General features: G+C 66.7%; 47 protein-coding genes. 22 read left to right on the forward strand and 25 right to left on the reverse strand.

Annotated elements, in window-relative coordinates; translation table 11 throughout:
- Nucleotides 1–268: 268 nt before the first annotated feature.
- The 8 genes from QRO95_RS13300 to QRO95_RS13335 form a co-directional block, all read right to left on the reverse strand.
- A complete protein-coding gene (locus QRO95_RS13300; RefSeq protein ID WP_285302762.1) occupies nucleotides 269–607 on the reverse strand; it encodes a hypothetical protein in 339 nt (112 codons plus the stop codon).
- Nucleotides 608–666: 59 nt separating this feature from the next.
- Entirely contained in the window at nucleotides 667–1173 is a 507-nt protein-coding gene (locus QRO95_RS13305; protein WP_285302763.1) for a hypothetical protein, read from the reverse strand.
- Nucleotides 1166–1402 (reverse strand): hypothetical protein, encoded by a 237-nt coding sequence (locus QRO95_RS13310; protein ID WP_285302764.1) that lies wholly within the window; start codon nucleotides 1400–1402, stop codon nucleotides 1166–1168. Before QRO95_RS13310 ends, QRO95_RS13305 begins: the two co-directional genes overlap by 8 nt.
- 1 nt (nucleotide 1403) lies before the next feature.
- Nucleotides 1404–1661, reverse strand: a complete 258-nt coding sequence (locus QRO95_RS13315; RefSeq protein WP_285302765.1) for a hypothetical protein — start codon at nucleotides 1659–1661, stop codon at nucleotides 1404–1406.
- Entirely contained in the window at nucleotides 1658–1840 is a 183-nt protein-coding gene (locus QRO95_RS13320) for a hypothetical protein (RefSeq protein ID WP_285302766.1), read from the reverse strand. The genes QRO95_RS13315 and QRO95_RS13320 overlap by 4 nt, the downstream gene beginning before the upstream one ends.
- Nucleotides 1841–1994: 154 nt before the next feature.
- On the reverse strand, nucleotides 1995–2195 hold the full coding sequence (locus QRO95_RS13325; protein WP_285302767.1) for a hypothetical protein: 201 nt from the start codon (nucleotides 2193–2195) through the stop codon (nucleotides 1995–1997).
- A complete protein-coding gene (locus QRO95_RS13330) occupies nucleotides 2192–2524 on the reverse strand; it encodes a hypothetical protein (protein WP_285302768.1) in 333 nt (110 codons plus the stop codon). Before QRO95_RS13330 ends, QRO95_RS13325 begins: the two co-directional genes overlap by 4 nt.
- Nucleotides 2525–2624: 100 nt before the next feature.
- Complete coding sequence (locus QRO95_RS13335) at nucleotides 2625–2849, reverse strand: helix-turn-helix domain-containing protein (RefSeq protein WP_285302769.1); 225 nt, start codon at nucleotides 2847–2849, stop codon at nucleotides 2625–2627.
- Between the two features lie 108 nt (nucleotides 2850–2957).
- Here QRO95_RS13335 and QRO95_RS13340 point away from each other — a divergent pair, with 108 nt between their 5' ends.
- Nucleotides 2958–3374 carry an Arc family DNA-binding protein gene (locus QRO95_RS13340; protein WP_285302770.1) on the forward strand — a complete coding sequence of 139 codons (417 nt, stop codon included), beginning with the start codon at nucleotides 2958–2960 and terminating at the stop codon, nucleotides 3372–3374.
- A gap of 1 nt (nucleotide 3375) precedes the next feature.
- Here the strand turns inward: QRO95_RS13340 and QRO95_RS13345 are convergent, their stop codons facing one another.
- Both QRO95_RS13345 and QRO95_RS13350 read right to left on the reverse strand, forming a co-directional pair.
- On the reverse strand, nucleotides 3376–4560 hold the full coding sequence (locus QRO95_RS13345) for an integrase family protein (RefSeq protein WP_285302771.1): 1185 nt from the start codon (nucleotides 4558–4560) through the stop codon (nucleotides 3376–3378).
- Between the two features lie 251 nt (nucleotides 4561–4811).
- Nucleotides 4812–5375, reverse strand: coding sequence for a hypothetical protein (locus QRO95_RS13350; protein WP_049463479.1), 564 nt, complete (start codon nucleotides 5373–5375; stop codon nucleotides 4812–4814).
- Nucleotides 5376–5663: 288 nt separating this feature from the next.
- On the opposite strand from QRO95_RS13350, the gene QRO95_RS13355 reads away from it, so the two are divergent.
- The 4 genes from QRO95_RS13355 to QRO95_RS13370 all read left to right on the forward strand — a co-directional run bounded on the left by QRO95_RS13355 (nucleotide 5664) and on the right by QRO95_RS13370 (nucleotide 10442).
- A complete protein-coding gene (locus QRO95_RS13355) occupies nucleotides 5664–6044 on the forward strand; it encodes a tautomerase family protein (RefSeq protein ID WP_253143544.1) in 381 nt (126 codons plus the stop codon).
- Nucleotides 6045–6260: 216 nt separating this feature from the next.
- Nucleotides 6261–6656 carry a DUF2946 family protein gene (locus QRO95_RS13360; RefSeq protein ID WP_285302787.1) on the forward strand — a complete coding sequence of 132 codons (396 nt, stop codon included), beginning with the start codon at nucleotides 6261–6263 and terminating at the stop codon, nucleotides 6654–6656.
- A gap of 130 nt (nucleotides 6657–6786) precedes the next feature.
- The gene (locus QRO95_RS13365) at nucleotides 6787–8925 is read left to right on the forward strand and encodes a TonB-dependent siderophore receptor (RefSeq protein WP_285302772.1); all 2139 of its coding nucleotides are present in this window, start codon (nucleotides 6787–6789) and stop codon (nucleotides 8923–8925) included.
- Nucleotides 8926–8936: 11 nt separating this feature from the next.
- Nucleotides 8937–10442 (forward strand): PepSY domain-containing protein, encoded by a 1506-nt coding sequence (locus QRO95_RS13370; RefSeq protein ID WP_285302773.1) that lies wholly within the window; start codon nucleotides 8937–8939, stop codon nucleotides 10440–10442.
- A 9-nt stretch (nucleotides 10443–10451) separates the two neighbouring features.
- Here the strand turns inward: QRO95_RS13370 and QRO95_RS13375 are convergent, their stop codons facing one another.
- Together QRO95_RS13375 and QRO95_RS13380 are read right to left on the reverse strand one after the other, a co-directional pair.
- The gene (locus tag QRO95_RS13375; protein WP_285302774.1) at nucleotides 10452–11585 is read right to left on the reverse strand and encodes an MFS transporter; all 1134 of its coding nucleotides are present in this window, start codon (nucleotides 11583–11585) and stop codon (nucleotides 10452–10454) included.
- Between the two features lie 11 nt (nucleotides 11586–11596).
- Nucleotides 11597–12373 (reverse strand): DeoR/GlpR family DNA-binding transcription regulator, encoded by a 777-nt coding sequence (locus QRO95_RS13380; RefSeq protein WP_100437429.1) that lies wholly within the window; start codon nucleotides 12371–12373, stop codon nucleotides 11597–11599.
- Between the two features lie 159 nt (nucleotides 12374–12532).
- Between QRO95_RS13380 and smqnr the strand changes: the two genes are divergently transcribed.
- The gene (gene smqnr / locus QRO95_RS13385) at nucleotides 12533–13180 is read left to right on the forward strand and encodes a SmQnr family pentapeptide repeat protein (protein ID WP_032127748.1); all 648 of its coding nucleotides are present in this window, start codon (nucleotides 12533–12535) and stop codon (nucleotides 13178–13180) included.
- Between the two features lie 3 nt (nucleotides 13181–13183).
- On the opposite strand, the gene QRO95_RS13390 is transcribed toward smqnr, so the two are convergent.
- Together QRO95_RS13390 and QRO95_RS13395 are read right to left on the reverse strand one after the other, a co-directional pair.
- Nucleotides 13184–13858: a class I SAM-dependent methyltransferase gene (locus tag QRO95_RS13390; RefSeq protein WP_107431417.1), complete on the reverse strand. Its 675-nt coding sequence runs from the start codon at nucleotides 13856–13858 to the stop codon at nucleotides 13184–13186.
- 87 nt (nucleotides 13859–13945) lie between these two features.
- Nucleotides 13946–14644 (reverse strand): glutathione S-transferase family protein, encoded by a 699-nt coding sequence (locus tag QRO95_RS13395; protein WP_285302775.1) that lies wholly within the window; start codon nucleotides 14642–14644, stop codon nucleotides 13946–13948.
- A gap of 100 nt (nucleotides 14645–14744) precedes the next feature.
- On the opposite strand from QRO95_RS13395, the gene QRO95_RS13400 reads away from it, so the two are divergent.
- Nucleotides 14745–15704, forward strand: coding sequence for a LysR substrate-binding domain-containing protein (locus QRO95_RS13400; RefSeq protein WP_285302776.1), 960 nt, complete (start codon nucleotides 14745–14747; stop codon nucleotides 15702–15704).
- Here the strand turns inward: QRO95_RS13400 and QRO95_RS13405 are convergent.
- Entirely contained in the window at nucleotides 15643–17022 is a 1380-nt protein-coding gene (locus QRO95_RS13405; RefSeq protein WP_285302777.1) for a PLP-dependent aminotransferase family protein, read from the reverse strand. The two genes, QRO95_RS13400 and QRO95_RS13405, sit on opposite strands and share 62 nt — an antisense overlap.
- A gap of 133 nt (nucleotides 17023–17155) precedes the next feature.
- Here QRO95_RS13405 and QRO95_RS13410 point away from each other — a divergent pair, with 133 nt between their 5' ends.
- From QRO95_RS13410 to QRO95_RS13420, 3 genes are all read left to right on the forward strand, one after another.
- On the forward strand, nucleotides 17156–18019 hold the full coding sequence (locus QRO95_RS13410) for a DMT family transporter (RefSeq protein WP_049463495.1): 864 nt from the start codon (nucleotides 17156–17158) through the stop codon (nucleotides 18017–18019).
- Between the two features lie 158 nt (nucleotides 18020–18177).
- Nucleotides 18178–19059 carry an SDR family NAD(P)-dependent oxidoreductase gene (locus QRO95_RS13415; protein WP_285302778.1) on the forward strand — a complete coding sequence of 294 codons (882 nt, stop codon included), beginning with the start codon at nucleotides 18178–18180 and terminating at the stop codon, nucleotides 19057–19059.
- A gap of 38 nt (nucleotides 19060–19097) precedes the next feature.
- A complete protein-coding gene (locus QRO95_RS13420; protein ID WP_201118302.1) occupies nucleotides 19098–19976 on the forward strand; it encodes a LysR family transcriptional regulator in 879 nt (292 codons plus the stop codon).
- 13 nt (nucleotides 19977–19989) lie between these two features.
- On the opposite strand, the gene QRO95_RS13425 is transcribed toward QRO95_RS13420, so the two are convergent.
- Nucleotides 19990–20889: a LysR substrate-binding domain-containing protein gene (locus QRO95_RS13425; RefSeq protein ID WP_285302779.1), complete on the reverse strand. Its 900-nt coding sequence runs from the start codon at nucleotides 20887–20889 to the stop codon at nucleotides 19990–19992.
- Between the two features lie 107 nt (nucleotides 20890–20996).
- Between QRO95_RS13425 and QRO95_RS13430 the strand changes: the two genes are divergently transcribed.
- Nucleotides 20997–22514 (forward strand): MFS transporter, encoded by a 1518-nt coding sequence (locus QRO95_RS13430; RefSeq protein ID WP_285302780.1) that lies wholly within the window; start codon nucleotides 20997–20999, stop codon nucleotides 22512–22514.
- Here QRO95_RS13430 and QRO95_RS13435 read toward each other — a convergent pair.
- The 3 genes from QRO95_RS13435 to QRO95_RS13445 form a co-directional block, all read right to left on the reverse strand.
- Nucleotides 22498–24588: a TonB-dependent siderophore receptor gene (locus QRO95_RS13435; protein ID WP_285302781.1), complete on the reverse strand. Its 2091-nt coding sequence runs from the start codon at nucleotides 24586–24588 to the stop codon at nucleotides 22498–22500. The genes QRO95_RS13430 and QRO95_RS13435 overlap by 17 nt on opposite strands.
- Nucleotides 24589–24687: 99 nt before the next feature.
- Entirely contained in the window at nucleotides 24688–26073 is a 1386-nt protein-coding gene (locus QRO95_RS13440; RefSeq protein WP_049400664.1) for a HAMP domain-containing sensor histidine kinase, read from the reverse strand.
- Nucleotides 26051–26734: a response regulator transcription factor gene (locus QRO95_RS13445; protein WP_032127741.1), complete on the reverse strand. Its 684-nt coding sequence runs from the start codon at nucleotides 26732–26734 to the stop codon at nucleotides 26051–26053. Before QRO95_RS13445 ends, QRO95_RS13440 begins: the two co-directional genes overlap by 23 nt.
- 152 nt (nucleotides 26735–26886) lie before the next feature.
- Here QRO95_RS13445 and QRO95_RS13450 point away from each other — a divergent pair, with 152 nt between their 5' ends.
- Nucleotides 26887–28065, forward strand: coding sequence for an efflux RND transporter periplasmic adaptor subunit (locus QRO95_RS13450; protein ID WP_049400666.1), 1179 nt, complete (start codon nucleotides 26887–26889; stop codon nucleotides 28063–28065).
- 4 nt (nucleotides 28066–28069) lie between these two features.
- On the forward strand, nucleotides 28070–31171 hold the full coding sequence (locus QRO95_RS13455; RefSeq protein WP_285302782.1) for an efflux RND transporter permease subunit: 3102 nt from the start codon (nucleotides 28070–28072) through the stop codon (nucleotides 31169–31171).
- Between the two features lie 268 nt (nucleotides 31172–31439).
- Here the strand turns inward: QRO95_RS13455 and QRO95_RS13460 are convergent, their stop codons facing one another.
- On the reverse strand, nucleotides 31440–31844 hold the full coding sequence (locus QRO95_RS13460) for a GFA family protein (protein ID WP_049421554.1): 405 nt from the start codon (nucleotides 31842–31844) through the stop codon (nucleotides 31440–31442).
- A 171-nt stretch (nucleotides 31845–32015) separates the two neighbouring features.
- On the opposite strand from QRO95_RS13460, the gene QRO95_RS13465 reads away from it, so the two are divergent.
- Entirely contained in the window at nucleotides 32016–32990 is a 975-nt protein-coding gene (locus tag QRO95_RS13465) for a DUF4105 domain-containing protein (protein ID WP_285302788.1), read from the forward strand.
- Nucleotides 32990–35011 (forward strand): triacylglycerol lipase, encoded by a 2022-nt coding sequence (locus QRO95_RS13470; RefSeq protein ID WP_049463618.1) that lies wholly within the window; start codon nucleotides 32990–32992, stop codon nucleotides 35009–35011. The genes QRO95_RS13465 and QRO95_RS13470 overlap by 1 nt, the downstream gene beginning before the upstream one ends.
- A gap of 38 nt (nucleotides 35012–35049) precedes the next feature.
- On the opposite strand, the gene QRO95_RS13475 is transcribed toward QRO95_RS13470, so the two are convergent.
- Nucleotides 35050–36471: an MFS transporter gene (locus QRO95_RS13475; RefSeq protein ID WP_121504016.1), complete on the reverse strand. Its 1422-nt coding sequence runs from the start codon at nucleotides 36469–36471 to the stop codon at nucleotides 35050–35052.
- Nucleotides 36472–36500: 29 nt separating this feature from the next.
- Between QRO95_RS13475 and soxR the strand changes: the two genes are divergently transcribed.
- Nucleotides 36501–36935, forward strand: a complete 435-nt coding sequence (gene soxR / locus QRO95_RS13480) for a redox-sensitive transcriptional activator SoxR (RefSeq protein ID WP_032127734.1) — start codon at nucleotides 36501–36503, stop codon at nucleotides 36933–36935.
- 69 nt (nucleotides 36936–37004) lie between these two features.
- Here the strand turns inward: soxR and QRO95_RS13485 are convergent, their stop codons facing one another.
- The gene (locus QRO95_RS13485; RefSeq protein WP_285302783.1) at nucleotides 37005–37607 is read right to left on the reverse strand and encodes a short chain dehydrogenase; all 603 of its coding nucleotides are present in this window, start codon (nucleotides 37605–37607) and stop codon (nucleotides 37005–37007) included.
- A 100-nt stretch (nucleotides 37608–37707) separates the two neighbouring features.
- Between QRO95_RS13485 and QRO95_RS13490 the strand changes: the two genes are divergently transcribed.
- Nucleotides 37708–38583 (forward strand): LysR family transcriptional regulator, encoded by an 876-nt coding sequence (locus tag QRO95_RS13490; protein WP_285302784.1) that lies wholly within the window; start codon nucleotides 37708–37710, stop codon nucleotides 38581–38583.
- 59 nt (nucleotides 38584–38642) lie between these two features.
- Here QRO95_RS13490 and proC read toward each other — a convergent pair whose 3' ends face one another.
- Both proC and QRO95_RS13500 read right to left on the reverse strand, forming a co-directional pair.
- The gene (gene proC / locus QRO95_RS13495) at nucleotides 38643–39464 is read right to left on the reverse strand and encodes a pyrroline-5-carboxylate reductase (protein ID WP_049400673.1); all 822 of its coding nucleotides are present in this window, start codon (nucleotides 39462–39464) and stop codon (nucleotides 38643–38645) included.
- 18 nt (nucleotides 39465–39482) lie between these two features.
- A complete protein-coding gene (locus tag QRO95_RS13500; RefSeq protein WP_107431432.1) occupies nucleotides 39483–40160 on the reverse strand; it encodes a YggS family pyridoxal phosphate-dependent enzyme in 678 nt (225 codons plus the stop codon).
- Between the two features lie 87 nt (nucleotides 40161–40247).
- Between QRO95_RS13500 and QRO95_RS13505 the strand changes: the two genes are divergently transcribed.
- The 3 genes from QRO95_RS13505 to QRO95_RS13515 all read left to right on the forward strand — a co-directional run bounded on the left by QRO95_RS13505 (nucleotide 40248) and on the right by QRO95_RS13515 (nucleotide 43692).
- On the forward strand, nucleotides 40248–41285 hold the full coding sequence (locus QRO95_RS13505) for a type IV pilus twitching motility protein PilT (protein ID WP_006422551.1): 1038 nt from the start codon (nucleotides 40248–40250) through the stop codon (nucleotides 41283–41285).
- 79 nt (nucleotides 41286–41364) lie between these two features.
- On the forward strand, nucleotides 41365–42528 hold the full coding sequence (locus tag QRO95_RS13510; RefSeq protein ID WP_285302785.1) for a PilT/PilU family type 4a pilus ATPase: 1164 nt from the start codon (nucleotides 41365–41367) through the stop codon (nucleotides 42526–42528).
- 180 nt (nucleotides 42529–42708) lie between these two features.
- Nucleotides 42709–43692 (forward strand): aldo/keto reductase, encoded by a 984-nt coding sequence (locus tag QRO95_RS13515; protein ID WP_197616496.1) that lies wholly within the window; start codon nucleotides 42709–42711, stop codon nucleotides 43690–43692.
- Nucleotides 43693–43747: 55 nt separating this feature from the next.
- On the opposite strand, the gene QRO95_RS13520 is transcribed toward QRO95_RS13515, so the two are convergent.
- Nucleotides 43748–44647: a LysR family transcriptional regulator gene (locus tag QRO95_RS13520; protein WP_285302786.1), complete on the reverse strand. Its 900-nt coding sequence runs from the start codon at nucleotides 44645–44647 to the stop codon at nucleotides 43748–43750.
- 93 nt (nucleotides 44648–44740) lie between these two features.
- Between QRO95_RS13520 and QRO95_RS13525 the strand changes: the two genes are divergently transcribed.
- Together QRO95_RS13525 and QRO95_RS13530 are read left to right on the forward strand one after the other, a co-directional pair.
- Nucleotides 44741–44953: a DUF4287 domain-containing protein gene (locus tag QRO95_RS13525; RefSeq protein ID WP_049400678.1), complete on the forward strand. Its 213-nt coding sequence runs from the start codon at nucleotides 44741–44743 to the stop codon at nucleotides 44951–44953.
- A gap of 96 nt (nucleotides 44954–45049) precedes the next feature.
- Nucleotides 45050–45499: a GNAT family N-acetyltransferase gene (locus QRO95_RS13530; protein ID WP_071228056.1), complete on the forward strand. Its 450-nt coding sequence runs from the start codon at nucleotides 45050–45052 to the stop codon at nucleotides 45497–45499.
- Nucleotides 45500–45582: the final 83 nt, after the last annotated feature.

Consider the following 45582-nt stretch of genomic DNA (forward strand, 5'->3'; position numbering starts at 1 on the left):
GAGAGCGTCTGCAAGCTCGGAAGCTGCGGCATTGAATGCGCGTGCCGCGCGATCGATTCGGTCGTTGATGTTGCTCATCTTTGGGTTTTCCTGCTGGTGGCGGCCTTCCAGGCAATTTCGGATTGCACATGCTGTGGGAGCTTTGCCCATTGCAGGCGGTGGGGTAAGCGGGAGGCAGCAGCCTCAGCCTCCTTCTTCGGGGAGCCGGCACGCATCAGCTGCTTGGCCAGCGCGCGCTTCGTCAGCGCGACGAGCAAGGATCTGTTGGTCATTGGGTCACCGAAACGGTTTGGGTAACGGTTGGGGGAACGGTTCGAAAGGCTTTGGCAAAGTCTTCCTGCAAGCCTTTCAGAAGGGGCTTCGACGGGGCTTCTGCTACCAGCATCGATTTCGCTGCTAGCAGCATTGCTACCAGCACGATCGCTCGACGAGGGCTCGACGAATGGTCATCGATCGAACGAATTGGACCGCCCGCAGTGCAGATGCCCTCAAAGCGGTGAAGCAACAGCGGCGAAGCAACAGCGGCGTGCGCCTTTCCGGCTACCGCCTGGTAGTAGTTATCTGTGTACTCGCCTTGAGTACGGTTTTGCCCCGAAATGAGGCTCAACCGTACTCGCCTTGAGTACGCTTTCGTTATGTTCTCGTTACGACCAAACATGACCGTACTCACCCTGAGTACGCTACCGTACTCGCCCTGAGTACCGTGTTTTTTTGGCATTCGCCGGCGTATGGGTCCACTGGTGGTCTCCATTGCATGTAGGTCTTCTTGGCATCCACCTCATCACCAGCCGGTCCGATGTTGGTCAGAAAGAAGGATCTCGCTCGGCCTGTTCCAGTCTTCTGGTCGAAGCTCCCGCTGCTCGCCTCTTCGATCCAGCCTCGTTCCATCAGTGCTGCGAAGGCGGCCTGCACCTTGGCCTGTCCGATGCCGGCCAGGCGTTTTCGCGCATCACGCACGCTGAGGAAGATCTCTTTCCCGTTGCTGGGCTTGTAGAGCGCCCGCAGCTCGACCAGCAGCGCCCGCGCCTCAGGGCTCAGAGTGCGATATGCAGGGCAATCCAGCTCCCACGCATAGAGCCGGACGTGTGGCGAGATGGGGACGTAGACAGTGCTGCTACGCCCCCTGGTACGCATCCGCCTCTTGGCCTGCTTGCGGGCTTCCCTCTCACTCATAGGCCGGATCTACGATGACAATCCGAACCTTCTTTCCCTGGTAGTGCTTTGGGAGAGCAGTGAACGGGATACAGGCTCCGACCTGTGAGCGATGGATCACGTCCACGCTCACAGCTTCTTCGTAACGCTTCACGATGCGGGAGGATAGGGTGATCGCGTCGCGGTACAGGTGCGTCTCGCGCGGATTTCTTGCCGCGTATTTCAGAACGTCGGACAGATCGTCGGTCACGTCAGGCCTCCAGATTCGAGGCCAGCGCCTTCGCGTACGCGCGTTCGATCTGCTCGGCCACGCCCAACATTTCGCGCAGCTCGGCAATCTTGGCCTCGGCCATCGTGTGGATCCGCTGCAGGTTGGCTTTGCCTACCGGGTGTGCGGCCAGCAGCGTCAGGTCGGTGGCCTGGATCATCGCCAGCGTGTCGCGCATGGTCTTGATCGGCGACGTGCCGGGCGGTGAGCGGAACAGCTTCTTCTTCGGGGAACGCTTCACGGGGTCACCTCATGCAGTGCAGCGCGCAGGGCGTCGCGGTTGGGGGCGAAGTCGGGCCGCAGGGCACAGGCCCACTCCAGGGCGCGCAGGGCGCCTCTGGCGGCTTCGCGGAGGGTTGAGTCGGGCTCGGTATGCTCGCGCAGCAGGTCGGCCAGCTCGTCGCGCAGGAGGGCGTTCATGCACGGCTCTCCTGCACTCGCATTGCCTCCACCATGCGAGCAGCGAGTGCTCGTAGGCGTTCCTCGGACATACCGGTGGACGGTCGCTGCTGGTCGCCTCGGTCACTCGGCAGCCGGACGATGCGCGCGGCCGGGAAGGGGATCACGATGCAGTTCATGAGCGGCCCTCCAACTGAGCATCGCGGTACGCACGCAGGTAGCGCCACGCGGTGGCCCTGCTCATGCCGAATCGGTCTTCGAGATCGCGCGCGCGCAACGGCCGCTGGCGATCGCGTGCCCAGCGAACGAACACGAAGGCGAACTCGATTGCCGTGGTGGCGCCGGCGGGGCGCTGGTACTGGTTGGCGGCGCTCATGCGGCCACCTGCTGGTGACTGCATTCCTGCAAGTCCTGCAGCCGTTCGGCCTCACGCACCAGGTTGCGTCCCATCTGCACCTGCTGCAGGAGCAGGTGGTACAGCTGCATATCGCCGCCTCGGGCGTCTTCCAGCATCAGCAGGAGAACCTGCTCGGTACCGGCCAGGATCCAGCGCAGGTCGCCAAGGGCAGCCCGGCAGGTCGTGGTCGGGGCGATCAGGTAGTCGCCTTCCCCGTCCCAGAACTTGCCGGGGCCAAAGTCGTCTGGATGGGCGTCAGGGGAGTGCGCGATGGATCCGACGACGGATTGGTGTAGAGTATTTCGCATGGTCACGTTCCTGGTAAGGGTTCGTTGGCTTCGACGGCTCACTCCGGCTGCTACCGGGTGGGCCGTTTTCTTTTGTGGACGCGCAGACACGCAACCCCCTTCACGCCGCAGCGTTGCTGGCGGCTTCACGTTCCTTCGCAGCGATGAAATCGCGCAGTGCGGCGGCCGAGACCATCCGTCGTCGACCAACCTTGAAGGTCTTGATCTCCGCCGCGCCGATCGCGCGGTAAAAGGCGTTTCGGTTGAGCCCGGTGACCGCCAGCGCCTCTTCGACGTTGTAGCTAAGACGTTCCGCGATCTGGCTTTTCTGAACGGGGCTGCTCATGGTTTTTGCTCCTACGAGTGGCGACATGCCACTACCGTAGGTGCACATTGCACTGCACCTATTCCAGTGTCAAGTGATTTGGCACTGTTTCAGTGGCATACTTCGGCCATGAGCAAATCAACCCCCATCAAGACGCAACTTCGAATGCCTGCCGACCTGCAGGTTCAGTTGGTAGCCGCCACGGAAACGAGCGGTCGGTCGATGAATTCCGAGATCGTGACTCGGTTGGAGCAGTCGTTGAACGCAGGGCCGGATCTGTCCGCGCTCATTGCCGGGATGGCAGCGCTTACCGCAGCGGAAGCGACGACACAGAGCGCGTACTGGGCGTACGCACAAGCTTCTGCTGGTGCTCAAGATCAGCCAGCCCAAGCCAAGGCGACAGACGACGCACGCCGGACCTGGCATGAAGCGATTGCGCGTGAGGCACGCGAGGGGCGCCGCGTGGCCGATTTGATCCTCGACATCTGCAGGTTGCATGACAGCATTGCAGACAGGCTATTTCCGGACGGAATTCCGGACCTTTGATCTAGAGGAACTGCACCTGCGCGAGTTTGTCCCGCGCAGCGCCTTGCACCAGGTGCCCGTAGTGCTTCTCGATCATCGCCAGGGACGTGCCGGCGAGCTTGGCCACCGTCAGTAGGTCCATGCCGGCCACGATCGCGTCGGTGATCCAGCAGTGGCGCAGCGTGTAGAGCGTCACGCCTGCCGGCAGTCCGGCCCGCGCAGCGGCATCCCGAACCAGCTCGCTCCAGTCGGTGGGCGTCCACGCCTTCTTCCCGTCCTGGGTGAACAGGTGTGCCTTGGGCAGCTTCCCCTTGGCCAGGCGGTCGAACAGCGCAGTGGCAGCAGGCGAGAGCGGGATCTTGCGGTCGTGGCCCTTGCTGCGGAACCTCACGCTCGCGGTGCGTCCGTCGAAATCCGAGCGCAGACATAGCGACGGGTCGCCCGGCCTGCAGCCGGTCAGCGCCACACACTCGATCAGGTCGCGCACCGGCCCCTCAGCGGCCTCCAGTAGCGCGCGGCGCTGCTCCCTCTCCAGGTACAGGCCACGGCGCTGCCCGGCGTCCTTGAGCGGCTTCACGGCGTTCCATTCGAATGCGAGGTCAGGCGAAACCTTGCGGCGAGCGACAGCGTGGTTCAGTGCGGCCACCAGCGTTGTGCGGATGCGGTTGATGCTGGAGCGCGCCAAGGGCTTCGCCACTGGCGGCCGGCCGCGCTTCACTGGCAGCGGTGGGAGGTCGCCCTTCTCCACGCGATCGCGCCAGGCCTCGACGTGATCTTGGTGGAGATCCTTCAGGCGCACCTTGCCCAGCTTGTCGCCATAGAGGCAGCGCTCAAACCGGCGCTTGGCGTCGTCCGATGCGGTCTTGCGGCCGTCCTTCTCCAAGGCGGTCACGTAGTCGCGGCAGGCATCGGCCACCGTGAGTTCGCTCTTGGGCGTCACCACGGCCAGCGGGGCACCGTGCTTGTCGATCTCGGCGGAGAGGCGGCGGGCAGCCTCGCGGGCCCCCTCCAGCGTCGTAGCCGGGTAGTTGGCGAAGGCCTTCTCCTGGCCGCGGCCCCACACCATCGCCCACGACTTGGCACCAGCGGCGGACACGCGCAGCACCAAGCCTGGAACTGTCGCATCGCGCAGACGATAGGCCCTGCCTGTGGCCTTCGCTGCGTCTACGGTTTTCCGTGTCAGTGCCTCTCTCGTCACCTTCGGCATCACCTTGCTCCTGCATATCTCCTGCAAAAAGCAGTGTGTAGCCAAACCGAACGATACGCAACGACCCTATAGATTCAGGGCTTCACGGTGGATTGACCGTGCTGCAAGGGTGCATGCCATCCTTCACACGGCAAGGGTCACAGGTTCGATCCCTGTACCGCCCACCATGTTGCAGAACGAAAGAAGCCTCCAGCAATGGGGGCTTTTTTGTTGCCTGTGATTCCGTAGTACCCGCCGAAGCGATCACCGTTTCAGCCGAGGTCCTCCAGCAGCTCGCGCGCGATCATCGCGGTTGCATCCAGCAGGTCGTGACCGCTGCCGGCCCGCACCACCACCGCCAGCAGGCTACGGCCCACATCGGCATTGCCGCCGCTCAGTTCCATCTCGCCTTCAAAGCACAGATCGGCCAACCATTCATGGGCCTGCTGCAGTCCGCGCTTGCGGACGCGGCGGAACTCCGCGAGCAGCTTCGCCTGGCCGGCCTCCTGCTCACCATCGGCAAGCAGGCCGATGGCACCGCCGTGCGCCGCGCGCCAGATGGCCGGTAGCGGGCGACCGTTCGCGTCCACCACGTCCGCCGAGAACTGCGCGCAGTACATTTCGTAGCGCTTGCCCGCTGTGCTGCAGGGCACGATGCCGGCCTCGGCCAGCAGGCGTTCGGCTTCATCCAGTTTGCTGAACTTCAAGCGCAGCAGTGCAGGACGGCTCAGGTGTTGTGCCAGCGCCTGCTGGTTGGCGGTGAACCAGACGTTCCAGCCCACGCTTGCGCGGCCTTCCAGTGCGGCCTTGAAGTACTCCAGGTGTTCGGCGTCCATTGCGGTCTCCTGCGCTCCCTGCTCGATTGTAGCGGGCGCATATCCGGGCCGGTCAGGCGTCGTCGCCGGAGAGGCAATGATGTGCCTCGCGTACCAGCTGTCGCGCGGCCACGATCAGCCCGTCGGTGTGGAAGGCGCCCAACTGTTCGTCCGGGTCGCCTTCGTTACGCACGTGGGCGGGCCCGTGCCACGAATGGAAGCAGAGGGTTCCATCCCTGCGCTGTCCCGCCGCCCCGGGCAGGCGTAGTCTCAGCCCGTCGCCGTGCCCATCCACTCTGGAGTGCCACCATGCCGCTCGCCCGCATTGATCTTCGCAAAGGTAAATCCGCCGACTACCTGCAACGCGTCGGCGAAACCATCTACCAGGCCATGCGCTCGGTGGGCGTGCCGGAGAACGATCGCTTCCAGATCTTCCAGCAACATGAGCCGGGCACGTTGATCTATGACCCCGGCTACCTGGGCGTGGACCGCACCGACGATTTCATCTGCATCCAGATCACCTGGAACGAAGGGCGCACGCTGGAGCAGAAGAAGGCGCTGTACGCCGGCATCGCCGAGGGCCTGCACGCGGCGGTGGGTATCCGCCGCGAGGATGTGTTCATCAACCTGGTGGAAGTGAAGCGGGAAAACTGGTCGTTCGGGAACGGGCAGGCGCAGTACGTGAGTTGATGCGCGAAGCGCATCCACGCATGGCGTGGTTCCACAGCGTGGTGGGCGTGCGCAGGGAGGGCGTGCCCATCGCTGTGGCCGGCAGCACAGCCCTGCGTCACCGTGTCGCAGGGGGCAAACCCTGAACCGGGTCCAAGGTTGGTCAGGGCCCCGTAGAATGGCGGCGTGCGTCGTTCTGTCCTCCACCGCCGGTTCCAGGCCCTGGCATGGCTTGCCATGCTGCTGGTGCTGCTCGCCCCGCTGGTGAGCCGCTGGCTGGCGCACGGTCACGTGGCTGCTGCAGTGCCCGTGGCGGCGATGGACCACGCGATGCACGCAGAGCATGCGCAGCACGCGATGGAAGGGCACCACGACCATCACGCGATGGCGATGCCGCATGGCGACGCCGCAAAGAAGCCGCCCGCCGACCCACATGCCGATCATGAAATGGGCGTGGACTGCGACTACTGCCTGATCGCTGCACGGCTGATCACGCTGCTGGTGGCGGCAGTGCTGCTGTTGGCGCCGATGGCACCGGTGTGCCGCGCGCTGCGCGGTGCGGTGCGGGCGTTGCCGCAACGGATCAGCGGCACATTGGGAGCGCGTGGGCCGCCAGCCATGATGGCCGCCTGAGCCGCACGCGCGTTGCATTGAACATATTTCCATGAGGTTGCCGGCCACGGCCGGTGCCCGCACGCGCGTGTTTGCCCCTTTCTGATTGCTGCCCTGCCATTGCGGGGTGGCCTTGCATGCCGTGAAAAAAATGAAAACGAACCCCAACTCCGCGCACCTGCGCCGGGCGACGCTGCCTGTCCTGTGCGCGTTGCTCCTGCACACCGCCCCCGTACTTGCCGCCGATGCGGCACCACCGACCACGCTGGATACCGTGCGGGTGGTCGATACCCGCAGCGGCGAGCTGTCTTCCACCGCCAGCGCAGGCTCTGCGTTGGGCCTGAGCGTGCTGCAGACACCGGCCAGCCTGACGGTGATTTCGCGCGAGCAGCTGGAGCAGCGCGGCGACAGCAACCTCAACGATGCGATCAGCCGGGCAGGTGCGATCAGTGCCATGCCGCACCCGGGCAATGGCCTGAGCGCGCTGTCCAGCCGCGGCTTCACCGACGGTGCCTCGGTGATGCGGCTGTACGACGGGCTGCGTCAGTACGGCGGCGTGGGCATCACCTTCCCGTTCGATACCTGGTCGATCGAGCGCATCGAAGTGCTGCGCGGGCCGGCGTCGGTCATCCATGGCGACGGTGCGATCGGCGGCGTGATCAACATCGTGCCGAAGAAGCCCTCGCGCGGTGCGATCGAGAACGAGATCAGCGTGACTGTGGGCAGCGAGGACACCGCGCGGCTGAGCTTCGGCAGCGGTGGCGCGCTGACGCCCGAGCTGGCCTACCGGCTGGACGTGAGTGGCAACTACAGCGGTGGCTGGGTTGATCGTGGGCGCAGCAGTGACGCGACGTTCTCCGGTGCATTGCTGTGGCAACCGCGTGCGGATCTGCAGCTGACGCTCACACATGCGCAGGGCTACCAGCAACCGATGCGTTACTTCGGCACGCCGCTGGTCGAGGGCCGCCAGCTGGAGGCGTTGCGCCACCGCAACTACAACGTGGACGACAGCCAGATCCGCTATCGCGACCGCTGGACCCAGCTTGATGCGCTGTGGACACCGAACGCGAACGTGGAATGGCGCACGCGCCTCTACCAGATCGACAGCCAGCGCGATTGGCGCAATGCCGAGGCCTATGTCTACAACCGCGCTACCGGCTTGATCGATCGATCTGGCAATACCGAGATCACCCACAACCAGGACCAGACCGGACTGACCTCGACGCTGCGCGTGCAGGGAACGGCGGGGGGCCTGCAGAACAACTTCGCGGTGGGCCTGGACGCCAACCGCGCGCACTTCAAGCACACCAACAACACCTATGCCGGCAGCTCGGGCCCGGTCGATCCGTTCGATTCGGTGCCGGGCCAGTTCGCCAGCGACGCGCCGAACCTGCCGCGCTACCGCAACCGTGCCGAGCAGTACGCGCTGTTCGTGGAGGACCGGCTGGCGCTGAGCGAGCGCTGGTCGGTGCTGGGTGGCCTGCGCCACGACCGCGCGCGCATTGATCGCACCGATCTGATCAGCGGCCAGAATGCGTTCTCGAAGACCTACAGCAGCACCGGCTGGCGTGCAGGCACGGTATTCGCGCTGCAGCCGACGCTGAGCCTGTATGCGCAGTACTCGCAGGCGGCGGACCCGGTCAGTGGCCTGCTGATGATCAGCCCGGCCAACGGTGCCTTCGACCTGGCCAAGGGGCGGCAGATCGAGGTGGGCCTGAAGCAGGCCTTCGATGGCGGCGAGTGGACGCTGGCGGCGTATCGCATCCGCAAGACCGGGCTGCTCAGCCGCGATCCGCTGGTGCCGGACCGCCGCGTGCAGGTGGGCGCGCAGACCTCGCGTGGTATCGAGGCGTCGTTGAACTGGAACGTCGCGCCGCACTGGACGTTGGATGCCAACGCCACGGTGCTGAAGGCCGAGTTCGAGGACTTCCTGGAGACCACAGGTTCGCCGCCGATGCTGGTCTCGCGCGATGGCAACGTGCCGCCGAACGTGGCCGAACGCCTGGCCAATGTGTGGTTGAGCTGGCAGTTCGCACCGGACTGGAGCGCGGCGGGTGGCGTTCGCTATGTCGGCAAGCGCTACGCAGACAATGCCAACACGCTGGAGTTGCCCAGCTACAGCACCACTGATCTGGCGCTGACCTGGCAGGCAGCACCGCGCACGCGATTGTCAGCGCGCCTGTTCAACGTATTCGACAAGGCGTACTACGCCACCGCGTACTACACCAGCACGCAGTGGCTGCTGGGCGCGGATCGCCGCGTCGAGTTCACCGTCGACCATCGCTTCTGAGGACGCGCACCATGTCGCTGCGATCCACTGCCAAGCGCTGGACCTACCTGGTGCACCGTTGGCTCGGCATCGGCGGATGCCTGCTGATGCTGTTGTGGTTCGTCAGCGGCATGGTGATGTTGTTCATTGGCTACCCGAAGCTGACGCCCGGTGAACGTCTGGCGGCATTGCCGGTGCTGCTGGAGGCCCGCGATCTGCGCGGGCTGTCGGTGCTGCCTGCAGCCGTGCAGGCCGAGCCGGAGGCCGTGGCGCTGACCACGCTGCGTGGCGAGCCTGCGTATGTGGTGCGCACGGGAAGCAACGTGGGGGCGTGGTCAGCCGTCACCGGCCAGGCCCTGCTGCCAGTGTCGGCACAGCGCGCCGAAGCGTCAGCGGCACAGTTTGCTGGCGGCCCGGCCTTTGTCGGTGCAATGCGCGTGGAAGAGGACCGTTGGACGCATTCGCGCGCGCTGGACGCGCACCGGCCGCTGTACCGGGTGGAGGTGGGGGGCGCACAGCCCGGTGACCTGTATGTGTCCTCGCGCACCGGTGAAGTGGTGCTGGACGCACCGCATGTGCAGCAGCGCTGGAACTATGTGGGGGCCTGGCTGCACTGGCTGTATTTCCTGCGCATGCAGTCGGTGGATCCGGTCTGGACGTGGGTGGTGATCGTGCTGTCCGCGCTGTGCACGGTGGCGGCGGTCAGCGGCATCGTGGTGGGTGTGTGGCGCTGGCGTTTCCGCGGGCGCTACCGCTCCGGTGCGAAGACGCCGTACGTCGAACCGTGGATGCGCTGGCACCATCTGATCGGACTGATGGCTGCGGCCTTCGTGTTCACCTGGATCTTCAGCGGGCTGATGTCGATGAATCCATTGGGGGTCTTCAGCAGCACGCGCGAGGCGATCGATGTTGAACGCTATCGTGGCAGCGCGGTAACGGTGGATGGCGCGTTGGGTGAGCCGGCGAAGCTTCTGGCGGTGGCCGATGCTGAGCGCTTCCAACCAGTCGAGATCCAGTGGCGCCGCATCGGAGGCGAGCTGTTCGCAGTGCTGCTGGACGGGCGGGGCGAGACCCGCATCGTGTCCAGCGGCAATGGGCACTTGCAGGTTGCGCGGTTGCTGCCGGCAGCGTGGCTGCAGCAGAAGGTGCGTGCGCTGTCCGCTGCGCCGATGCAGGGCTTCGTGGTGCAGCGTGCAGCGGACGCCTACTTCTATCCGCGTGCACCGGAAGCCATGAATGGTGCAGCGGTACGCCGCTTCCCGGTGGCAGTGGTGGACTTCGGCGATGCCGAGGCGACGCGCGTCTATCTCGATCTGGCCACGGGCGATCCGTTGCTGACGATGGGGCATCGCGAGCGCGTGGGGCGCTGGTTGTTCTACTTCCTGCACAGCTGGGACCTACCGGCGATGCTGCGCCAGGAAGGTGCCCGGCTGGCGGTGTTGCTGCTGCTGAGCGCTGCTGGCACCGCGCTGTGTGCCACGGCGACGGTGATCGGCTATCGGCGATTGCGGATGAAGCTGCGGCACAGGCGGCGCTGAGGCCCTGGGCTACATCCGCAGCCAACGTGTGGACACGGCCACCAGCAACAAGGCCGTGGCCACGCCGATGAACGCAGCGATCAGGCCGAAGTGGTTGGCAGCAAAACCGATCAGTGCTGGGCCAGCAAGGATGCCGGCAAAGCCCAGCGTGGAAACGGCGGTGATTGCCAGTGCGCCGGGCATGCGGGTCTGGTGGCCGGCCAGCGAGAACAGTGCCGGTGCGATGTTGGCGCAACCGAGGCCGACCAGCACATAGCCCACCAGCGACGCCTGCCACGGGGTGACCAGGGTCAGCACCAGCACTCCCGCGGCGGCGAGCAGCGCACCGAACACGATCGCGCGCTCACGGCCTACGCGTGCCACCAGTGCGTCGCCGAACAGGCGCGCCACGGTCATGGTCAGGGTGAAGGTTACATAGCCGATACCGGCGAGGCTGGCATCGACGCGACGCACATCGCTGAGGAAGACCGCGCTCCAGTCCAGCATCGCGCCTTCACCGAGGAAGGCGACGAACGCCAGCACGCCGATGAACAGCACGATGCCGTGCGGCAGGGCCAACATCGGTGTGTCGTGCGGCATGCGTTCGCTGTGCCAGTACGCCGCCGACAGCAGCATCACCAGCAGCATGGCGCCAACGCCGATCAGCACCGATGCCAGTGGCGGCAGCTGTGCGGACAACAGCACGGTCATAGTGGCCGCGCCAAGGAAGCCGCCGATGCTGAAGAAGGCATGGAAGCCGGACATCATCACCCGCCGCGCTTCGCGCTCGACGATGACGGCCTGCACGTTCATCGTGCAGTCCATCGCGCCCACGGCGGCGCCGAACACGAACAGCACCAGCCCCAGTGACCAGGCCGAACCGGCCAGCGCCAGGCCGGGCACGGTCAGGCAGATCAGCAGGCTGCTGGCCACCATCACCCGCCGGCAGCCCAGGCGTGCGGCCAGTACACCGGACAGCGGCATGGCCAGCAGCGAACCGGCACCGAGGCAGAGCAGCACCAGGCCCAGCGTAGCGTCGTTGATGTCGGTGCGCGCTTTGGCGAATGGCACCAGGGTGGCCCACAGCGCAGTGGCGAAGCCGGGAATGAAGAACGCAGCGCGGGTCGCGTGCTGTTCGGCACGCGCGCGGTTGGCAAGGGACATGAGCGGTACGGTCAGGGCGGAGTGGGGTGTACCGCGATGCCTGCGGCGCGGAAGCGCGCCGCCAATGCGGGGGGCGCGGTGGTGGTCAGCACCAGGTCGTCGATCTCGTCGAGGCTGGCGATCTGCCAGTTACCGCGGGCACCGAGCTTTTCAGTGGTGGCGGCGACGATGACGCGGCTGCTGCAGGCCACCATCGCGCGTTTCAGCGTGGCTTCTTCCGAATCCATTGCCCACACGCCGGTGTCGCCGTCCACCGCGCAGGGGCCGGGCAGGTATACGTCGGCGCGCAGGCGCTGCACCTGCGCCAACGCTTCAGCGCCGACCGCGCCGCCACCGCTGGCCAGGCGGCCGCCGATCAGCTGCACCGAAGTGCCTTCGAGCATGCTGGCGGCGGTGGCGATCTGCGGAGCATTGGTGATCACCGTCAGGCCGAGAGCGGTCGGCAGCTGCTGGGCGATCGCCAGGTTGGTCGACCCGGCGTCGAGCAGTACGACCTGGCCGGGCTGCAGCAGCGCGCAGACGCGGGCGGCCAGCTCGGCCTTGTCGCCGCGGTCGCGGGTCAGTCGCTCGCGTAGCGGGCGTTCCTTGGGGGGCGGCAGCACGGCGCCGCCGTAGACACGCTGGCACAGGCCTTGGGCGGCCAGCTCGCGCAGATCACGGCGGATCGAATCTTCGGAGACCGCATAGCGGCGCGCCAGTTCGGCGGCGACCACGCGGCCCTGCTGGCGCAGTTCCTCGAGGATCTGCAGGGTGCGCTGGGCGGGGAGGGGGCTGGGATCGGAGCTCATGACGCAAGTCTGCACGTTCGTGCATTAACGTGCAAAAACGTGCATTGGGCAGGCGTGGCCACAGATCGGCTGGACTGTCGGTGAACCCGACCGCGCCAGCGTCTATGGATCGCCCTCGCGGCCCGGCATCATGGCGGGGCACCTGGCATGGAATCCACGATGTCCCCCACCGTTCACCGCAAGCTGCGCATCGGCGCGGACCAGTACACCGGCCAGAAAGTGGTCGACCAGCAGTTCTACGAATGCGATTTCTCCGGCGCTGACCTCACCGCCACCGAGTTCATCAACTGCAGCTTCTACGACGCTGAAAACCGCGCCGGTTGCCGCTTCAATGGCGCCACATTGAAGGAAGCCAGCTTCCGTAGTTGCGACATCAGCATGTGCCACTTCAGTTTCATCAAGGCGCTGGGCCTGGAGATCAGTGAGTGCCGTGCGCAGGGCGCGGACTTCAGCAACGCCAGCTTCATGAACCAGATCACCACGCGCAGCTGGTTCTGCAGTGCCTTCATCAAGAAGTCGAATCTGCGCTACGCCAATTTCTCGCGGGTGACATTGGAAAAGTGCGAACTGTGGGAGAACCGCTGGGACGGCGCGAACGTGAGCGGTGCCAGTTTCGCCGGTTCGGATCTGTCCGGTGGCCAGTTCGAGGGGATCGACTGGAACAGTGCCAACTTCACCGACTGCAACCTGACCAACTCGGAGCTGGGCGAGCTGGACCTGCGCAGCACCAATCTGCGCGGCGCCACACTGGATGTGCAGCAGGTGGCGCTGTTGATGCAGCGCATCGGCATTACCGTGGTGCCGTAGGCATCATCCGGCGTACGCCACCCAGCCCTTGAAGCTGAAGCCGGCGTAGAACAGCTCCACGTTGTCGAAGCCGGCCTCCTGCAGTAGCACAACCTCCTGCTCCGGCGACAGCAACGGCAACCGTTCGGCAATGGCGTCGATCGCGCGCTGCGCATCGGCGTGGGCAACCCCCGAGGCTTCGGCGAACGCCGCGTAGCGCTGCAACCAGCGCAGCTTGCCGGCCGGGTCCTGTGGCACGCTGTGGTGCGCCACCACCAGCGGCGCGCCGGGTTGCAGGCGCCGGTGCAGTTCGCGCAGCGTGTGCAGGCGCTGCCCGGCATCGAGGAAGTGCAGGGTCAGCAGGCAGCTGGCACCGTCGAAGCGCGCATCGGGTGCATCGTCGATATAGCCTTCCAGCAGCTGCACGCGCGACATCAGCGGACCCAGTGTCTGCTCGGCCAGGGCCAGCATCGGCGCGGCCGGGTCGACCCCCAGCAGCTGCCAGCCCGGCTGCGCCTCGGCGAAGGCCTTCAGTTCCAACCCGCCACCGGCACCCAGCACCAGCACGCGGCCCTGCGCAGGGACACGTTCGGCCAGCAGCAGCCGGCTCATCTGCTGCAGGGCGAGGAAGCCGGGCACTTGGCGCAGCGGCGCTTCGGCATAGCGGGCCACCGCCTGCGGATCGGAGAACGTGGACATGCGCGGATTCCTGCAGCGGGGGACATACCACTGTAGCGCGGCGCGCAAGAGGCATTGCGCGCCGCTGCCGCACGGGCAGGACAGGGCTCAGGCCGCTGCGGCCTCAAGCACGTCTTCCAGCCGCACCTCGCCGAGGAATCCACCGCCGCTGGTTGCCGGCTGCTGCGCTTCGATGGCGTGGGCGAACTGCACGCCGGCGTCGTCCTGCAGGCGCTCGAACAGCTGCTGCACCCTTGGGAACTCGCGTCGATCGACCACCTGGTGATAGTCGTTCCAGCGCGCGATGCCTGCGAAGTAGGCGTCGGCAAAGCTGCGCTGTTCGCCCAGCAGCCACGGGCCCGTGCCGATCATCTGCTCCAGCGCCTGGTGGGCGTGGCGCACCTTGGTCGTGCCATAGGCACGCAGCGCCTCGCCTTCATCGCCTTCCGCATGCTCCAGTGCGTGCCAGAGCGGCGCGTAGGCACCGAAGAAACTGGTGTTGAGATAGGCCAGCCGATGGTTGAGGCGATCGAAGCCGGAGGTGCCCTGTGCGAAGCCCAGGCCCTGTGCGATGCCCTTCGTGGCCAGGTGGTTGAGGATGGCCAGGCTCTCGCTGAGCAGCTCGCCCTGTGTGGTTCGCAGGGTCGGGGTTTCGCCCAGTGGATTGAGGCGGCGGTAGTCTTCGCCCTGCACCTGGCCGGGCATCTCGATGCGGCACAGGTGATACGGCTGGCTCAGCCACTCCAGCGCGATGATGGAGCCGAACGAGCAGCCCGAGGGCACGCCGTAGAAGAGGATCGGGGTCATGGTAGGTTTCCGGTTCGAGCCGCGATGCGGCGGGTGAGGAAAGCGTGCCGGCGTGGACATTGCCCAGGAAGCCGTCCGAATGGCATCCTGAAGTCCACACATGTGGACGTTGCGCATGCTCAACCTCAACGATCTGGCTCTGTTCGTGACTGCGGTGGAGCAGGGCGGTTTCGCCGCAGGCGGGCGCCATCTGGGCCTGCCGCGCTCGACCCTGAGCAAGCGCGTGGCGCTGCTGGAAGAACAGCTCCAGGTGCGGCTGCTGCAACGCAGTTCGCGCCGCTTCGCATTGACCGAGGTCGGCCAGGAGTTCTTCGAGCGCGCACGCGCAGCGTTGTCTGAGGTCGAGGCCGCCGAGGCCATCGTCCGCGACCGCCAGGCCGAACCCAGCGGCACCGTACGCATCAGCGCTTCGATTCCGGTGGTGCAGGGCGAGCTCGCCGCGTGCCTGCCTGCACTGGCCCGCCGCTATCCACGGCTGCGCATCGAAGTTGAAGTGAGTGATCGTTTCATCGATCTGGCTCAGGAGGGCATCGACATCGCTCTGCGCAGTCACTTCGGTCCGCTGCCGGATTCCGGGTTGGTGCAGCGAATGCTCGGCAGCGAGCGCATCGTGCTGGTGGCGTCCCCTGGCTATCTGGCAGCCGCGCCGGCAGTGGATACGCCCGAGCAGCTACGTGCGCATGCCGCCCTGCTGACCGCGCGTCATGCAACGCGCTGGACGCTGCACGGCCCCGACGCCCGCACCATGCAGGTGGAGCCGCAGGTGGCGCTGGTCGGCAATGAATCGCAGCTGCTGATCGCGGCGGCCGAAGCCGGTCTTGGTATTACCGTGTTGCCACACAGCCTGTGTACCGAGGCCCTTGCCGCTGGCCGCCTGCAGCAGGTGCTGCCGGCGTGGCATGCCGGCGAAGTGACCACCAGCGTGCTGCTGCCGCATCGTCGCGGCCAGTTGCCGGGCGTGCGTGTGGTGGTGGATGCGCTGGCCGCGCATTACCAGCTCAACGCAGCGCGCGCGCCAGTACCTGCCAGATCCTCGGGTCCTGGCACTGCGAAACGTTGAAACGTACATAGTCAGCCGCGCGCTGCGACTGGCTGAACGCGTTGCCCGGTGCCAGCACGATGCCCTCGCGCAGGCATTGCCGGGCCAGTGCGGCGGCATCGCGGCCATCGGGCAGCTGGCACCACAGGAACAGCCCGGCTTCCGGCTGCAGCCACGGCGTGATGCCCAGCGCCTGCAGCTTCCGCAGCGTGTGCCGGCGCGCATCGGCCAGGCGCGAACGTACCGACTGCATGTGGCGGCGGTAGCCGCTGTCGGTCAGCGCGATGTGCATCAACTGCATCGCCAGGTGACCGCCGCCGAAGCTGGTGGCCAGCTTCAGGTCGGTCAGCGCCTCGATCCAGTCATGGCGCGCAGCGATGTAGCCACAGCGCGAAGCCGCCGACAGCGTCTTGGAGAAGCTGCCGACGTGGATCACCCGCGACAGTCCATCGAGCGCGGCCAGCCGCGGCGCAGGCTGCAGTTCGAAGTCGGCGAAGATGTCGTCCTCGACGATGATCAGTTCATTGCGTTCGGCCAGGCCCAGCAGGCGGTGCGCGGTGCTGGCGGAAAGCACCGCGCCGGTCGGGTTGTGCAGGCCTGAGTTGGTGATGTACAGCCGCGGCGTATGCGCCTGAACTGCCTGCGCGAACGCCTCCAGGTCCGGGCCGCTGTGCGTGTACGGCACGCCGATGGCCTGCACCTGGTGCGCCTTCAGCAACGCGTGGTAGTTGAAGTAACTGGGGTCATCCACCAGCACGCAGTCGCCGGGCTTGAGCAGGAAACGGCAGAGCAGATCGACCGCGTGCGTACCGGATTCGGTCAGCAGGATCTGCTCCATCGGCGCATCGATGCCCAGCGCCGCGCTGCGTCGTTGCAGCAGCTGGCGCAATGCGGGCAGCCCGAGCGGGCCGGCGTAGTCGACCAGCTGTAGGGCATCGGCACGTGCGAGCCGACGCAGGCCGCGGCGCACGCCATCGTGATATAGCCAATCACTGGGCATCCAGCCGCAGCCAGGCTTGAGGTGGCCCGCCGGCGTTTCCAGCGATTGCCGCGACACCCACAGTGGATCCACCGCGCGGTCCAGCCGCGGCTCCATTTCAGCCAGCGCCAGCGGTGCGGCCGGCCCACTGACGTAGAAGCCGGATCCTGCGCGCGCACTGATCAGGCCTTCGGCGGCCAGGCGCTCGTAGGCCTCGACCACGGTCGAGACCGACACCCCCATCGCCGCCGCCTGCGCACGTACCGAAGGCAGGCGCGAGCCGGGGCCATCCACCCGCGCACCGATGCGGGCGCGGACGGTCTGGATGACCGATTCAATGCGGGTGAGCGAACGTGGCATGGCGGAACCGTAGTGGAAGTGTGGGCAGTACAGTTACTTGCGACTGTACTGGATTGTAGCTGGGGTCGTTCCGCGCTGGATGCTTCCATACAGGTCCAGCCGGGCATCGTCCGGCATCTTCAGGAGTACAGGCGTGGAACGGTCGGCGAGTGGTTGGATCAATGGCTTCATCGGTGTAGTGATCTTCGCGGGCTCCCTGCCGGCCACCCGCTTGGCGGTACTGCAGCTGGACGCCGGATTCGTCACTGCTGCACGCGCGACCATTGCCGCCGTGCTCGGCCTTGGCCTGCTCCTTCTGCTGCGCCAGCCGTGGCCGCGGCGCAATGACCTGCCAGGCCTGGTGGTGGTCAGTCTGGGGGTGGTGGTCGGCTTTCCGCTGTTGACCGCGCTCGCGCTGCGGCATGCGTCATCGGCACACACCATCGTGTTCCTCGGCCTGCTGCCACTGAGCACTGCGGTGTTCGGCGTGCTGCGCGGCGGCGATCGACCGCGCCCGGCATTCTGGTTGTTCTCGCTGCTGGGCAGTGCCTGCGTGGTCGGCTATGCGGTGCGCAACGGCATCGAGGCCTCGCTGCAGGCTGACCTGCTGATGCTGGCGGCGATCGTGGTGTGTGGGCTCGGCTATGCCGAAGGCGGTCGGCTCGCCCGCCATCTGGGTGGCTGGCAGGTGATCAGCTGGGCGCTGCTGCTGGCGTTGCCGGTGATGCTGCCGCTGACAGTGCTGATGCGCCCGGCCTCGTTCACCGCAGTCGGTGCTTCGGCGTGGTGGGCACTGGGCTACGTGGCGGTGTTCAGCATGCTGATTGGCTTCCTGTTCTGGTACCGCGGGCTGGCCCAGGGCGGCATTGCGGCCGTCGGCCAACTGCAGCTGCTGCAACCGTTCTTTGGCCTGGCCCTGGCCGCGCTGCTGCTGCACGAATCGGTCAGCCTCAGCATGGTGCTGGTGACCGTGGTCGCGGTGATCTGCGTGGCAGGCGCCCGCCGCTTCAGCCGCTGAGCGAAAAAGGGGACGGAGGGGATTAAGTCGTAATCGGCCCTACTGTGCCTGAAACGACTTAATCCCCTCCGTCCCCTTTCCGACGATAGCGTGCGCGTATCGTGGAGGGCGGTGAACAGTATTGGCTGCGGCCTGCGTGCTTGGTTGAAGCTGGGCGCATGAAGCCGATCTCGCGTATTTCCTTCGAAGGCCAGGTGGGTCTGGTGACCGGCGCCGCCGGTGGACTGGGCCTGGCCTACAGCCGCCTGCTGGCCGAGCGTGGCGCGCATGTGGTGATGCATGACGTCGGTGCCGGCACCGATGGCCGTGGTACCGATCCGCTTCGCATCCAGCACAGTGCCGAAGCGTTGCAGGCGCGGGGGCTATCGGTGCAGGCCGTCAGTGATCCCATCGACCATCGCACGGGCTGCCACGGGCTGGTGCAGGATCTGCTGCAGCAGCACGGCCGCATCGATTTCCTGATCCACAACGCCGGCTGGGTCGAGTACCAGACGCTGGAAGCGATCGAGGACGAAGCGCTGGAGCAGATGCTGTGCCTGGCCGCGAAGACGCCGTTGTGGCTGGCGCAGGCGGCGTGGCCGGCAATGCGCGCGGCGGGCGGTGGGCGCATCGTCATCACCACGTCCGATCGCGCGCTGTATCCGCAGTACGCACAGCGCGGGCTGTCTGCGTACGCGATGGCCAAACTGGCCGCGCTCGGTCTGGTCAATGTGCTGGCACTGGAAGGTGCCGAGCATGGCATCGTGGTCAATGGGGTTTCGCCGGTGGCAAAGACGCGCATGTGGGGCATCGAGGGTGAGCCCGATGAGCTGCATCCGGAAGCTGTTGCGCAAGGTGTGGCCTATCTGGCATCCACGCGCTGCCAGGACGGCGGCTGGGTGCTGCGCGCAAGCAATGGCCAGTTCCACGCACTGCGCCTGCAGGAGGCCGAGCATGTGGCGTACCCAAGGGATCTGCGCGCGGTCAGTGCCGACAGCATCGAGTCGGTGGCGCTGCAGTGGCCGGCCATCGCTCGCGCCAGCGTCGACGTGCGCGGCTGAGGGCGTACCCTAGGCGGGTTCCCACTGCCTGCTTCGAGATGATCGACCTGCGCCTGCTTCGCCAGTATGTGGCCGTGGCCGAAGAACTGCATTTCCACCGCGCCGCCGCCCGCCTGCACATGTCGCAGCCGCCGCTGACCGCGGCGATACGACGGCTGGAAGACGAGCTCGGAAGTGAACTGATCGTGCGCGGCAACCGCACGCTGGGCCTGACCGTGGCCGGGCAGACCTTGCTGGTGGAGGCGCGGGCAACGCTGCAGCAGGCCGAGCAGGGGTTGCAGCGCACGCGCGAAGCTGCAGCGGGGCAGTCCGGCAGCCTGCGTGTAGGCTATGTCGGCAGTGCGCTGTATGGCCGCCTGCCAGGTTTGATCCGCCGCTTCCGCCAGCAGTACCCGCAGGTGCAGTTGCACCTGCAGGAAGCCACGTCGCGCCAGCAGCAGTTGTGGCTGCGTGAGCAGCGCATCGACGTTGGCGTGTTGATTCCACCGATTCCCGCCGCCGAGCTGGTACTGCACGACTTCGACCATGACCGCCTGGCGATTGCGCTGCCGCGCGCTCATGCGCTGGCCGACGCGCCGGAGGTCAGTGTGGCGATGCTGGCTGAAGAACCGTTCGTTTCATGGCCTGCAGCCGAGGGCATCGGCTTCCACGCGCAGGTGCTGGGCCTGTGTACCGCTGCGGGCTTCACCCCGCGCGTGGTGCAGGAAGCGCAGGGCATGCACGCGGTGCTGTCGCTGGTGGCGGTGGAGGCGGGCGTGGCGATCGTTCCGGCCAGCATGGCCAGCTTCCGTTCGCAGGAGATCGTCTATCGCGTGCTGGAGGACGAAGCAGCGCGTTTCGACCTGCCGTTCTGCAAGCGGCCGGAACAGCCATCGCCGGTGCTGCGCAATTTCCTGCAGACGGCGGGCACCAACTGATTCTGTGGACCTGCTACGCCTTGTCGCCCTGGAACAGATGCGCAACGGCATAGTCGATGAACACCCGCAGGCGTGCGCTGGGATGGCGCCCACCGGGCCATAGCAATGAGAACTGCCCCTGGTGCGTGGGCCGTGCAGGCAGTACCCGTTGCAGGCGGCCATCGGCCAGCGCGTCGGCTGCGAGGAAGTCAGGCATCCAGGCCAGGCCCATGCAACCGATCGCAGCGGCCAGCACGGCCTCCATGTTGTTGCAGGTCATCGCCGTGGGAAGGCGCGCTCCAGCATCGCCTTCGATGCCCGGCAGCTGCCACGGGTGCAGCTTTCCGGTGGTGGGGTAACGGAAGCGCAGCGCGCTATGCAGGCGCAGCTCGCTCACATCACCGGGCGTGCCATGCGCCTGCAGATAGCCCGGCGCCGCACAGAGAATGAAACGGAAGCCGCCCAGCCGCCGTGCGGTCAGGCTGGAATCGGCCAGTTCACCGCTGCGTATCACCGCGTCGAGGCCTTCGCTGACCATGTCGACGATGCGATCGTTGAAGTCCAGTTCCAGCTGCACCTGCGGGTAGCGTTGCTGGAAGCCAGGCAGCACCGGCAGCAGGAAGCGGTAGCCGATGGTGGGCAGGCCGATGCGCAGCAGTCCACTGGGCGCGTGCTGTCGCTGCGCCAGATCCGCCCGCGCTTCGGAAAGTTCATCCAGTGCCCGCCGGCAGCGCTGCAGCAGCAGTTCGCCTTCGTCGGTGAGGTGCACGCGGCGGGTGGTGCGCTGGAACAGGCGGGTGCCGAGTTCCTGTTCAAGGCGGGCGATGCGCTTGCCCACGGCCGACGCGGACAGGCCGAGGACGCGAGCGGCGCCGACGATGCTGCCTGCTTCGGCGGTACGGACGAAGGCCAGCAGGGCAGAGATGGAATCCATGCGGGGCATGATTACGGAACATCGGGCCGCAATCAACGTCCATCGAGCCTGTTTTTCAGGAATAGCGGCCTGTCCATCATCAATGCCCCTGATGGATGGAGGCCCGCATGGCCCCGGTTTCGATGCTTCCCGTACCTTCCCACACGCAGCAGCGCTGGGCCCTGCTTGCCGTCTGCCTGGCTGCACTGGCGCTGCCCTTGTCCTTCTCGGCCGGTGCCGTCGCGGTGCCGGCGCTGGCCCGTTCCGCGGCGTCGTCGCCGACTGCGCTGGCCTGGGTGACCAACGCCTTCATGCTCACCTTCGGCAGCCTGTTGCTTGCTGCCGGTGGCCTGGCGGACCGCTATGGCCGACGGCGGTTGTTCCTGCTGGGTACCGCGGGCTTCAGCATCGCCACTGCCGTCGTCTGCCTTGCGCCCACGCTGCTGTGGCTGGATCTGGCGCGCGGGCTGCAGGGCGTTGCCGCTGCAGCGGCGCTGGCGTCCGGCACCGCTGCGCTGGCGCATGCCTGGCAGGGGCCGGTGCGTGCCCGTGTGTTCGCCCTGCTGGGCACCACATTCGGTGCGGGGCTGGCGCTGGGGCCGCTGCTCGCGGGTCTGCTGCTGCAGGCGTTGGGATGGCGCAGTGTGTTCGCCGCGGGCGGTGTACTGACGCTGGCGGCGTTCGCCGTGGGCGCGCGCGCGTTGTCCGAAAGCCATGGCGAACGCGGGCGGCTGGATGTCGGCGGCATGCTGGGCTTCAGCCTGATGCTGGCGGCGTTGACCCTGGCCCTGCTGTGGCTGGGTGAATTCGGCCTGCATGCCATGCGCGTGCAACTGGCGCTGTTGGCGACGCTGATGCTGGGCGGGGTATTCGTCTGCATCGAACGGCTGCACCGCTCACCGTTGCTGGACCTCTCGCTGTTCTCGCAACCGGCGTTCCTCGGTGTCCAGCTTCTGCCGGTCGCAACCTGCTTCGGCTACGTGGTGCTGCTGGTGGTGTTGCCTCTGCAGCTGTTGGGCGTGCATGCACAGAGCGCGACATTGGTCGGGCTGCAGATGCTGGCTCTGTCCGCGCCGATGCTGGTGCTGCCGATGCTGGCCGCGCGCTGGGCGGAACGCGTTGGAAGTACGCGGCTGTGTACGCTGGGCCTGCTGGTCTGTGCCTCTGGGTTGTACCTTTTGTCGCGCCACGCATCGCATCCGTCGCCCTCGCAGTGGGTGCCGTTGCTGATGCTGATCGGCGCTGGAACGGCCTTGCCGTGGGGCTTGATGGATGGGCTGTCGGTCAGCGTGGTGCCGGTGCAGCGTGCGGGCATGGCCGCCGGCATCTTCGGAACCGTGCGGGTGGCCGGTGAAGGCATCGCATTGGCCGCAGTCACTGCCTTGCTTGCGCTGCTGATCGGCTACCAGCTGCAGGGAGCATCGCCTGCATCGCTGGCGCGTGCCGGTGCCTATCTGGCCACGGGGGCGCAGGCACAGGCGCAGGCACTGCTTCCGGCGATGAGCGGCGCACAGCTGCAGCAGGCCAGTGCCGAGGCGCTGGCGATACTGCTGCGTGTCCTAGCGCTGCTGACTGCCGCATGCGCTGTGCTGTTGCACCTGCTGCTGCGGCGGCCAGCGTTGGCCGTGATCAGAACCGATAGCTGATGGTGCCGGTCACCACGCGCGGGTAGCCGGCGAAGCAGTCGCCAAAGGTGCGGCACGGCGCGTAGTAGCGCTTGCCGGTGAGGTTGGTGATGTTCAATGCCATCGTCCAGTCGGTCACCTGCACTTCCAGCAATGCATCGGCCAGCGTGTAGCTGGGCGTGACGATGCGCCCGCCATTGCCCAGCGACACCGTGTTGCCGACATGGCGCACGCCCAGGCCCAGGCGCAGGCGTGCGGCATCGTCCAGTTGGAAGCCCTTCGAAACCCAGGCCGAGGCCAGGTCCTGCGGGGTGTCGTTGAGGCGCTGGCCTACTTCCAATGCGAAGTTGCTGCGGCTGACCTCGGCCTCGTTGCGCGCAACGGCAGCGGTGACCGTCAGGTCGTTGGCGAACTGGAACTGCCCTTCCAGCTCCACGCCCTTGGAGCGGATCTGCCCCGTCTGCACCACGTTCAGCACATTGTCCGGATCGTTGGTCTGCCGGTTGGTTTCGGTGATGCGGTACGCCGCCAGCGTCAGCAGCAGGTTGCGCGCCGGTTGCCACTTGATGCCGGCCTCGGATTGGCGGCCGCGCATCGGCTTGAAGGCGCTGCCGAACAGATCCTGGCCGGACACCGGCAGGAACGATTCGCTGTAGCTCAGGTAGGGCGAAACGCCCGCACCCAGTTCGCCGATCAGCCCGGCGCGGTAGGTGGTGGCATTGTCGGTCTGGCTGGGCTGGCCTTCGGTCTTCGAGCGTGCATGGTCGCGGCGCGCGCCCAGCACCAGCGAGATGCGGTCGGCCCAGCGGATCTGGTCCTGCACATAGACACCCAGCTGGGTGGAGGTCTGGTCCGGCTGACGATCCCAGCCACGCACGATCGGTGCGACCGATACCGGGGTGTAGATGTCGATCGGCGTGCCGGTGGCGTCCAGCCGCTGCAGCTGCTCCTTGTATTGGCTGTAGTCCACGCCGGCCAGCAGCAGATGCTGGAAGGCACCGGTGGCGAAGTCGAACTGCAGCGCATTGTCGGCGCTGAAGATCTGCACGTCGGGGCGGGTGCCATAGGCCGTACGGTTGACCACGCGCCGCTCGGCGTCGATGAAGGGATCTTCCGGATTGCTGTAGCTGTCCACGTACATCTGCTGCAGAGTGGTCCTGCCATCGATGTAACGCACTGCCGAGCGCAGGCTGAGCGTGTCGTTGAAGCTGTGGTCGAACAGCGCGGTCAGGCTGTAGACGCGCGAGTCGATGCGGTCGAAGTCGGGATCGCCGATGAAGGTGGACGGGTCGAGGCGGCGTCCGGGCGGTGCAAGCAGGGTCGCGGCCAGCGGCAGGAACTGCTGGCTGGAGCCTGTCTTGTCATGCTGATAGCTGGCCAGCAGGGTCAAGGTGCTGCGTTCACCGCGCCAGCTGATCGACGGTGCCAGATAGACGCGGTCATCCTTCAATACATCGGTCTGCATGTTCGATTCACGCACCAGCCCGACGAAGCGGCCGGCAAGCGTACCGGCATCGTTCAATGCGCCGCCGATGTCACCCTGCAGCTGCCTGCGGTCGAAACTGCCGAGCTGCACGCCGACCTCGCCGTTGAGGGCGCCGAAGGTCGGGCGCTTGCTCATTGCATTGATGATGCCGCCGGTGGCGCCGGCACCATACAGCACCGAGGACGGGCCGCGCAGCACTTCCACCCGCTCCAGGCCATAGATTTCCGGGCGGGCGAGGGGGCTGAAACCGTAGCTGCGGCGCAGGCCATCCTGGTACTGCACCGGGTCCAGCCCGCGCACCGAGGTCGCATCGTTGCGGGTATCCAGCCCCCACGCATCGGCGGTGACGCCGGCGCTGTAGCGCAGCACTTCCTGCAGGTTGTGCGCGCCGCGATCGGTGAACAGCTGCTGGGTGACCACGCTGATCGCCTGCGGCGTCTCGGTCAGGGCGGTGTCGGTCTTGGTCGCGGTGCTGGCCCGCTCGGCCACCACCGTTACCTTGTCCAGGGTGCGCGGCGCCGGGGTGTCCTGGGCCTGGGCGATGGCCGAGGCCAGCAGGGTGGGCAGGGCGAGCGTGTACAGCAGCGGACGCGACGGCAGAGCGGGCATCGGGAGTGATCCGGGAAGGGCGGTGACGGCGGATTATCCGGATGCCCGCCTTCAAATACAAATGATTCCCAAGTGCGATTGAGGTGCACTGGCCCGGCGTCAGGGCAGGCCGTCCGTCGCGCCGCGGATGCTCATCCAGGCGCCACCACCGGGGGCGCTGCCGGCGCGGACACGGAAGCCGTGCAGGCCGGCAATGGCGGCCACGATCGACAGGCCCAAGCCGAATCCAGGCCCCTGGCCGGCGCTGCTGCTGCCACGGAAGAAGCGCTGGTAGATCAGCGTGCGGTCCTGTGGCGGAATGCCCGGCCCGTTGTCGATCACATCGATCCTCGGGGCGCCGTGATCATCGACCGCACGCAGCAGGATGCGGCCGTGTGCAGGGGTGAACTGCAGGGCATTGGACAACAGGTTGGCCAGCGCTTCGAACAGCAGCTCGCGGTCGCCACGCAGCGGGCCCACCTTCGGGTCCACCTGCAGCTCCAGCAACTGCTGCTTCTCTTCGGCCAGCGGCAGGTAGAACTGGTGCAGTTCCTGCAGCAGCTCGGTGACGTCGACCGCGTCGAAGGCCGAACGTCGCTGGTGGCTCTCCAGTTCCGACACCCGCAGCAGCGCGGCGAAGCGCGCCATCAGCATGTCAGTCTCGGCCAGCGCCTTGTCCAGTGGATCGGCATGCGGGTCCCGTTCGTCCAGGCCCACGCGCATGCGGTACAGATGCGCGCGCAGGCGGGTCAGCGGGGTGCGCAGATCGTGGGCGATGCTGTCGCACACGCCTTTGACCTCGGTCATCAGCTGTTCGATGCGTTCCAGCATGGCATTGACGATGCTCGACAGCCGATCGATCTCGTCGCGACGGCTGGAGACCGGCAGGCGCTGGCCGAGGTCGCCGGCAACAATGCGGTTGGTGGCCGCTTCGATCTGCTGGATCCGTTTCAACGGGCGCCGGCGCAGCAGATGCCAGCCCACCAGGCCGGGAATGACGGTCAGCGACACGCCCCACAGCAGTGCATCAAGGATGATGCTGTTGACCGCCATGAGCTTGCCATTCTGGCGCACGAATACCAGCGTGCGGCCATCGCGGGTCACCACGCCGAGCGCACTGCCGCCGTTGTCGTGGCGGCCATCGGCCAGCGTCCAACCGTCCACCGCATGCGAGTTGCCATCCAGCGGCAGTCCCTCGGGGATCGCTGTCAGCGGGCCCGCCATCGGCATGCCGGCTTTGTCGAACAACCCATAGGTATAGACCTGGTGCAGATCGAAGCGCTGGCTGTCGCGCAATGCTTCATCCAGTGCCGGGCCGTCGAAGCTCATGAAAAGGTGCGCGCGCTGCTGCAGGCCCGATTCGGTCAGGTCACTCAGGTAATCCGAGATGCGCCAGTACATCACGCCCAGCAGCAGGCTCGACCACGCCACGAACAGGATGCAGTACAGGCCCAGCAGTCTGCTGCTGGAAGAGCGCCAGTGGTCAGGATTGCGCGTCGAAGACATAGCCGGTTCCCCGTACGGTCATGATCGGCTGCGGTCGGCCGGGTTGTTCGATGCGCTTGCGCACGCGGCCGATATGCACGTCGATCAGGTTGGTACCCGGATCGAAGTGGTAGCCCCAGACTTCCTGGAACAGCATGCTGCGGGTGACCACCTGGCCGGCGTTGCGGACCAGGAATTCGAGCAGCTTGAACTCGGTCGGCAGCAGCGCGATTTCATGCCCGCCGCGTCGCGCCGAACGGGTCATCAGGTCCAGTTCCAGGTCACCGGCGCGCAGCACGTTGTCGATGGCAGCGGCCTGGCCCTGGCGCCGGATCAGCACTTCCACGCGTGCAGCCATTTCGTCGGAAGCGAAGGGCTTGGTCAGGTAGTCGTCGCCACCGGCGCGCAGGCCACGCACGCGTTCATCCACGTCCGACAGTGCGCTGATCATCAGCACCGGCGTGGTGATGCCTTCGCGGCGCAAGGTAGTGACCAGGGCCAGCCCGTCGATGCCGGGCAGCATGCGGTCCAGGGTGATTACCGCGTAGTCGCCTGCACGTGCCAGCGCCAGGCCGTTGCTGCCGTCGCTGGCCAGGTCCACGTCGAAGCCGTGGCTGCGCAGTTCGGTGGCGATTTCCTCTGCGGTGACAAGATCGTCCTCGATGGTGAGTACGCGCGGCATGGGCCAGTGTGCAGAGTGGGACAGGGGCATCCTCGCAATCGTGGGCAGCGACTGCAAATGAAAAATGTTTCATGCGCCATTTAGCAGGATCGTGCCGCCACGTCTTCTATATTCGGCGCCGAACGCTCCCCCACGCGTGGAACCTGCAGCCGATGATCCTTCCGAACCCCTCCCGTCCGTACCGTGCCTGGCGGCTGCCGCGAACCGCGGGCCTGCCGCTGCTGGCGCTCGCCCTGGCCGGCCTGCTCAGCGCCTGCGGCAAGGACGCGCCCAAGCCCGGCGCGACGACGCCTGAGGTGACGGTGCTGACCCTGCGCAGCCAGCCGCTGGCACTGCAGCAGGAACTGCCTGGGCGCAGCGTTGCCTCGCAGGAATCGGACGTGCGCCCGCAGGTCGATGGCGTGCTGGTGAAGCGGTTGTTCGAGCAGGGCCAGTGGGTGAAGGCCGGGCAGCCGTTGTTCCAGATCGAACCGGCGCTGTACCAGGCGGCGCTGAACGAGGCGCAGGCCAACCTGAAAACGGCCGAGGCCGCTGCGGTGACCGCGCGCCTGCGGGCGCAGCGCATGCAGGCGTTGGGCAAGGACCAGCTGGCCGCGCGCCAGGACGTGGACGATGCGATCGCCAGCGACCAGCAGGCTGCCGCCGCGGCGCAGGCCGCACAGGCCGCGCGTGACACGGCCAGCACACGGCTGGGGTTCGCCACGGTGACCTCGCCGATTGCCGGGCGCATCGGCCGCGCGCTGTTCACGCCGGGGGCGCTGGTCACCTCGGGCCAGGCCGATCCACTGGCACGGGTGCAGCAGATGGACCCGATGAACGTGGACATCACCCAGTCCAGCAATGAGTACCTGGCACTGCGCCGCGCCATCGCCGACGGTGGCGTGCAGGCCGACACAGCACCGGTGCGGCTGCGCCTGTCCGATGGCACCGACTACCCGCTGCCCGGCACGCTGGAATTTGCCGACGTGGACGTGCAGCAGGAAACCGGCAGCATCACCCTGCGGGCGCGTTTCCCCAACCCGGATGGGCAGCTGCTGCCGGGCATGTACGTGCGCGCATTGGTGGGGCAGGGGACCCGCCAGCAGGCGCTGCTGGTGCCACAGGCGGCGGTCGATCGCAGCCCCAAGGGCGAGGCACAGGCGTGGCTGGTGGACAAGGACGGCAAGGCGCGGCTGCGCCTGTTCCGCACCGCGCGTGCGGTGGGCGATCAGTGGCTGGTGCTCGATGGCCTGGCCGCCGGGGAGCAGGTAGTGGTAGCCGGCGCGCAGGGCCTGGCCGATGGCATGACGGTACGGGTGAAGCCTGCACCTGCACCGGCCGGGAAGGACTGAGCAGATGCTGCCGCGCTTCTTCATCCATCGCCCGGTATTCGCCTGGGTCCTGGCGATCTGCATCATGGCCTTCGGCACCATCGCGGTGACCCAGCTGCCGGTGGAGCAGTACCCGGACATCGCGCCGCCGCAGGTCAACATCACCGCGAACTACACCGGTGCCTCGGCACAGACGGTGGAAGACAGCGTCACCCAGGTGATCGAACAGCAGATCAAAGGCATCGATCACCTGTTGTATTTCTCCTCCACCAGTTCGTCATCGGGGCAGGCGCGCATCACGGTCACCTTCGACCAGAGCGCCAACCCGGATATCGCCCAGGTGCAGGTGCAGAACAGTGTCAATCAGGCCATCAACCGGCTGCCGCAGGAAGTGCAGCAGCAGGGCGTGACGGTCGCCAAGTCGCAGGGCGATTCGCTGATGGTGGTCTCGCTGTACGACACCAGCCGGCGCATGGAGCGCGTGGACGTCTCCGATTTCCTTGTCAGCAATGTGCAGGATCCGATCAGCCGCATTCCCGGTGTCGGCGAGATCAACGTGTTCGGCTCGGCTTACGCAATGCGCGTGTGGCTGGACCCGCACAAGCTGCGCGCCTATGACCTGATGCCCTCGGACGTTCGCGCTGCGATCCAGGCGCAGAACACCCAGGTGACGGCGGGTGAGCTGGGCGCGATGCCGTCCAGCCCGACGCAGAGCCTCAACGCCACGGTCACCGCGCAGTCGCGCCTGCAGACCCCCGAGCAGTTCCGCGCGGTCATCCTGCGTACCCTGCCCAATGGCGCGGCGGTGTTGCTGGGCGACGTCGCGCGGGTCGAGATTGGCGCGGAGAACTACCAGACCAGCAGCTATCTCAACGGTTATCCGGCGGCCGGCTTCTCAGTTACCCTGGCCTCCGGCGCCAACGCATTGGCCACCGCCGACGCGGTCCGCGCGGAGATCGAACGGCTGCGACCGACTTTCCCGCCGGGGTTGCAGGTGGCCTATCCGCGTGACAGCACGCCGTTCGTGCGGGTCTCGATCGAGGGGGTCATCCATACCCTCATCGAAGCCATCGTTCTGGTCGTGGTGGTGATGTTCCTGTTCCTGCAGAACCTGCGCGCCACGCTGATTCCGGCGATCACGGTGCCTGTGGTGCTGCTGGGCACCTTCGGCGTGCTGGCCGTTGCCGGATTCACCATCAACACACTGACCCTGTTCGCGATGGTGCTGGCGATCGGCCTGCTGGTCGACGATGCGATCGTGGTGGTGGAGAACGTGGAGCGCATCATCCACGACGAGCATCTGCCGCCGCGCGAAGCGACCGAAAAATCGATGGGCGAGATCACCGGCGCGTTGATCGGCATCACCGTGGTGCTGGGCGCGGTGTTCCTGCCGATGGCGCTGTTCGGTGGTTCCACCGGCATCATCTACCGGCAGTTCTCGATCACGATTGCGTCTGCCATGGCATTGTCGGCGCTGGTGGCGCTGACGCTGACCCCGGCGCTGTGCGCGACCCTGCTCAAGCCGTCTTCGGCGCAGAAACCGCAGGGCCGCTTCTTCCGGGCGTTCAACCGGGGCGTCGAGCGCAGCCAGTTGGCCTACCAGGGCAGACTCGGCGGCGTCGTCTCCCGGCCGCGGCGCTGGATGGCGTTCTACCTGCTGCTGGTGGTCGCCATGGTCGCGCTGTACGCGCGGATGCCCACCGGCTTCCTGCCGGTGGAAGACCAGGGCCAGGTCACCTTCCAGTTCTCCACGCCGGAAGGCACGCCGATGGCACGTACCGAAGCGCTGGGCGAGCAGATCAGCCGCTACTTCATGGAGCACGAGAAGCAGAACCTGGATGTGGTGTTCGTGGTGGTCGGCCGCAACAATGCCGGCACCGGCCAGAACGCCGGGCAGGGCTTTCTCGCACTGAAACCCTGGGATGAGCGCACGGGCGACAACACCGCCGCGGCGATCATCACGCGTGCCAATGCCTACTTCCGCAGCTTGCCGGATGCCAAGGTCAATGTACTGGCACCGCCGGCGGTGCGTGGACTGGGCCAGTCCAGCGGCTTCGAACTGTGGCTGCAGGACACTAGCGCGGCCGGGCGCGTGGCCCTGCAGGCGGCGCAGGAACAGGTGGTGCGTGTGGCCGGCGAAGACGACGGGCTCACCTCGGTGCGCCTGAACGGTCTGGGCGACAAGGCCGAGCTGCGGCTGGACATCGACCATGCCCAGGCCAGCGCACTGGGCCTGGCCCAGGCCGACATCAATTCCACGCTGTCGGCGGCCTGGGGCGGCAGTTACATCAACGATTTCCTCGACCGTGGCCGGGTCAAGCGGGTCTACATGCAGGGCGACCAGCCCTACCGCAGCGTGCCCGACGACATCGGCCAGTGGTATGTGCGCGGTGGCAACGGCCAGATGGCGTCGTTTGCCAGTTTCGCCAGCAGCCACTGGGCGCGCGGGCCGCAACTGCAGCAGCGCTTCAACGGCCTGCCGGCGATGCAGATCCAGGGCAGCGCTGCCGAAGGCCGCAGCTCGGGCGAGGCGATGCAGCGCATGCAGGCGCTGGTTGCCGATCAACCCGGGTTCGACCTGCAGTGGAGTGGCCTGTCCTACCAGGAACAACTGGCCAGCAACCAGACGTTGTGGCTGTACATCGCCTCCATTGCCTTCATCTTCCTGTGTCTGGCAGCGCTCTATGAGAGCTGGACGGTGCCGGTGGCAGTGGTGCTGGTGATCCCATTGGGCGTGATTGGTACCGTGCTGGCGACCACCGCGGCCGGGTTCGTCAACGACATCTACTTCCAGGTGGGTCTGTTGACGACCATCGGCCTGTCGGCCAAGAACGCGATCCTGATCGTGGAGTTTGCCGAGGCACGCTATCGCGCTGGTAGTTCAGCGGTGGAAGCGGCCCTGCAGGGCGCACGCCTGCGCCTGCGCCCGATCGTGATGACGTCGTTGGCCTTCGTGGCCGGGGTGATCCCGTTGGCGTTGGCCACCGGTGCGGGCGCGGTCAGCCGCCGTGAAATCGGCATGAGCGTGATCGGCGGCATGGTCTCCGGCACGGTGCTGGCAGTGGTGCTGGTGCCGTTGTTCTTCGTGCTGGTGCGCCGCCTGGGCCGGTCACGGCCGCAGGACTGAGGGGGCGCGGCTGTCATCTGGCTGCCGCAGCGCCCTCACCCGTTCTTTGCCCAGGTGCCGCTAGCGTAGGTCGTCCCCGTCCCCCACGGAGACCTGCCATGTGGCTGCTCGATCATCTCTGGCCCGGCCGCAGACCTGTTCCTCCCCCGGTCGCCACTGAACCGCAGGCGACGCCCCGCCGGCCCTGGCTGAAGCGCCCGGTGCGGGCCGGCCGCAGCGGCATGGCCCCCTGGCAGAAGGTTGCCGCACCGCCACGGCGCACGCGCCACTAACCGGTGCGGTCGGCGGGATGGTTGACCCCATCGTTGACCGGGATCACACCCAGCGCGAACGGGTCGATGCCTTCCAGGCAGGCCACGTTGTAGCCGTACTGTTCCGGGTTGGAGCGGCGCCGGTGATGGGTGTAGATGCCGCACACGCCACAGAAATAGTGCTCGGCCACATGGGTGTTGAACTGGTACCGCTGCAGGTGGTTCTGCCCGCGCACCACCTGCAGGCCCGCGCGGCTGACGCTGGCGGCAATGGCCCCCCGGCGCCGGCACATCGAGCAGTCGCAGCGGCGGGGTTCGACAATACCGTCCGGCAGGTCCAGCAGCAGTTCGACCGTGCCGCAGTGGCAGGTGGCTCGGTGCCGGGGTTGGACCGGAACGCCGGCCACGGAAGTGATGCCCATCGTTGCTCCTGTGAAGTGAACCTGGCCGCAGAGGCCGCCGCCGACGGTGCGCTGCCCAGCCTGAACGGTCCGTAGATGCCACGGTGAACCCGCTTGTGGCTAACTATGCGGCTTCGAGACCGCGACAGGATGCCAGTGAACGCCGCAGGACGTTGGATGACAGGGAGTGCCATGGCGCTGGCGGCGCTGTGGGTGAGCGGGCTGCTGGCCTACCAGCTGCCGGGGCCGGGTTGGCTGGCCACCGGCGTGGCCGTGCTGTGGCTGCTGGTGGCGCTGTGGGCGTCCTGGCGGGTCGCGCGGGGACGTGCCTCGCGCCGCCTGGGCACGGCCTTCGGTGCGGCGCTGGCGTTGGCCGGCCTGTGGTGGCTGCTGCTGACCCCGCGCCAGGACCGCGTATGGGCCGACGACGTGGCCCAGCGCCTGCATGTGGTGTCCTTCGACGGGCGCCATGTGGTGCTGGACAACGTGCGCGACTTCAGCTGGCGCAGCGAAACCGACTACGACGCGCACTGGGTGCGCCGCGAATACGACCTGGACCAGCTGCGCTCGGCCGACCTGGTGCTGTCGTACTGGATGGGCCCGGCGATCGCCCACACGCTGATCTCGTTCGGTTTCGAGGATGGTCGCCACGTGGTGTTCTCGCTGGAGATCCGCAAGGAGCGCGGTGAGTCGTTCTCCGCGCTGGGCGGCTTCTTCCGCAAGTTCGAGATGACCCTGGTGGCTTCGGAGGAGACCGACATCATCCGCACCCGCACCAACGCACGTGGCGAAGATGTCTACCTGTACCGCCTGCATGGCATGGACCGCGCGCAGCTGAAGGAACTGTTCGCCGCGTACATCGAACAGGCGCGTGACCTGGATGCCAAGCCGGGCTTCTACAACACGCTGACCAGCAACTGCACGACCATCGTCTTCGACCTGGCCCGCCACATCGCACCGCGCCTGCCGTTGGACTATCGGCTGCTGCTGTCCGGCTATCTGGCCGAGTACGCGCAGGAGGTCGGTGCGCTCACGCCGGGCGTGCCGTACACCGAGCTGCACGACAAGGGCCGCATCACCCAGCGCGCATTGGACCTGGGTGATGGCGAGTATTTCTCCACCGTGATCCGCCAGGGCGTGCCCGGCACCGAGCAGGACCCGCAGTAATGACCCAACTCTTTCTGACCCGCTGGCAGCGCCTGCTGCCGGTGTTGTTCGCCGCCTTCCTGCTGCTGGGCAGCAGCGGCTGCGCGATGGTCACCGTCAAGCAGGTCAAATCCAGTGATTCACTGGTCAACAAGCGCGCGGATGTGCTCAACACTGGCAAGCTCAGCCCCGCCGCGCGTGAAACGCTCAGCGCAGCGGGCCTGGACGAATCGCAGTGCGAGAAGGACTTCCTGGTCTGCCGCAGCACGTTGCTGATGACCGACGACCTCAATGTCGAGCAGCGGCTGTCGGCGCTGTCCGAGCTGTGGGTGAAGGCTGCATTGGCGATGACGCCAAAGAAGACCGCCGCAGGCGACCCGCCGATGAGCGATGCGGCATTGGATGCCTGGCTGGAAGCCGCGCGCTATGCCTATGCCTACCTGTTCTACAGTGGCCGCTCACCGTCCGACCGGGCCTTCGAGGACCGCCAGACGCAGGTGCGCGACTACTACAACTACGCGGCCGAGAAGGCGGCGGTGGTGCTGTTCGTGCGCGCACGCGCCGCTGCGCTGGCCGGCGAGGACTATACGAAGCCGCTCACGGTCGGTAGCTGGTCGCTGGCTTCCAACTACCAGCAGCTGGGTCTGAAGAGCATTCCGGCGCAGCTGGTGCCAGCGGGAACGGTCAGCTTCGTTGGCCTGCGCAGCACCTATCGCCGCGATGGCTTCGGTGCCGAGCTGGTGATGGTGATGGACCCGCCGAAACTGGTCGCGCCAGTGATCGCGCCCGACGGCCCGAAGGCTGAAACCGCGCAGGACGACGAGGACGACGAGCGTCGTGGCCGCCGCCACCGCCATGACGATTCGGTGCCCGAGTTCAGTGAGATGTCCTCGATCAACGTCACCGCACTGCTGCGGTTCGAGGGCAGCAGCCTGGAAGACGTGATGCGCACGCGCCGGGTCGAGCTGGATGCCTATTCGCCGGAAGCGACCGAGCGCATCACTCTGCACGGTGAGCAGGTACCGCTGGCCGGCAACTTCACTGCCGCCTACGGCCTGTGGCTGGCGCAGAGTGGCTTCGCCCGGCAGTCGCTGCGCACCCTGTTCGGCATGAGCGAGGGCATCGGCGAGCCGCACATCTACCTGATGCAGCCGTGGGACCCGAACCGCCGCATCATCTTCATGCTGCACGGCCTGGCCAGCAGCCCGGAAGCGTGGGTGAACCTGGCCAACGAGATCATGGGTGACCCCGAGCTGCGCCAGCAGTTCCAGGTGTGGCAGGTCTATTACCCGACCAATGCGCCGATCGCGCTGAACCGCTACGAGATCGCCAATGCATTCAACGACACGCTGAAGCATTTCGATCCCAACGGCAGCACGCGTGCGTCGAAGGACATGGTCTACATCGGTCACAGCATGGGCGGCGTGCTGGCGCGCCTGCTGGTAAGCGATTCCGGCGATGTACTGTGGAACGACCTGCTGGCCAACTACGACCTGAAGGGGGAACGGCTGAAGCGGGTGCAGAACAAGCTGGGTCCGCTGCTGCATTTCAAGGCACAGCCGAACGTGGAGCGTGCGATCTTCATCGCCGCGCCGCACCAGGGCACCGACATTGCCGGCAACAAGGTCGGTCGCCTGATTGGTCGCCTGGTACGCCTGCCGCTGACAATCCTCGGCAAGTTCGAGGACGTGTTCATGGCGCTGGCGCAGGCCGAGCAGCAGGTCGATGGCACCGCCAAGCCGAAGATCCCGAACAGCATCGACAACCTCAAGGCCAGCGATCCGTTCGTGAAGGCGGCCGCACAGCTGCCGATTGAGGCGGGCCTGAAGTACCACTCGATCATCGCCCAGCGCAAGCCGGAGCTGCCGGTGGAAAAATCCGATGATGGGCTGGTGCCGTACTGGAGCGCACATCTGCCGGGCGCGCTGTCGGAGAAGGTGATCATCTCCGGCCACAGCGTGCAGGAAACCCCGCAGGCGGTGCTGGAGGTGAGGCGCATCCTGCACCGGGATATCGATGACATGGGGACGGGTACCCGGTAGTGCCGGCCGCTGGCCGGCAATCCCGCAATGCGGCGGTGCTACACCCGCCGCGCGATCACCGTGGACAGCAGCGCCAGGCCGAAGGTGATCGCCAGGCACAGCAGGTAGCCGGTGTGTGGCGCGGCTTCCACGAACAGCGCGAACAGTGCACCGGAAACCGCCAGTGCGGTGGTCACCGACAGCGCCTCGCTCAGCTGCAGTGCCGAGGTGTTGGCACCCTGCTCGTGCGGTGCGGACAACGACAGCGTCAGCACCGACAGGCTGGCGTAGATCATGCCCATGCCAAAGCCGGTCATGGCCCAGCCGACCAGGGCCACCGGCAGCGGCACTGCGTTGAACAGCACGGCCAGTGTGGCGGCGATACCGATCGTCATCAGCGGTGTGCCAACGCGCAGCAGCTGCTGGCGTGACCAGCCGCGCTGCTGGTGACCCTGCAGCCATGAACCGGCGAACCAGCCCAATGCGCCGAGGCTGAGCACCGCGCCGGCCCAGCTGGGCGAGAGCCCGCGTTCGCGCTGCAGCAGCAGTGGCAGGTAGGCCTCACAGGCGAAGAATGCGGCCGCCGCGACGCCGCGCAGCGCGATCACGCTGGGCAACCCGCGGCGCAGCAGCAGCGTGCCGGCCGGCAGCAGGCGGTGCACGCAGAACAGCAGCGCCAGCAGCGCTGCGCCAATGCAGAGCAGCGCGGGCAGGCCGCGCTGCTGGCCACCGAAGTACAGCAGCAGCGCCGCCAGCGAGGCGCCGCTGGCCCAACGCACCACGTTGCCGCGACCATCGTCGCTGCTTCCTGCATCGCTCGGTTGCATGCGCGCCAGCGCCGGGCGCAGCAGCAGCGCGGCCGGGACCGCCAGCAGTGGTACGGCCAGGAACACCCAGCGCCAGCCGAGATGCTGCACGATCAGCCCGCTCAGCGCGGGACCGATCATCGACGGCACCACCCAGCCGGCGGAGAACGCGGCGAACACCTTCGGGCGCAGGTGTTCGGGATAGCTGCGGCCAACCATCACGTACAGCGAGACCGAGATCGCGCCTGCGCCCAGGCCCTGTAGCAGGCGCCCGGCCACCAGCATGCCCATGCGCATGGCGAAGCCGGCCAGCAGCAGGCCCAGCACGAAGCAGCCCAGGCCATACCACAGCGGCCGAGCTGGCCCATGGCGGTCGGCCCAGCGTCCGGCCAGGGTCATGCCGATGACACTGGTGGCCAGGGTGCCGCCAAAGGCCAGCGCATACAGGCGCAGGCCATCCAGCGCCTCGGCCACGGTCGGCATGGCGGCGGCCACCGCCAGGGCCTCGAAGGCATGCAGCGCCACCAGTGCCACCATGCCGATGGTGGTGGCGCGATAGCGGGGAGACAGGATCGACGTATCAGCCGGCGCACGGGCGTCGGCGGGCGAAAGAGTGGGGGACATACGAGTCAGATGCGGGCCGCGCTTGTCAACTGGCGGCGAAGATAGCAGCATGCCACCTCAACTGCAGTTTAGGTCAAGCAATGGTTTCCCAGGAACTCAGCGTTGGTGAAGTCTCCCAGCGCAGTGGCGTGGCGGTTTCCGCGCTGCATTTCTACGAGCGCAAGGGGCTGATCAGCAGCCTGCGCACATCGGGCAACCAGCGGCGCTACAGCCGTGACGTGCTGCGACGGTTGGCCGTGATCCGCGTCGCGCAACGGGTGGGCATGCCACTGGAAGCTGTCGGCCGTGCCTTCGAAAGCCTGCCCGAGGGCCGCGCGCCGACCAAGGCCGACTGGGCCAAGCTGTCCGCGCGCTGGCGCACCGAGCTGGAGGAGCGCATCCACATGCTGGAACTGCTGCGCGATGAACTGACCGGCTGCATTGGCTGCGGCTGCCTGTCGCTGCAGCGCTGCCGCCTGGCCAACCCCGAAGACGTCCTCGGCGAACGCGGCGACGGCCCGATGCGCTGGGAGTGACCCGCGAAAAGGGGACGGAGGGGATTATGTCGTTTGTGCATTAACGACTTAATCCCCTCCGTCCCCTTTTTACCAGACCGTGATCGTCTCGCCGCTCTGGATGCCTTCCACCGCGCGCTGGAAGGCCAGCGCCGCGCGCTGCGCGCTCACCGCTTCGAAGCCTGGGAAATAGGGGCCGTAAGCCGCCATCGATTCGATCAGCACGTTCGGGCTGACCACGTTGATGCGCAGGCCACGCGGCAGCAGCTCCAACGCGGCGGCACGCACGAAGCCTTCCAGTGCGGCATTCACCGAGGTGGCGTTGACGCCATCGCGGATCGGCTGTGTGCTGACGATGCCGCTGGTCAGGGTTATCGAGCCGCCGGCGTTGAGGTGGTGCTGGGCGACCAGTGCCAGCCGCACCTGGCCCAGCAGCTTGTCCTGCAGGCCGAGGTTGAACTGCTCGGGTGTCATGTCCTTCAGCGGACCGAAGTGCAGCTTGCCAGCGGTGGAGATCACTGCATCGACCGGACCGGTGCGCGAGAACAGTTCGGCGACGCTGCCGTCGTCGGTCAGGTCGACGCGCAGCTCACCGCTGTTGCGGCCGGCGGCGAGGATCTGATGCTGCTGGCCGAGCTGGTGGGCGACTGCCTGGCCGAGGGTGCCGCTGGCACCGACGAGGAGGATCTTCATGGCCGTTCCTTGCGAGAGGGGGAATGAGCGCAGTCTGCGCCCTCACAGTGGGGTTAGGTAAGCGGCGTATGCTTCGCAGATTCCTAACTCTGGATTAGCAATGGATACCCTTCGCTGCATGCAGGCCTTCGTCGCCGTGGCCGAGTCCGGGAGCTTTGCAGGAGCTGCCGAACAGCTGCAGGTGTCGGCGGTGATGGTCGGCAAGTACATCCAGCAACTGGAGGCGCACCTGGGTACCGCGCTGCTGCAACGGAACACCCGCCGCCAGCGCCTGACCGAAGCCGGCAGCGCCTACCTGGCCGGGTGCCGGCAGGTGCTGGAGCAGGTGCAGCAGGCGGAGGCGGACGTGGCAGGCCTGCAGGTACAACCCCGCGGACTGCTGCGGGTCAGCGCGCCAACCACCTGGGGCAGTTGTGTGCTGGCGCCACAACTGGCCGGCCTGCTGCGCGCGCAGCCGCAGTTGAACATCGAGCTGGACCTGAGCAACCGCCGCGTGGACCTGATCGAGGATGGCTTCGACGTGGCGATCCGCGTTGGGCCGCTGCCATCGCAGGAGGTGGTGGCGCGGCCGCTGCCGCCGTATGCAATGAGCCTGTGCGCGGCACCGTCCTACCTGCGCCGGCGCGGCACGCCGCGCACCCCTGGGGATCTGGCCGGGCATGACTGCCTGAGCCACCTGGCCTGGCGCGGCGGCCATGGCTGGCAGTTGGCCAACGGCGAACAGGTGGACTGGGAGGCGCGGCTGACCTGCAACGACGGTGTTGCACTGCGCGAGGCCGCCGTGGCCGGCGCAGGGCTGGTGCTGCAGCCGACCGCGCTGCTGGCCGGCGAGATCGCGGCCGGGCGGTTGAAGCCCCTGCTGCGCGACTACCTGCCGGAACCGCGGCCGATGCACCTGATCTACCTGCCGGATCGACGGCCGCGTCCGCGGTTGCAGTGCTTCGTCGATTTCGTCATGGCCACATTGGGGCAATGAACATCCACGCCATGCGTGGATGATGGTAGGTGCCGACCGTTGGTCGGCACACATCGGGATCAATCATTCGCCGCAGACAGTTCCTGCCCACGTACCTGCGCGGCGCGCAGCGCGGTGTCCACCAGCGCCTCGAAACCACCGGCCTGGAAGCTCTCGATCGCGGCCTGGGTGGTGCCGTTCGGCGAGGTCACGCGACGGCGCAGCTCGGCCGGGCTTTCACCGGCCTCATCAAGCATGCGCGAGGCTCCCAGCAGGGTCTGCACCACCAGCGCACGCGCAGCGTCGGCCGGCAGGCCCTGGGCGATACCTGCCGCTTCCATCGCTTCGGCCAGCAGGAACACATAGGCCGGCCCGCTGCCGGATACGGCAGTCACCGAATCCATCAGCGACTCGCTGTCGATCCACACCGTGCGCCCGGCACTGGCCAGCACCTGTTCGGCGCGCGCGTGCTGCTGTGCATCCACCGATGGCGTGGCATACAGGCCGGTCACGCCGGCGCCGAGCAGGGCCGGGGTGTTCGGCATCGCGCGCACCACCGGCAGATTGCCGCCCAGCCAGCGTTCCAGCTGCGCGCTGGTGATGCCGGCGGCGATCGACACCACCAGTGGCCGGTTCGCCTGCGCCAGCGCCTGCAGCGACTGGCACACATCGCGCAGCACCTGCGGCTTCACCGCCAGCAGCCAGGTGCGGCCGTGCGCGGCGGCATCGGCGGCGTTGTCGTGCACCTGCACGCCGAAGTCGGCAGCCAGTGACTCGCGGAGTGCGGCCACCGGTTCGGCCACGTGGATGTGCGCGGCAGGCACGCCCTGGCGGATCAGGCCGGCGATCAGGCTGCGGGCCATGTTGCCGCCGCCGATGAAGGTGATGGAATCAGCTGCCATGGAAGTCTCCTTGGAAAATCAGGCCGGGCCCGGGCGGGCGCCGAACAGGGCGGTGCCGATGCGCACCAGGGTGGCACCCTCGGCGATGGCTTCGGCGTAGTCGCTGCTCATGCCCATCGACAGCGTGTCGATCCGCGCGTGCTGGGCAGCCAGCGACTGGAAAAGTGTGCGCATGCGCACGAATGCATCCCGACGGCGCTCCGCTTCCGGCCACGGTGCGGGAATCGCCATCAGGCCACGCAGGCGCAGGCTGGGTTCGGCGGCAATCGCGGCGGCCAGTGCATCCACTTCTTCCGGTGCACAGCCATGCTTGCTGGATTCATCGTCGATGTTGACCTGGATCAGTACGTTCAGCGGGCCACGCGCGGCTGGGCGATGGCGTGCCAGCGCGGTCACCAGCTTGGAACGGTCCACGCTCTGCACCCAGTCGAAATGGCTGGCCACGGCATCGGCCTTGTTCGACTGCAGGTGGCCGATCAGGTGCCATTCCAGCGCCAGGTGCTGCAGCGCCTGCATCTTGGCCAGTGCTTCCTGCACGTAGTTCTCGCCGAAGGCGTGCTGGCCCTGTGCGGCCAGCGCGGCCACGGCCTCGGCCGGCTGGGTCTTGGACACCGCCAGCAGGCGTGGGTCGGGCCTGCCAGCGGCCTCGGCGGCGGCGTGCAGGTTGCTCAGGATCTGGGGCAGGGGAGTGGCCACGTAACGCGTTCCGTTGAATCAGGAGGCTATACTGCCGCCCGGGGAAAGATCCTTCCAGTCGAAGCCGTTATTGGGGAGTAGCCGCTCATGGATATCGCCGAGCTGTTGGCGTTTTCCGTAAAGAACAAAGCGTCCGACCTGCACCTGTCCGCAGGCCTGCCGCCGATGATCCGCGTGGACGGCGACGTGCGCCGGATCAACATCCCAGCCCTGGACCACAAGCAGGTCCACGCGCTGGTGTACGACATCATGTCCGACAAGCAGCGCCGCGATTACGAGGAATTCCTCGAAGTGGACTTCTCCTTCGAGATCCCGTCGCTGGCGCGCTTCCGTGTCAACGCGTTCAACCAGAACCGCGGCGCCGGTGCGGTGTTCCGTACCATTCCGTCCGAGGTGCTCACCCTCGAGGACCTGGCCTGCCCGCCGTTGTTCCGCGAAGTGATCCAGCAGCCGCAGGGCCTGATCCTGGTGACCGGCCCGACCGGCTCGGGCAAGTCGACCACGCTGGCGGCGATGATCGACTACATCAACAAAAACGAATACGGCCACATCCTCACCGTCGAGGATCCGATCGAATTCGTGCACACCTCGCAGAAGTGCCTGATCAACCAGCGCGAAGTGCACCGCGATACGCATGGCTTCAACGAAGCGCTGCGCTCGGCACTGCGTGAAGACCCGGACATCATCCTGGTCGGCGAACTTCGTGACCTGGAAACCATCCGCCTGGCACTGACCGCCGCGGAAACCGGCCACCTGGTGTTCGGCACTCTGCACACCAGCTCGGCGGCCAAGACCATCGACCGTATCATCGACGTGTTCCCGGCCGGCGAAAAGCCGATGGTGCGTTCGATGCTGTCCGAGTCGCTGCGTGCGGTGATCTCGCAGGCACTGCTGAAGAAGGTCGGCGGCGGCCGTACCGCTGCGTGGGAAATCATGGTCGGCACCCCGGCCATCCGCAACCTGATCCGCGAGGACAAGGTGGCGCAGATGTATTCGGCCATCCAGACCGGCCAGCAGTACGGCATGATGACCCTGGACCAGCACCTGCAGGACCTGGTCAAGCGCAGCCTGATCACCCGCAACCAGGCCCGCGACTACGCCAAGGACAAGCGCCTGTTCGAGTAAGGCGGGGCAGCAACGGGGCGGCGTGCGCCAGTGCGCCGCCGTTCCCGCGCCGTTTCCGCCTCCGACCGTTTCCTGGTACATGCCCCATTGGGAGCCCGCCGTGAACACCACCGCGACCACCATCGATTTCACTTCGTTCCTCAAGCTGATGGCGCACCAGCGCGCCTCGGACCTGTTCATCACCGCGGGCATGCCGCCGGCGATGAAGGTCAACGGCAAGATTTCGCCGATCACGCAGACCCCGCTCACGCCGCAGCAGAGCCGCGACCTGGTCCTGAACGTGATGACCCCGGCGCAGCGCGAGGAATTCGAGAAGACCCACGAGTGCAACTTCGCCATCGGCCTGTCCGGCGTCGGCCGCTTCCGCGTGAGCTGCTTCTACCAGCGCAACCAGGTCGGCATGGTGCTGCGTCGCATCGAGACGCGCATTCCGACCGTGGAAGAGCTGAGCCTGCCGCCGATCATCAAGACGCTGGCGATGACCAAGCGCGGCATCATCCTGTTCGTCGGTGCCACCGGTACCGGTAAATCGACCTCGCTGGCAGCGATGATCGGCTACCGCAACCAGAACTCGACCGGCCACATCATCACCATCGAAGACCCGATCGAATTCGTGCACAAGCATGAAGGCTGCATCATCACCCAGCGCGAAGTGGGCATCGATACCGACAGCTGGGAAGCGGCGCTGAAGAACACCCTGCGCCAGGCGCCCGATGTGATCATGATCGGCGAAGTGCGTACCCGCGAAGGCATGGACCACGCCATCGCGTTCGCCGAAACCGGCCACCTGGTGCTGTGCACCCTGCATGCCAACAACGCCAACCAGGCGATGGACCGCATCGTCAACTTCTTCCCGGAAGATCGTCGCAACCAGTTGCTGATGGATCTGTCGCTGAACCTGAAGGGCGTGGTTGCGCAGCAGCTGGTGCCGTCGCCAGATGGCCGCTCGCGCAAGGTGGCGATGGAGATCCTGCTGGGCACGCCGCTGGTGCAGGACTACATCCGCGATGGCGAGATCCACAAGCTGAAGGAAGTGATGAAGGATTCGGCCCAGCTGGGTATGAAGACCTTCGACCAGAGCCTGTTCGAGCTGTACCAGGCGGGCGAGATCAGCTACGAGGACGCGCTGCGCTACGCCGATTCGCAGAACGAGGTGCGCCTGCGCATCAAGCTCAGCCAGGGCGGCGACGCCCGCACCCTGTCGCAGGGGCTGGATGGCGTGGAGATTTCCGAGATCCGGTGACCTGGGTGTTCCGTAGCGTCGAGCCTGCTCGACTGTTCTTGTCGAGTCGAGCAAGCTCGACTCTACGGGCGGGCGGCTGCGCGTATTGATGAATTCCAGTCATGACCAACTGCAATGCTGCCCATTCAATCCGTGGGCTCTGCAGGCGTATCGTCAGCGCTCCCCCTCTGGAGCACGACGATGCAGACACGTGAACTCGGCCGCAGTGGCCTGAAGGTTTCCGCCCTCGGCCTGGGCTGCATGGGCCTGAGCCATGGCTACGGCCAACCGGTGGAGCGCAGCCAGGGCATCGCCCTGCTGCAGGCCGCCGTCGAGCGTGGCGTGACCTTCTTCGACACCGCCGAAGTGTATGGCCCCTACACCAACGAAGACCTGCTCGGCGAGGCGCTGGCGCCGTACCGCGACAGGCTGGTGATCGCCACCAAGTTCGGCTTCAAGGATGCGCGCGTCGATACCGGGCTGGACAGCCGTCCCGAGAACATCCGCGCCGTGGCGGAGGCCAGCCTCAAGCGCCTGCGTACCGACCATATCGACCTGTTCTACCAGCACCGCGTCGACCCCAACGTGCCGATCGAGGATGTCGCTGGCACCGTTCGCGACCTGATCGCCGAAGGCAAGGTCGGCCACTTCGGCCTGTCCGAGGCCAGCGCCGCGACCGTTCGCCGTGCGCATGCGGTGCAGCCGGTGGCCGCCGTGCAGAGCGAGTACTCGCTGTGGTGGCGTGAGCCGGAGCGCGAGCTGCTGCCGACGTTGCAGGAACTGGGTATCGGCTTCGTGCCGTTCAGCCCGCTGGGCCGTGGTTTCCTGACCGGCGCGATCAACGCCGACACCACCTTCGACGCCAACGACTTCCGCAACACCGTGCCGCGTTTTGAAGTGGAGGCGCGTCGTGCCAACCAGGCGCTGGTTGACCGCATCAGCACGATCGCTGCCGCACGTGGCGCGACGCCGGCGCAGGTAGCGCTGGCCTGGCTGCTGGCGCAGGCACCGTGGATCGTGCCGATTCCGGGCACCACCAAGATCCATCGGCTGGAAGAAAACCTGGGCGCGGCCGACCTGCAGCTGGCGCCGGAGGAACTGCAACGCATCGCGCAGGCGCTGGATGAAGTGTCGATTGTCGGTGAGCGCTACAACGCGCAGCGTGCGGCGCAGGCCAAGGGCTGATCACCAGGTGGGTGCGGACCGTTGGTGGTGGGTGCGGACCGTTGGTCCGCACTCCTCAACTCCCCATCGGCCCGCGCAGCGCATCGAGCACCGTGCGCATCGCCACGGTGACGTGGCGGCGCGACGGGTAATACGCGTAGTAGCCATCGAAGTGCGGGCACCAGTCGTCCAGCACCGATTGCAGGCGGCCATCGTCCAGCATCGGCTGCACCTGGTCTTCCGGCAGCCAGGCCAGGCCGCTGCCGGCCAGTGCGGCAGCACGGGTCATGCCCATGCTGTTGAAGATCCACTGGCCGCTAACGCGCACGCTAAGTTCGTTACCGTCCTGGCCGAAATCCCACGGCATCAGCCCGCCATGCGTGGGCAGCCGCAGGGTCACGCAGTTGTGCTCGGCCAAGTCGTTCGGATGCAGCGGTACCACGTGCTGGCGGAAGTAGCTGGGCGCACCGACCACGCGCATGCGCAGCGGCGGGCTGACCGGCACGGCGATCATGTCGCGCGCCAGCCGTTCGCCGAGGCGGATGCCGATGTCGTAGCGCTCGGCGACGATGTCGGCCAAGCCGTAGTCTGCAGCCAGTTCCACCTTCAGGTCCGGATACTGCTGCAGCAATGGCGCCAGCCGCGGCCAGGCGATGTATTCGGCGGCATGGCCGGTGGCATTGATGCGGATGGTGCCGGCCGGGCGTTCGCGGTACTCGGCCAGTGCGGCCAGTTCGTCCTCGATCTCGGCCAGGCGCGGGGCGAGGGTCTCGAGCAGGCGCGCACCGGCTTCGGTGGTGGACACGCTGCGGGTGGTACGAGTCAGCAGGCGCACGCCGAGGCGCTCTTCCAGGCCACGCATGGCATGGCTGAGCGCGGACTGGGAGACACCCAGCTGGGCGGCGGCCCTGGTGAAGCTGCCTTCGCGGGCAACGTGTACGAAGGCCTGCAGGTCGTTGAGGTTTTCACGGGGCATGAAGGGATGATACGGCTCCCGGATTGAACGGATCTGTCGATTTCCGGCTCCCCGGTTCGTCGTACCCGTACATCCAATGCAAGGAGCTTCCACATGAGCACTGACACCAAGCCGAAAGGCCCGGCCTCGTACTTCCCCTCCATCGAGAAGACCTATGGGCAACCGGTGACGCACTGGTTCGGCCTGCTGGCGGGCAAGAAGGGCCTGAAACACATGGAACTGGTCAGCTTCCTGAAAAGCGAGCATGGGGTGGGCCACGGCCATGCCAATGCGTTGGTGGCGCACCATCTGGCCGGAAAGGGCTGAGCAGGCAACCCGGCGCTGAACGGTCGTGTGGGGGTCAGGCTACACGGCCTCCGGGGTCAGGCAGACTGGGCGTTCATCCCGAGGCAGGACGCCCTCATGCAGGTCACGCTGGACGCGATCACCGTCGACAACTACGAAGCCGTGTGCGATCTCGACGTCAGCGAGGCGCAGCAGGACTTCGTGGCCGGCAATACCTGGTCGCTGGTGCAGGCAGCATTCCATCCCGGCTACCAGACCCGCGCCATCCAGGCCGATGGCGAGCTGGTCGGGTTCTTCATGTGGGTGCCGGAGACGCCGCAGCGCATCTCGATCTGGCGCTTCATGGTCGATCAGCGCTGGCAGGGGCGTGGCATCGGGCGGCGCGCGCTGGAAGTGGCGCTGGCGCAGATCCGGGACACGCCCGGCCTGGCCGAGATCGAGATCTGCTACAACCCGCGCAATCCGGTGGCGGGCGCCTTCTATGGCAGCTTCGGTTTCGTCGAGACAGGCATGGACGATGATGGCGAGGACATGCTGGCCGTGCTGCCGGTGACGCCTCCGGAATAACCTGAATGGGCGAGCGCAGCTGAACGATTTCATCTGCAACTGTCATGCAGATCGTGTCTAATATCGCTCCCCTCCTGCTGTTC

The sequence above is a fragment of the Stenotrophomonas maltophilia group sp. Smal13 genome (genome assembly GCF_030236855.1).
Classification (GTDB): Bacteria; Pseudomonadota; Gammaproteobacteria; order Xanthomonadales; family Xanthomonadaceae; genus Stenotrophomonas; species Stenotrophomonas maltophilia_A.

Bases quoted from the DNA above. Each gene is read 5' to 3' on its own strand.
- QRO95_RS13305 (WP_285302763.1), bottom strand. From the start codon at position 1,173: ATGAGTGAGAGGGAAGCCCGCAAGCAGGCCAAGAGGCGGATGCGTACC.
- QRO95_RS13320 (WP_285302766.1), bottom strand. From the start codon at position 1,840: ATGAACGCCCTCCTGCGCGACGAGCTGGCCGACCTGCTGCGCGAGCAT.
- QRO95_RS13325 (WP_285302767.1), bottom strand. From the start codon at position 2,195: ATGAGCGCCGCCAACCAGTACCAGCGCCCCGCCGGCGCCACCACGGCA.
- QRO95_RS13330 (WP_285302768.1), bottom strand. From the start codon at position 2,524: ATGCGAAATACTCTACACCAATCCGTCGTCGGATCCATCGCGCACTCC.
- QRO95_RS13335 (WP_285302769.1), bottom strand. From the start codon at position 2,849: ATGAGCAGCCCCGTTCAGAAAAGCCAGATCGCGGAACGTCTTAGCTAC.
- QRO95_RS13340 (WP_285302770.1), top strand. From the start codon at position 2,958: ATGAGCAAATCAACCCCCATCAAGACGCAACTTCGAATGCCTGCCGAC.
- QRO95_RS13345 (WP_285302771.1), bottom strand. From the start codon at position 4,560: ATGCCGAAGGTGACGAGAGAGGCACTGACACGGAAAACCGTAGACGCA.
- QRO95_RS13350 (WP_049463479.1), bottom strand. From the start codon at position 5,375: ATGGACGCCGAACACCTGGAGTACTTCAAGGCCGCACTGGAAGGCCGC.
- QRO95_RS13355 (WP_253143544.1), top strand. From the start codon at position 5,664: ATGCCGCTCGCCCGCATTGATCTTCGCAAAGGTAAATCCGCCGACTAC.
- QRO95_RS13360 (WP_285302787.1), top strand. From the start codon at position 6,261: ATGCTGCTGGTGCTGCTCGCCCCGCTGGTGAGCCGCTGGCTGGCGCAC.
- QRO95_RS13365 (WP_285302772.1), top strand. From the start codon at position 6,787: ATGAAAACGAACCCCAACTCCGCGCACCTGCGCCGGGCGACGCTGCCT.
- QRO95_RS13370 (WP_285302773.1), top strand. From the start codon at position 8,937: ATGTCGCTGCGATCCACTGCCAAGCGCTGGACCTACCTGGTGCACCGT.
- QRO95_RS13375 (WP_285302774.1), bottom strand. From the start codon at position 11,585: ATGTCCCTTGCCAACCGCGCGCGTGCCGAACAGCACGCGACCCGCGCT.
- QRO95_RS13380 (WP_100437429.1), bottom strand. From the start codon at position 12,373: ATGAGCTCCGATCCCAGCCCCCTCCCCGCCCAGCGCACCCTGCAGATC.
- smqnr (WP_032127748.1), top strand. From the start codon at position 12,533: ATGTCCCCCACCGTTCACCGCAAGCTGCGCATCGGCGCGGACCAGTAC.
- QRO95_RS13390 (WP_107431417.1), bottom strand. From the start codon at position 13,858: ATGTCCACGTTCTCCGATCCGCAGGCGGTGGCCCGCTATGCCGAAGCG.
- QRO95_RS13395 (WP_285302775.1), bottom strand. From the start codon at position 14,644: ATGACCCCGATCCTCTTCTACGGCGTGCCCTCGGGCTGCTCGTTCGGC.
- QRO95_RS13400 (WP_285302776.1), top strand. From the start codon at position 14,745: ATGTGGACGTTGCGCATGCTCAACCTCAACGATCTGGCTCTGTTCGTG.
- QRO95_RS13405 (WP_285302777.1), bottom strand. From the start codon at position 17,022: ATGCCACGTTCGCTCACCCGCATTGAATCGGTCATCCAGACCGTCCGC.
- QRO95_RS13415 (WP_285302778.1), top strand. From the start codon at position 18,178: ATGAAGCCGATCTCGCGTATTTCCTTCGAAGGCCAGGTGGGTCTGGTG.
- QRO95_RS13420 (WP_201118302.1), top strand. From the start codon at position 19,098: ATGATCGACCTGCGCCTGCTTCGCCAGTATGTGGCCGTGGCCGAAGAA.
- QRO95_RS13425 (WP_285302779.1), bottom strand. From the start codon at position 20,889: ATGGATTCCATCTCTGCCCTGCTGGCCTTCGTCCGTACCGCCGAAGCA.
- QRO95_RS13430 (WP_285302780.1), top strand. From the start codon at position 20,997: ATGGCCCCGGTTTCGATGCTTCCCGTACCTTCCCACACGCAGCAGCGC.
- QRO95_RS13435 (WP_285302781.1), bottom strand. From the start codon at position 24,588: ATGCCCGCTCTGCCGTCGCGTCCGCTGCTGTACACGCTCGCCCTGCCC.
- QRO95_RS13440 (WP_049400664.1), bottom strand. From the start codon at position 26,073: ATGTCTTCGACGCGCAATCCTGACCACTGGCGCTCTTCCAGCAGCAGA.
- QRO95_RS13445 (WP_032127741.1), bottom strand. From the start codon at position 26,734: ATGCCGCGCGTACTCACCATCGAGGACGATCTTGTCACCGCAGAGGAA.
- QRO95_RS13450 (WP_049400666.1), top strand. From the start codon at position 26,887: ATGATCCTTCCGAACCCCTCCCGTCCGTACCGTGCCTGGCGGCTGCCG.
- QRO95_RS13455 (WP_285302782.1), top strand. From the start codon at position 28,070: ATGCTGCCGCGCTTCTTCATCCATCGCCCGGTATTCGCCTGGGTCCTG.
- QRO95_RS13460 (WP_049421554.1), bottom strand. From the start codon at position 31,844: ATGGGCATCACTTCCGTGGCCGGCGTTCCGGTCCAACCCCGGCACCGA.
- QRO95_RS13465 (WP_285302788.1), top strand. From the start codon at position 32,016: ATGGCGCTGGCGGCGCTGTGGGTGAGCGGGCTGCTGGCCTACCAGCTG.
- QRO95_RS13470 (WP_049463618.1), top strand. From the start codon at position 32,990: ATGACCCAACTCTTTCTGACCCGCTGGCAGCGCCTGCTGCCGGTGTTG.
- QRO95_RS13475 (WP_121504016.1), bottom strand. From the start codon at position 36,471: ATGCTGCTATCTTCGCCGCCAGTTGACAAGCGCGGCCCGCATCTGACT.
- soxR (WP_032127734.1), top strand. From the start codon at position 36,501: ATGGTTTCCCAGGAACTCAGCGTTGGTGAAGTCTCCCAGCGCAGTGGC.
- QRO95_RS13485 (WP_285302783.1), bottom strand. From the start codon at position 37,607: ATGAAGATCCTCCTCGTCGGTGCCAGCGGCACCCTCGGCCAGGCAGTC.
- QRO95_RS13490 (WP_285302784.1), top strand. From the start codon at position 37,708: ATGGATACCCTTCGCTGCATGCAGGCCTTCGTCGCCGTGGCCGAGTCC.
- proC (WP_049400673.1), bottom strand. From the start codon at position 39,464: ATGGCAGCTGATTCCATCACCTTCATCGGCGGCGGCAACATGGCCCGC.
- QRO95_RS13505 (WP_006422551.1), top strand. From the start codon at position 40,248: ATGGATATCGCCGAGCTGTTGGCGTTTTCCGTAAAGAACAAAGCGTCC.
- QRO95_RS13510 (WP_285302785.1), top strand. From the start codon at position 41,365: ATGCCCCATTGGGAGCCCGCCGTGAACACCACCGCGACCACCATCGAT.
- QRO95_RS13515 (WP_197616496.1), top strand. From the start codon at position 42,709: ATGCAGACACGTGAACTCGGCCGCAGTGGCCTGAAGGTTTCCGCCCTC.
- QRO95_RS13520 (WP_285302786.1), bottom strand. From the start codon at position 44,647: ATGCCCCGTGAAAACCTCAACGACCTGCAGGCCTTCGTACACGTTGCC.
- QRO95_RS13525 (WP_049400678.1), top strand. From the start codon at position 44,741: ATGAGCACTGACACCAAGCCGAAAGGCCCGGCCTCGTACTTCCCCTCC.
- QRO95_RS13530 (WP_071228056.1), top strand. From the start codon at position 45,050: ATGCAGGTCACGCTGGACGCGATCACCGTCGACAACTACGAAGCCGTG.